General features: G+C 56.5%; 33 protein-coding genes and 11 pseudogenes. 26 read left to right on the top strand and 18 right to left on the bottom strand.

From position 1 onward, the window contains the following. Positions 1–372: 372 nt before the first annotated feature. Both LPA46_RS18920 and LPA46_RS18915 read left to right on the top strand, forming a co-directional pair. Complete coding sequence (locus tag LPA46_RS18920; protein ID WP_269073754.1) at positions 373–1,191, top strand: sodium:solute symporter family transporter; 819 nt, start codon at positions 373–375, stop codon at positions 1,189–1,191. Continuing rightward, positions 1,188–2,006 carry a sodium:solute symporter family transporter gene (locus tag LPA46_RS18915; RefSeq protein WP_269073753.1) on the top strand — a complete coding sequence of 273 codons (819 nt, stop codon included), beginning with the start codon at positions 1,188–1,190 and terminating at the stop codon, positions 2,004–2,006. Before LPA46_RS18920 ends, LPA46_RS18915 begins: the two co-directional genes overlap by 4 nt. 203 nt (positions 2,007–2,209) lie before the next feature. Here the strand turns inward: LPA46_RS18915 and LPA46_RS17535 are convergent. The 6 genes and pseudogenes from LPA46_RS17535 to LPA46_RS17510 form a co-directional block, all read right to left on the bottom strand. Next, positions 2,210–2,856: pseudogene (locus LPA46_RS17535) on the bottom strand (IS6 family transposase). Positions 2,857–3,176: 320 nt separating this feature from the next. Further along, positions 3,177–3,777 (bottom strand): annotated as a pseudogene (locus LPA46_RS17530) (DDE-type integrase/transposase/recombinase). 243 nt (positions 3,778–4,020) lie between these two features. Continuing rightward, on the bottom strand, positions 4,021–5,517 hold the full coding sequence (locus LPA46_RS17525; RefSeq protein WP_230893633.1) for a sodium/proline symporter: 1,497 nt from the start codon (positions 5,515–5,517) through the stop codon (positions 4,021–4,023). 140 nt (positions 5,518–5,657) lie between these two features. Beyond that, positions 5,658–6,456, bottom strand: a pseudogene (locus tag LPA46_RS17520) (zinc ribbon domain-containing protein). Positions 6,457–6,742: 286 nt separating this feature from the next. Next, positions 6,743–7,495, bottom strand: coding sequence for an IclR family transcriptional regulator (locus LPA46_RS17515; protein ID WP_230893632.1), 753 nt, complete (start codon positions 7,493–7,495; stop codon positions 6,743–6,745). A 1,359-nt stretch (positions 7,496–8,854) separates the two neighbouring features. Further along, positions 8,855–9,217 (bottom strand): annotated as a pseudogene (locus LPA46_RS17510) (aldehyde dehydrogenase family protein); the annotation flags it as partial. A gap of 146 nt (positions 9,218–9,363) precedes the next feature. Here LPA46_RS17510 and LPA46_RS17505 point away from each other — a divergent pair. Together LPA46_RS17505 and LPA46_RS17500 are read left to right on the top strand one after the other, a co-directional pair. Next, positions 9,364–10,029, top strand: a pseudogene (locus LPA46_RS17505) (helix-turn-helix domain-containing protein). A gap of 88 nt (positions 10,030–10,117) precedes the next feature. Continuing rightward, positions 10,118–10,957, top strand: a complete 840-nt coding sequence (locus LPA46_RS17500; protein WP_230893630.1) for a proline dehydrogenase family protein — start codon at positions 10,118–10,120, stop codon at positions 10,955–10,957. Positions 10,958–11,054: 97 nt separating this feature from the next. Here LPA46_RS17500 and LPA46_RS17495 read toward each other — a convergent pair whose 3' ends face one another. Continuing rightward, positions 11,055–11,372, bottom strand: a complete 318-nt coding sequence (locus LPA46_RS17495; RefSeq protein ID WP_230893629.1) for a transposase — start codon at positions 11,370–11,372, stop codon at positions 11,055–11,057. Further along, positions 11,320–11,520, bottom strand: a complete 201-nt coding sequence (locus LPA46_RS17490) for an IS200/IS605 family accessory protein TnpB-related protein (protein WP_230893635.1) — start codon at positions 11,518–11,520, stop codon at positions 11,320–11,322. The genes LPA46_RS17495 and LPA46_RS17490 overlap by 53 nt, the downstream gene beginning before the upstream one ends. Positions 11,521–11,652: 132 nt before the next feature. On the opposite strand from LPA46_RS17490, the gene LPA46_RS17485 reads away from it, so the two are divergent. The 4 genes and pseudogenes from LPA46_RS17485 to LPA46_RS17470 form a co-directional block, all read left to right on the top strand. Beyond that, entirely contained in the window at positions 11,653–12,288 is a 636-nt protein-coding gene (locus LPA46_RS17485; protein ID WP_230893628.1) for an IS6 family transposase, read from the top strand. Positions 12,289–12,350: 62 nt separating this feature from the next. Beyond that, positions 12,351–13,379, top strand: a complete 1,029-nt coding sequence (locus LPA46_RS17480; protein WP_230893627.1) for a proline racemase family protein — start codon at positions 12,351–12,353, stop codon at positions 13,377–13,379. A gap of 226 nt (positions 13,380–13,605) precedes the next feature. Further along, a pseudogene (locus tag LPA46_RS17475) lies at positions 13,606–14,240 on the top strand (IS6 family transposase). 40 nt (positions 14,241–14,280) lie between these two features. Continuing rightward, positions 14,281–14,759 (top strand): annotated as a pseudogene (locus LPA46_RS17470) (IS6 family transposase); the annotation flags it as partial. On the opposite strand, the gene LPA46_RS17465 reads toward LPA46_RS17470, so the two are convergent. The 3 genes from LPA46_RS17465 to LPA46_RS19305 all read right to left on the bottom strand — a co-directional run bounded on the left by LPA46_RS17465 (position 14,756) and on the right by LPA46_RS19305 (position 17,690). Beyond that, positions 14,756–15,265 carry a hypothetical protein gene (locus LPA46_RS17465; RefSeq protein ID WP_230893626.1) on the bottom strand — a complete coding sequence of 170 codons (510 nt, stop codon included), beginning with the start codon at positions 15,263–15,265 and terminating at the stop codon, positions 14,756–14,758. The pseudogene LPA46_RS17470 and the gene LPA46_RS17465 sit on opposite strands and share 4 nt — an antisense overlap. 18 nt (positions 15,266–15,283) lie before the next feature. Continuing rightward, positions 15,284–16,486 (bottom strand): NAD(P)/FAD-dependent oxidoreductase, encoded by a 1,203-nt coding sequence (locus tag LPA46_RS17460; RefSeq protein WP_230893625.1) that lies wholly within the window; start codon positions 16,484–16,486, stop codon positions 15,284–15,286. A 202-nt stretch (positions 16,487–16,688) separates the two neighbouring features. Next, positions 16,689–17,690, bottom strand: coding sequence for a hypothetical protein (locus LPA46_RS19305; protein ID WP_442908273.1), 1,002 nt, complete (start codon positions 17,688–17,690; stop codon positions 16,689–16,691). 226 nt (positions 17,691–17,916) lie between these two features. On the opposite strand from LPA46_RS19305, the gene LPA46_RS17445 reads away from it, so the two are divergent. Next, positions 17,917–18,963, top strand: a complete 1,047-nt coding sequence (locus LPA46_RS17445; RefSeq protein WP_230893622.1) for a PAS domain-containing sensor histidine kinase — start codon at positions 17,917–17,919, stop codon at positions 18,961–18,963. A 486-nt stretch (positions 18,964–19,449) separates the two neighbouring features. On the opposite strand, the pseudogene LPA46_RS17440 reads toward LPA46_RS17445, so the two are convergent. From LPA46_RS17440 to LPA46_RS17430, 3 genes and pseudogenes are all read right to left on the bottom strand, one after another. Then, positions 19,450–20,130: pseudogene (locus LPA46_RS17440) on the bottom strand (IS6 family transposase). Between the two features lie 76 nt (positions 20,131–20,206). Next, complete coding sequence (locus tag LPA46_RS17435) at positions 20,207–20,974, bottom strand: IclR family transcriptional regulator (protein ID WP_230893621.1); 768 nt, start codon at positions 20,972–20,974, stop codon at positions 20,207–20,209. A 291-nt stretch (positions 20,975–21,265) separates the two neighbouring features. Next, a complete protein-coding gene (locus LPA46_RS17430) occupies positions 21,266–22,024 on the bottom strand; it encodes a maleate cis-trans isomerase family protein (protein WP_230893620.1) in 759 nt (252 codons plus the stop codon). 162 nt (positions 22,025–22,186) lie between these two features. Between LPA46_RS17430 and LPA46_RS17425 the strand changes: the two genes are divergently transcribed. The 5 genes and pseudogenes from LPA46_RS17425 to LPA46_RS17405 form a co-directional block, all read left to right on the top strand. Further along, complete coding sequence (locus tag LPA46_RS17425) at positions 22,187–23,317, top strand: amidohydrolase family protein (protein ID WP_230893619.1); 1,131 nt, start codon at positions 22,187–22,189, stop codon at positions 23,315–23,317. Positions 23,318–23,319: 2 nt separating this feature from the next. Further along, positions 23,320–23,697 carry a Rieske (2Fe-2S) protein gene (locus tag LPA46_RS17420; protein WP_230893618.1) on the top strand — a complete coding sequence of 126 codons (378 nt, stop codon included), beginning with the start codon at positions 23,320–23,322 and terminating at the stop codon, positions 23,695–23,697. Between the two features lie 92 nt (positions 23,698–23,789). Further along, positions 23,790–24,071: pseudogene (locus LPA46_RS17415) on the top strand (zinc ribbon domain-containing protein); the annotation flags it as partial. Between the two features lie 52 nt (positions 24,072–24,123). Then, positions 24,124–24,345 (top strand): annotated as a pseudogene (locus LPA46_RS17410) (YjiH family protein); the annotation flags it as partial. 30 nt (positions 24,346–24,375) lie between these two features. After that, positions 24,376–24,633, top strand: a pseudogene (locus tag LPA46_RS17405) (zinc ribbon domain-containing protein); the annotation flags it as partial. A gap of 146 nt (positions 24,634–24,779) precedes the next feature. Here LPA46_RS17405 and LPA46_RS17400 read toward each other — a convergent pair. Together LPA46_RS17400 and LPA46_RS17395 are read right to left on the bottom strand one after the other, a co-directional pair. Continuing rightward, a complete protein-coding gene (locus LPA46_RS17400) occupies positions 24,780–25,655 on the bottom strand; it encodes a fumarylacetoacetate hydrolase family protein (RefSeq protein ID WP_230893615.1) in 876 nt (291 codons plus the stop codon). A 756-nt stretch (positions 25,656–26,411) separates the two neighbouring features. Beyond that, positions 26,412–27,167 (bottom strand): IclR family transcriptional regulator, encoded by a 756-nt coding sequence (locus LPA46_RS17395; RefSeq protein WP_230893614.1) that lies wholly within the window; start codon positions 27,165–27,167, stop codon positions 26,412–26,414. A gap of 375 nt (positions 27,168–27,542) precedes the next feature. Here LPA46_RS17395 and ilvA point away from each other — a divergent pair, with 375 nt between their 5' ends. The 6 genes from ilvA to lpdA all read left to right on the top strand — a co-directional run bounded on the left by ilvA (position 27,543) and on the right by lpdA (position 34,746). Continuing rightward, entirely contained in the window at positions 27,543–28,763 is a 1,221-nt protein-coding gene (gene ilvA, locus LPA46_RS17390) for a threonine ammonia-lyase (RefSeq protein WP_230893613.1), read from the top strand. Positions 28,764–28,875: 112 nt separating this feature from the next. Beyond that, the gene (gcvT, locus tag LPA46_RS17385; RefSeq protein WP_230893612.1) at positions 28,876–29,967 is read left to right on the top strand and encodes a glycine cleavage system aminomethyltransferase GcvT; all 1,092 of its coding nucleotides are present in this window, start codon (positions 28,876–28,878) and stop codon (positions 29,965–29,967) included. Between the two features lie 27 nt (positions 29,968–29,994). Next, positions 29,995–30,378, top strand: coding sequence for a glycine cleavage system protein GcvH (gene gcvH / locus LPA46_RS17380; protein ID WP_230893611.1), 384 nt, complete (start codon positions 29,995–29,997; stop codon positions 30,376–30,378). A gap of 18 nt (positions 30,379–30,396) precedes the next feature. After that, the gene (gene gcvPA, locus LPA46_RS17375) at positions 30,397–31,758 is read left to right on the top strand and encodes an aminomethyl-transferring glycine dehydrogenase subunit GcvPA (RefSeq protein WP_230893610.1); all 1,362 of its coding nucleotides are present in this window, start codon (positions 30,397–30,399) and stop codon (positions 31,756–31,758) included. Then, on the top strand, positions 31,758–33,182 hold the full coding sequence (gene gcvPB, locus LPA46_RS17370; protein ID WP_230893609.1) for an aminomethyl-transferring glycine dehydrogenase subunit GcvPB: 1,425 nt from the start codon (positions 31,758–31,760) through the stop codon (positions 33,180–33,182). The genes gcvPA and gcvPB overlap by 1 nt, the downstream gene beginning before the upstream one ends. Before the next feature lie 145 nt (positions 33,183–33,327). Further along, positions 33,328–34,746 (top strand): dihydrolipoyl dehydrogenase, encoded by a 1,419-nt coding sequence (lpdA, locus tag LPA46_RS17365; protein WP_230893608.1) that lies wholly within the window; start codon positions 33,328–33,330, stop codon positions 34,744–34,746. A 161-nt stretch (positions 34,747–34,907) separates the two neighbouring features. Here lpdA and LPA46_RS17360 read toward each other — a convergent pair whose 3' ends face one another. After that, positions 34,908–35,285, bottom strand: coding sequence for a Rid family detoxifying hydrolase (locus LPA46_RS17360; RefSeq protein WP_230893607.1), 378 nt, complete (start codon positions 35,283–35,285; stop codon positions 34,908–34,910). A 108-nt stretch (positions 35,286–35,393) separates the two neighbouring features. Here LPA46_RS17360 and glyA point away from each other — a divergent pair, with 108 nt between their 5' ends. The 6 genes from glyA (at position 35,394) to LPA46_RS17330 (ending at position 41,828) form a co-directional block, all read left to right on the top strand. After that, positions 35,394–36,644 (top strand): serine hydroxymethyltransferase, encoded by a 1,251-nt coding sequence (glyA, locus tag LPA46_RS17355; protein WP_230893606.1) that lies wholly within the window; start codon positions 35,394–35,396, stop codon positions 36,642–36,644. Positions 36,645–36,667: 23 nt separating this feature from the next. After that, positions 36,668–37,594, top strand: a complete 927-nt coding sequence (gene lipA / locus LPA46_RS17350; RefSeq protein WP_230893605.1) for a lipoyl synthase — start codon at positions 36,668–36,670, stop codon at positions 37,592–37,594. A gap of 366 nt (positions 37,595–37,960) precedes the next feature. After that, positions 37,961–38,671: a DUF5058 family protein gene (locus LPA46_RS17345; RefSeq protein ID WP_230893604.1), complete on the top strand. Its 711-nt coding sequence runs from the start codon at positions 37,961–37,963 to the stop codon at positions 38,669–38,671. A 1-nt stretch (position 38,672) separates the two neighbouring features. After that, on the top strand, positions 38,673–39,431 hold the full coding sequence (locus tag LPA46_RS17340; RefSeq protein ID WP_230893603.1) for a hypothetical protein: 759 nt from the start codon (positions 38,673–38,675) through the stop codon (positions 39,429–39,431). Between the two features lie 42 nt (positions 39,432–39,473). Then, entirely contained in the window at positions 39,474–40,757 is a 1,284-nt protein-coding gene (locus LPA46_RS17335; RefSeq protein WP_230893602.1) for an amidohydrolase, read from the top strand. A gap of 291 nt (positions 40,758–41,048) precedes the next feature. Continuing rightward, positions 41,049–41,828, top strand: coding sequence for a sulfite exporter TauE/SafE family protein (locus tag LPA46_RS17330; protein ID WP_230893634.1), 780 nt, complete (start codon positions 41,049–41,051; stop codon positions 41,826–41,828). Between the two features lie 841 nt (positions 41,829–42,669). Here LPA46_RS17330 and LPA46_RS17325 read toward each other — a convergent pair. Beyond that, positions 42,670–43,100, bottom strand: a 431-nt coding sequence (locus LPA46_RS17325; RefSeq protein ID WP_230893601.1) for an NAD(P)/FAD-dependent oxidoreductase, incomplete at its 5' end; no start/stop codon positions are given.

The raw sequence follows: 43,100 nt of genomic DNA, 5'->3' as shown, positions 1-43,100 counted from the left end.
TTGGGCAATCGGCACAATCTCACCAGTGAAGCGGGAGATTTGTGTCATAGGCAACCAAATCTCTCCGCTTCAACTCCTTTGATTTAGCGACCCATCCCGACGCCGTCTAGTGATTCAACAGAGCCCTCTTGGAATACTACACCGCTCGTATTTGCTGAAAACCGGTATATATTGCAATGAGGCCCACATACTTCATAGGTCAAAATAGACCGTACATTATGCTCACATGGGCCAAGCTCTTGCTTTTCTACGGTGCGAACGTGGTGGTGTGGCTCGGAATCGCATTACTGTACGTTCATTACTTCCACGAATCCGACGAGGAAATTCTTGGAAACGCCCAAGACGAGTCCAGTACCGATCGGGGGGTCGATCATGGTTGAGACTATCATCTACGTCGAGTTTATTCTCTATCTTGTCGCTCTCCTCGTGATCGGCGCGTACGGCAGCCGCCTCACCGACTCAGTCCCCGACTATCTGCTTGGCGGTCGCAAATTGAACATGTTCACTGGCGCGTTAAGTGAACAGGCAAGCTTGTGGAGCGGATGGCTTGTCGTCGGCTTCCCAGCACTTGTCTACGCGAACGGTATCTCGTCGTTGTGGTGGATGGTCTGGCAGATCCCGCTTGGACTCGTGACTTGGGGGATACTGGCGAAACGGATCGGCCGCTATTCACGCGTCCTGAAGTCCCTGACTATCCCTGGGTTTCTATCCTCCCGATACGGAGATACCAGCCACCTCATCCGCGCCACAAGCACGCTCATCATCGGTGTGTTCATGGCGGGATACATCGCAGGCCAATTACTTGCCGCCGCCAGCGCAATCTCCGTCGGCTTTGAACTCTCCTACGAGCTCGGGTTCGTGATTTCACTCAGTGTCGTCGTCATCTATACCGTAATGGGTGGATTCACCGCGTCGGCATACACTGACGTCCTTCAGGCACTGTTGATGACCGCCTTCGCCATCATCGTCCCAATCGCCGTATTGGTGGTTATTGGTGGACCAAGTGAGCTGATGACCCAGTTCAACAACGTTGCCAGTGACAATATGACTTCGTTTACTGGTGGCCGGTCGCCGTATGAGTTCCTCATCTTCTCGACAATTGCTGTCATCGCTCTGGGGGGGCTGGGTCAACCGCACGGCGTCGTCCGATACATGGGATGGAACGGCCGTCCAGAGCCGGCTACGCCATGATTGTCGCGGTTGTATTCATGCTGATCGCGCTGATCGGGATCCCGATCATCTCAATTGGTGCAGTAGTGATGCTTCCTGGAATCGAAAATCAGGACCTCGTCGCGCCAATGATGATTCTCGAAACGCTCCCACCGTGGCTGGCTGGGTTCCTCCTTGCAGGAGGCGTCGCAGCAATTATGAGCACCGCTGACTCGCAGCTCCTTGTCGCTGGCAGCGCGTTCGGCGAGGACGTGTACGACGGAATTCTCAATCAGGACGCAAGCGACAAACAAATTCTCCTCGCCAACCGCGTGGCCGTCCTCGCCATCGGCCTCTTGGCTGCTGCTTGGGCTTGGGTGACACCAGGGTCAGTGCACACGACAATCCTGTTCGCATGGGCTGGCCTTGGTGCGAGCATCGGCCCCCCGCTCGTTCTGTCCGTCTATTGGAAGAAAACAACAGGGCCTGGTGTCCTTGCAGGAATGCTTGTTGGACTGGTCACAACGATCATCTGGAATCAAGCGTCCGGGGGGCCGGGCATGATCTTCGACGTTTACGAACTCCTGCCATCATTCACATTGGGCATGCTCGCAGTCATCATCGTGAGCTACCTCTCCGGCCCGCCGAAACGCGGTGAAGACGAAATCGAACGGGAACTTCAAGAAATTGCGAAGCCGCTGCAAGACGAAATCGACCTCGTCCGGGAACGACAAGAAGTCGCAGAGGCAGCCTCGAGCCAGCAGTCACCGCAGCCAACGGCGCTTACAGAAGAAGAGATCGCAACAGCCTATCTTGCAGACCGGCAGCTAGATGATCTCTCCGCGGCGGATAGCTAACTTCCTCAGCGCCCAAGAAATTCGTCATTGAATCGCTTCGGGGGTTTGACCTCCGAGGCACGTACCCCAATCAACCTGTGACTTCTTCTATCATAGTCTATTAATTTCTGATGATTATATATATATTTTTCATCAAAACATTTAATTTTTGATTGGGTTCGGCGAGGCACGGTCTAGTTCTGGACGTCCTCGATCGGTGTGTTTCAATCGAGCGATTGATGCGGTCTGCGGCGGTTGCAGTAATGCATGAACTATTCAAGCCACTCCCGTACGCTCAACCGACTGTCGACCCAGGAATTATGGAAGTGGTCGACCCGCATCTTGGGGGGCGTGAACCCATTTTTCGATGAGGTTTCGGTTAGTATAGTTGACCCGACCGCTCAACCTTAATCAAGCAAGGGAGGTCCGATAGCCGAATTGATCGACCAGAAACTCCACCTCTGAGAGATAGTGTTTCTCATGGAGTCCAGCTAGGAACGCATCCGCCGGATCAGTACCATGTCGTCCGAACAACGCGACATCGAGAATCAGCTTCGTGCCGATATCTATTGCAGCATACAACCAAGACACTTACCGTTAATTTTGACAGCGGTCTCGTCAACGGCGACCCTTGACGGCTCGCCTCAGGCGGGTCGCAGCCGTTGTCAGCTAGCCGATTCATCCAGTTCCAAACCACTCCATGAGATCGTTGGACGGCTCATTTCGCTAAGATCGTTGTTATTTCTCTGAGAGAACAACCGGTTTGGTGGAGGCGGACGGCGAACGCCCTGACGGGCGTCGCCGTCCGCTCTTTCTCCCAGGATTCTTCTAAGTCTGGTTCATAGCTCTTGATGAGTAGGTCTGCGATCATCTCCCCAATTCACTCAACGACCTACTCACTTCTCAAACTCACTTAACTAGACAGTGCCATTTTGAAGAGCTGTCGGATTTTAATAACCCTAGTTCTATACAGTGTTCTTGGTTTAGTAAACTGGTACCATGGATAGTTCTGGAGCTTGAGCTATACTCTGCTACATTGGTTAACTCGTAGCACTAACAAGTGGTTGTTATTTATACTCTATCAGATCCCTCTGAACGTATTAGTGGCAGACGAGTGTATGATGACACTTGAACCGCTAACTTGTGATTGGGCACTGTTCAGACTGAATGATTTTAGATGAAGGCGGTGGTTTACAGCCATGTTTCGACGGTTGCTGGCTCAGCGTGCCAAAAATGATTTCTGAATTGGTTGGTTCGGCATTTTAATTCTTTGAAGATGCGTTCTGCGGCATTCCGATTCCAATGTGTTTGATGCTGGAAGCAGCGTCCGTGGTGATGGGGTGCAGCCTGAAACCATGGCGCTCCATCAACCAAGAACGTTGCCGCTTCGACGTGATGTTTCTCGCGGAGTTCACGGAGAAACAGCTCAGTGAGAGTCTGTATTCGCGTCGAAAACAGCCGGACGTGGAGGTATTTCTTGGTTGCTGCATCGACAGCAGTATACAGCAAGTAACGCTGGTTGTTGAGTTGGATCACGGTTTCGTCGATCGTAACGTGATCCGGGCTTTTTCGCCAGTCGGCTGTAAGCCGGCTTTCTCCCAGCCAATAATGAACGGTTGATTGAGCATGTTCGACACCGAACGTATCGGGACTTAAAACTGTATTCGAAAGTGATAGTCCGGACACATGGAGATGGATACCGAGTTTCATTAGTCACGCAGTGTCTCTTCTCGCTCCACAAACCTAACTCAATCCAGATGGTACCACCGGTAAGGCGGATGATTTCGGGCATGGATACCTAGCAATCCATCCGTCCCATTCTTTAATCCTAATCTAAACAGGGCCCCCTGATTGTGTATGTATCATTATAAGAGAAGCGACCAGTCAGGTTTGAGTAGCCATTGATATATCGCGGTTATGAATCCCATTTTTATTAAGGCATGCTTCGCTTCTCCGGGTATATTTTGCTACGACACTAAGTCAACTGCTCGGAAAATGATAGTTAGGAAACCGGTTGAAGTAAGGTAGGTGCGTATTACTCCTCCTGGGCTGGCGGCTGTGAACTAGCTAATCCACTTTGGCTGGTACGAGGCCACAGAAGGGACGCACCGATTGCGGCAATGAACCCGATTGGAGGTGCGATGAGCCGCACAGTAATAATCGAGCTAAATCCTAGCGAAACCCAGAGAATCGTTGCTGCCGGGCCGGCCACAAATGCTGCAATGAGCCCGGCTTTTGAGAAGTAGCGTTCCCGGAAGAATAGCAGTGTGAAGGCAGGACCGAAAGCGGAGAAAAGACCGGTTCCAGCGTAGCTCACTAAGGTATAGACAAGGTTCGACGTCAGGACTGCGGTAAGGAGTCCAACAGCCCCAACAGCAAGGGTCGCAATACGTGAGATTCGTAACTCGACTTTCTCACTGAACTCGCGGTTTTTAGTTAACACCTTATTGTAGATGTCCTGTGCGGCCGAAGAGCTGGCAACCACGATCTGTGAGTCTGCAGTTGACATCATTGCTGCGAGTGCCCCCGCGAGCAACACTCCGCCCAGTAAATCAGGAGCATGGGTTAGTACCATATACGGAAGAACCATTTCGCGGTCTGCTTGAATGGTCTGCGGCGCGCCGTTGAGAACACGCGCCAGAAGACCCAGTAGAAGCGCACCCGAGGAGGTTAATAACCCCCAGACGCTTGCGACGACGATGGCGGTCTGACGGTCGCTGTCGTCGCGGATTGCCATCATTCGTGCGTTCAAGTGAGGATACCCACCAAGGTATTGGAAGAGCCAGCTTAGACCTGCACCGACGAAGATGAGTGCTGCTGCACCCTCTCGCCCGCCAAAGAGTGATGTGCGATGTCCACCTGAGGCAGCGAGCCCACCCATGAGTGAGGTTGTTGGGTCGAGGAATAGGTTGATAAGCAGGTACCCTGGTAGTACGACCAGCGTGATTAGCATCAATAGTGCTTGCATGGCGTCCGTCCACACGACTGCGGGGAATCCGCCAGCAAGTGAGTACGCGGTGACGAGCACTGCAATGGCGAGTAAACCGAGGAATGGGTCAATTCCGAAGACTTTCTCCAGAATTTTTCCGCCGGCGAGGAATTGTGCTCCGACGTAACCCATATAGAATATGAAGGTTACAATGGCGGGCAGGACGCGTATGATCGGGGCATCTGAGGGCAGTTTTTCGGCCAACAGGCCGATTGGTGTAATCGCGCCTGTTTCTTTGCGGCCCTCCATGAATGGGCGAGCATAGACTATCCACTGGAAGATGGCACCGAATGTTGTGCCGACGAGTACCCAGACGGCTGAAACACCGATGGCCCATGCCAATCCTGGAACACCAAGTAGCAGCCATCCGGACATTCCGGAGCTACGTTCGGAGAGGGCGAGTGCCCAGCCTGGTAGCTTCTCACCTCCGAGAAAGAAGTCCATCTCTGTTTCAATGATTTTTGACGCCCAACGTCCGATCACAATCACGAGTATCAGGTATCCAACTAATCCGATGGATGTGTGAATGCCAGCTTGTACCATGTTACGTCTCTCCACCCTGCCGTATTTTACCGACCAATATAATGGTTTTCATCACCATCTCACGGCCTTCCTCATGTTTTATACCCACACAGTTGACATCCGCCTCCGGATGAAGGCGGAGAAATCCCGAGGTTGGGATCTTACGGTTTGGAGTCTACCACCTCTCGTCGAGGTTGGAATCCCCGAGAGAGGTCATGGAGGTAGACTGCGGGCTGTGCCAACCAGCCGGTACTCCTATCCCCAGACAACTGCCCGGAAGACTCGGAGTTACTTTCATTCAGGTCAAGACGGATGTTTTCCGCCCCATTCACGTCGGCGTTGAACGCCCCATCACACGTCTCGCAGACATACAGGCCCCGCTCAACACGCTGACTCTCATCCTCTCCCCCACAAACGCAACACGTTTTACTCGTGTTGTGTTCGGATACTTCCAGACCTCGATCCCCTCGACTTTCGCTTTGTATTCGAGGATGTACTCCCATGCTTTCGGGTGTTCTTTGTGATTCACGCCTTTTGAGAGGCGGACGCGATTGTTTTGGTGTCGTGGTTGATGCCGTTTTGCTTCCACGTCACCGTCGAACGAGGATGTTCTTCGTGAACGCGGCGGCCCTGTTAGTCGTAGTAGTTTTGTTTGCGATAGCCGGGCGGGTTGTCTCGCTCGTCGTCACTGGAGTCCCAAGAGTTGAAGGCTTCAGCGAGTTCCTCCAGAACGCGCTGACTGGACTGTGAGTGTAGTCCGTTGTATTTTGGATGAGTCTTCAACTCGTCTTTCAGCTCGCTGTGGGCCGGAATTTCCCTGGTTTCGTCCCAGACTTGGCGGGAATAGTAGTTCGCAGCGTTCCAGAGTTTGCTGGCACTCCAGCCGTGTCGGTCGAGCGACTCCGCTACCTGACTGTGGTTGCGGATTGTCGCTCGATGGGGTCGGTGGACTTCCAGCATACTGTCGAACGGCTGTATAATGTCTTATACTTATTTCTCTTCTAAAAGGTCCGGGTTGAGAACGGTGGAATATCCGGCCCTGTCGGAGTCGATGGACTGTGTCACTGAGTGACGGCGCGTATCCACGGCCTAAACGCCGTGGGATTGCGCCTGCTCAGCGTATGATTCGTTATTCGGTCACATGACCAAGTCATCCCCACGATTCGTTGATGTCCTGTCAGCGATTGCTCTCAAGAAGAGCCGACTAGTAGACTACATATATGGGTTAGAAATAAACCTCCAAATCTCACTCAAGCTCCGACTCAATCGCGTCAATAGTGTTAAACAGATATTCGACAATCTGGTCTTCAATTCGCTCAGTAGTCATCCGGAACGGGGCGCCATCGATCGCCAGAGATCCTAAGACGCTTCCATCAGGTTTTGTTATCTTGGTACCTACACCCCGAAGCCCTTGCCGGTCTTCCTCATCGTTTATCGCGTATCCCTGTTCACGAACCTTCTCAAGTTCTTCTTTCAGTGCTGATCTCTTCGTGATCGTATTCTCAGTCAACTGGGGGAGCCCCCATTTATCGATGATATCGTCCACACGCTCCTCAGACATCTCTGCAAGCAATACCTTGCCGTTGGCTGTCGCATGCATGTACAGGTACTGTCCGATCTTGAAATCAGTCATTGCAGCTCCGCCAATGGTGTGCTCTATAACTATGAGCCGACCATTCTCCTCAACAGCAAAGTCAGTTTCCTCGGGGATCCTGTTCGCAAGTTCCTGCGCTTTCTCTCGTACCACACTAAACGTGGGTTCTTTCTGCTTGGCATGTTCGGTATGTGAAAGAAACCGCAATCCCAGTTGGTACTCGTCGTCATTCTTCACGAGATATCCGAGTTCTTCGAGTGTATTCAGATGGTAGTAGAGTGTGCTCTTGGGCAGGTCGAGGCGTGATTTGAGCTCGGTGAACGTGGTCCCATTTGTGTCTTGTACCGCCTGAATCACTGCAAACGATGTTTCCGTTGTCGTGAATGTCCGTTTTTCGGCGGTCATGAAGTACCAGTACATGGCCCCAGACAAAAAGGTTCGCATAACCCGAACTAGTCTAGAACCGTATCTTCTATGTCTGTGGTAACCAATGGCTACAATCTGAGTTTATAGATGCTGTCTAGACAGCCCCTCAGGTTCAGAGACTCAAGAGCCATTATTCGGATCTATACCGGTGTATATCTTCATAGCGGGCGAACGTGCCACGATAAGGTGTTCATATTATACGAACTAAGTGAAGGATAGTTTTTATCATGGTCGAGAAATCAGAGAATTGGGCTGTATTCATATGGGCCCCAAATGGAAACATTACAAGCATATTATTGTAATGGTGAGGTATCAACTTACGGGATGGAACAGCAGAACTTGTTATGGTTACCTCGGTAAACACCCCTCCAATTTGTTCACACTATTCGAACTCTGTGCAGTCGTCCAATCGTGTGCATAAATCCAATCGGCAAAGAGACACCTAGTTGAATAGCAGCTGAGCGATCCCCTCAGCACTATTTCCTTGATGGAGCCCAGTTTGCCGAACAGTGTCAAACCGTTTGTGATCGTCTAGCTGGTCATGCTCAGTAAGATGTTAATTGTTCAGACGCTACCAACATCGATGCTTGACCGACGTGAGGCGCGGGTTAAGCAACAAGATCGGTCATCCGACGGCAGAAGGCCTACTCCAACAAGACGTCCATCCAAGCTATCAAAATTACTTCAGCGGTCAAATATCGAGTATTCCGTAACCCTCAGTCGTCCACCGTCGTAATGTCAACTGAGAGGACCTGAACCATCTCAATGTCCTTATCGTTGTTCAGCGTCCACGCAGTGCGCTCAGTGACGGCCTCGTTGATATCCTCCTCGGCGTGAACGCGGAGGAATCCCGAGCGGTGGGAGTTTCAGGTTTGACGGTCTCACCGACCAGCCAGTCAGTGCGAATCTAACTGGCGGTTCACGGACTGAGTGGGTAGGAGTGCTGGGAGTGCCAAGCCCCCGGTACTCCTATCCTCGGTCATAGAGGAACTCCCAGGGTTGTTTTTGCCTCGCGGGAGTCCGGTAGACTTCGACGGACTCGGAGTTACTTTTGTGGTGTTTGCAAGCAGTCCGGCATCAGCGCTGGTGCATTATAGGAACCAGCTGTTCACCGGACTGGTTCCAGATACTGTCTCATTGCTTGGGCGGACAGGCTGCCTCCGTAGGACGGGTCGGAGTCCGCTCCGTTCCCACCGATTCCTCCTCTACAGTAGGTCAGCCGTTCACGTAACCGTCACCGTGAGAAACGTGGGGGGTGGCGTTTGAACGGTGGTCTGTCACCAGAAGTGACGGCGTGTATCCATGCCGTGAACGCCGTGGGATTGCGCCTGTTCAGGCTATAACGACCGCGTTCTTCCCGCCCATCTCACAAGCTGCAAGTTTCCCGGGCTGTTCAGCGACGTTCTTGGAAAGTTGTTGACCAACCTCGGCGGAGCCAGTAAAGAGAACGGTGTCGACCCGTTCGTCGTCGACGATTGCTGCGCCCGCATCACCGAATCCTTGGACAAGGTTGAAAACACCATCCGGAATGCCACTTTCCTCGAACATCTCCGCAATTATTTGGGCGCACCACGGCGTCTGTTCGGCAGGCTTCCAGACAACTGTGTTACCCTCGACCAACGAAACTGCCATGTGCCAAAACGGGATTGCGGCCGGGAAGTTCCAGGGGGTTATACAGCCCACGACTCCACGGGGATTGCGAAATTGATGGGATGATAGACGTTGTCCAACTCCAGTATGTTTATGCAACTGACGTCGAGAGGTGCAGGTAGAATCGACGCATGAATAGTACGAGTTCGACGACGACCGCCGCGAGAACGTCAGACGTCACACGGCTCACGCTCAAGATATGGCATCCAGATTGTTGGGGATTGCAGGCGACGGAGTAAGTAGACGCTGGATTGCTCATTCATACCGTTCATAGAACCGTCGATAAAACCGTCAAGGGGCATTTCACAGTGTACGCCGACACGACAGCACAACTCGATGAGTTCATCGAATTCACGGAAGGGTCAACGCTAACCCACTCGACGGTTGAGGTGGGACAGAGGTCGGTGAACATGGCACCAAACCCCGGTAATGCGGCCCGCGAGCTGTTTGTCGAGTTCGAACCTGAACACAGTATCAGCGAACAACTCGTTTCACAGGGGTTCATCCATGATGCGTTAGTTCGTGTTGAGAGCGGTGTTGAGTGTTGGCCGGTTTTCATTAATGGCGACCGTGGGGAGATTCATGACCGGCTCGAAACCATCCGGTCGGAAACCGACGCAGAGATTTCGATTAGCAATGTCATTTCGGCTGACGGTGCTGTGTCTGGTCCTGAGAATCGCCTCGATAGTCTTTCACCGCGCCAGCGTGAAGTGTTCAACCTTGCGTGCGAGCGTAACTATTACGGGTGGCCACGTGAAGCCACGACGCGTGGGCTCGCGGACGAACTCGATATCTCAAAGACGACGCTGCTCAAACATCTTCGGAAAGCTGAAGCTAAGCTCCTCAACCCTGATGTTGCTTAACCCCTTGCCGTTTTTTTATTCAGGATCAAAGTGGCGGAATCTTTTGGTTGGGTATCGATTTATAAGGAAGCAGTTCTATGTGAGACGTATGCTGCCTCCGATAGCTAATCAATTCGTTGCTGGAACAACCGCATCCGGTACATTAGATTACGTCTCGGACTGCAACTCGGATGGGATGGGTGCTATCGTAAACCTCCTTGGAGAACACTACGATGACCCCGAGCGCGCTGCCGCTGACACTGATACATACTGCCAACTTGTCTCGGAATTGGCCGCCCACGATATTGATGGCTGCATCTCAGTGAAACCGTCCCAGATAGGCATCGACATCAGCCCAGACGTGTTCGAATCAAACTTCACACGCATCGTTGAGACAGGGGCTAATCACGACGTGTTTGTCTGGTGTGATATGGAAGACCACACAACAACTGACACGACACTTGAGGCCGTTGAGGCGGCAGCACAAGATAATCCTCACGGCGTTGGCATCGCTATTCAGGCAAACCTCAAACGCACAGACGAGGATTTGCAGCGTCTGGTCGATGTTCCCGCAGCTGTTCGCTTAGTGAAAGGCGCATACGACGAACCAACCACCATCGCGTACGAGTCGAAAGCAGCGGTTAACGAGGCCTACAAAAGACACCTCGAATTCCTATTCCGGGAGTTCGACCAAGGCATTGCAGTCGGAAGCCATGACCCAGAGATGCTCGAAACCGCGACCGACCTCCACGAAGAGTACGGGACGCCGTTCGAGATCCAAATGTTGATGGGGGTCCGTGAGGACGCCCAACGTGAACTTGCGTCCGAGGGTTACGAAGTCAACCAGTATGTGCCATACGGGGATAAGTGGATCCAATACTTCTACCGGCGGGTTCGCGAACGCAAAGAGAACGCGCTGTTCGCGCTTCGTGCCATTATCGGTATCTGACTGAAGAGTTTACTCTAGGTTCGGGTAACTGTGCGGTATCCCATCCTTTAGGGGTAAATCGCTAACTGCACCAGTACTGCATGTCAGGGACCCACCGCTAAAGCGGTGGGCTTGTCAGTGGATTCCCGGTGTGGCCGATACTCTCGGCAGGCGAATAGTCGCCGTTCCCGTTCACTGTCCCTGACTTCAGCGCCACCTGACAGTTCGCGCGTCCAGCACCAGACTTGAGCCAGTGCTGAACAAGCCGCCACCCAATATTCCGGGCAGCGTTGTAATTCGCGTGAAGTTCCTTCCCACACTGCAGACATGCAAACTTATCACCACGACGATTCTCCTCGTGCGTGAATCCGCACGCAGAATGGCTACAACCGTCGACTCGTGTACTGCGGACGGTTATCGTCAACAACAATCCCACGTTCTTCGGCTTTGTACGCGACAAATTCCTGCAATTTCTTGAACGCCCACTGCTGGAACTTCTTCCCGTTCGAGATTCGTTCCCGAATCTGCTTCAGGTTCTCAAACGTGATAGCGTCACAGTCGTACCGACGAGCTTCGAGAACGATAGCGAGGGCAACTCGGTGCAGGTAGTCCTCAATCCAATTGCCGAATCGATTGCCAATACGCTTGAGTGTGAGATGAGCGGCGGTGTTCAGATAAGGATTGAAAGGTGAGGCGGAGCGTTTTCTGAGTGATCTATGCCTGAAAACGCCCGCCTCAACGGGAATATCGGCCAGATCGACTTAGCGTTTGTTGAACGAGAAGCGACACCGCAGCTGCTGATGAAGCTCAGTATTCAACTCCACCTTGCTGGACTCTCGCTTTCGAATACTGTTTCTATTCTTGATATATTCAGTGTCGAGCGCGCTCGATCAACCGTTCATAATTGGGTTCACAAGGCCGACCTACAGCCTGAATCTGGTCGGTGTCCGGATCACATCGCGATTGATGAGACTGTGATCCAACTCGACGACGAACAATATTGGCTGTACGCCGCTGTCGATCCCGAAATAAATGAATTACTGCATACAAAGCTTGAACCGACGACAACGAAGGTTCTCGCTCATTCGTTTCTGACGGAACTCTCCGAGAAACACGACGTCTCCGACGCCATGTTTCTCGTCGATGGATCGCACTCGTTACAAGACGCGTGTCAGCGTCACGGCTTCAATTTCAGATACGAGAAACATGGAAATCGGAATGCTGTCGAAAGTGTCTTCCACGAGATAAAATGGCGAACTCTCTGTTTCTCAAACTGTTTCAGCAACGCCGAATCAGAAACTGCCGACGACTGGCTCAGATCGTTCAGCTTCGCATGGAATCAGCTTATCTGAACACTACCACAATGGGGTGGCAAAAGACTATATATTAGTCATAGCTACTTGGCTGTCGAACGATGCTAGATGAACCCCAGATACCAAGGGAGTGGAATCGAATTGAGACGATCGAATCGCATACAGGAGGTGAACCGCTTCGAATCATCGTTGACGGTTTTCCTGAGTTGGAGGGGGATACGATTCTTGAACGGCGTCGTCAGATGCAAAACGAGCATGACGACCTTCGGTCCGCACTAATGTGGGAGCCTCGTGGACATGCGGACATGTACGGTGCAATTCTCACTGAACCAGTCACTGACCAAGCGGACGTTGGTATCCTATTCACAACCAACAAGGGGTATAGTTCAATGTGCGGCCACGGTATTATTGCATTAGGAACAGCCCTCCTCGAGGCCCAGATGCTCCCCTCGAGTCCGCCGGAAAAAACGGTTGCCTTCGACACACCAGCGGGACTCGTTACTGCGACATCCAAACTTGATAACGGGAGAGTGACTTCAGTCTCGTTTGAGAACGTTCCGTCATTTGCCCCGCTGTTAGATCAAACTGTCGACGTACCGGAGATCGGGACAATTGAATTTGACTTGGGATACGGCGGTGCGTTCTACGCATACTGCGACGCCGATCAGTTAGATCTTGACCTCTCGCCCGATAACGCCGACGACCTCAGCAGGGCTGGGATGGCAATCAAACGCGCCGTATCGGACTCGTTCAATATTGAACACCCAATTGAGGATGACCTGAGTTTCCTATATGGAACAATCTTCAGAGAAAAGTCCACAACTCAAGGGTGCGATAGCAAAAACGTATGTGTCTTTGCCGATGGTCAGATTGACCGTTCACCGACTGGTACCGGTGTAAGTGGTCGACTTGCGATCCAACATAAGCGCGGCAATCTTGACATAGGTGAAGAATTCGTCGTAGAGAGTATCATCGATACTGTCTTTCGCGGGAAGATATCCCGCGAAGAGGAGTATGGTGGCTATGACGCTGTTATCCCTCAGATTACTGGAAGTGCTCACATTACCGGAAGAAATGAATTTGTGATTGATCCGGAAGACCCTCTCCGTGACGGGTTCTTCATTAGATAGGAACTGCTACTACAGGCACTGTCTAGTTCTGGAGTTCCTCGATCGGTGTGGCACTGTCTAGTTAAGTGAGTTTGAGAAGTGAGCAGATCGTTGAATTGATCAACCAAGATGCTCGCAGACCTACTCATCAAGAGCTATGAACCGGACTTAGAAGAATCCGGGGAGAACGAGCGCGGTTCTGTTTAGTTAAGGATGAAGAGTGAGGCGAGAGTTATTTCTGCTGACCATGGCGGACATTACTCACCTCAATGGCTGTAGAACTGGCTTGAGTTAGGGGTTGTGGAGCGAGAATAGACACCGACCAAGCTGTTGAGCCTCGGTATTCGACTCCATTTGGCTTGCCTCTCACCTTCGGATACCGTCAAAGAGCTTGAGAAGTTCGGTGTCCAACGGTCGCGGAAAGCCATCCCAGATTGGCCGGGAGAAAGCTGATCTACAGCCCGTCAGAGACGCCGGCCCGGATCAGATTGCGGTTGGTGAAACGGTGATCCGCATCGACGGCCAGCAGTACTGGCTGTACGCTGCCGTCAATCCAACTCAATCAAATTCCGGCATGTACGGCTGTTCCCAACTACAACGACGGTATTAACGGAACAATTCTTGCGGGAACTCCGCGGGAAACACGACGTCGAAGACGCCGTGTTTCTCGTCGATCACGCCCAGCATCTCAAAACAGCACTGCAGGGTGTTGGGCTCCGATTCCAGACGGTTCGCCACGGGAATCGGAATGCTGTCGAACGTATCTTCCGAGAGATGAAACGACAAACAGCCTCGTTCAGTAACATTTCTATCCACATCAATTCAGCAATATCGGAATCGTGGTTGCAAGCGTTCGCCGTCGGGTGGAACTCGCTAAACTAAACACAACCTCAGAGAAACAACAAACACTCTTGTCAAATGAGGCGTACAACGCCCTCATAGAGTGGGTTGGAATTGTGTGCCTCGACTGGTTGACAGCGGTTGCGACCCGCTGACGGCGCAGCCGAAGCGGACCGCTGTTGACGAACGCTGTCAAGCGTAACGATAAGTGGTCTTGATTGTATGCTGCAATAGATATCGGCACGAAGCTGATTCTCGATGTCGCGTTGTTCGGACGACATGGCACCGATACGGCGGCTGCGTTTCTCGTCAATCAGTTCGGCTATCGGACTGTCCATGCTCAATTAGGGTTGAGCGGTCGGGTCAACTATACTAACCGAAACCTCATCGAAAAATGGGTTCACGCCCCCCAAGATGCGGGTCGACCACTTCCATAATTCCTGGGTCGACAGTCGGTTGAGCGTACGGGAGTGGCTTGAATAGTTCATGCATTACTGCAACCGCCACAGACCGCATCAATCGCTCAATTGTAAAACACCGATCGAGGAGGTCCATAACTAGACAGTGTTTTCTGTGATTTCGTTTAGTGCAACGTCCTGCGCCGTTAACTGATGTGTGATTGTATCGATTACGTGGACGTTCTCCGGTGAGGATGCAGGGACAATCCAGAATAGTTTGAATACCGTCTCGTTGCGTAGCGTCTGGATGTCTGGCGTGCTAAATGACTTATACTTGCGCGTAATCTTGCGCCGAACGAACGAGTACGCTGTATCCGCAGCCGCTTCCTGATCCAATTGTGGATTCAAAAGAGAGGTCGCTGAAAGCGACCGCGACTCAATCTCTGGATACACGTCGTTCTTCCGGCACGTCCCAGTGAGCAAGTCCACAGTCACAGACATCGACACAGTCCTGTTCTCCAATACCTTCCGGGTGATCTCGATGTCGAATTCTAACAGCTGCTTTGGAAACCCAAGCACCCGAACTGCATCCTGATCCGCAGAAAGCCCATGCTGTGCGAGGACACCATCGAGGGATCCATTCGGGCAAATGACGTCCACGTCTTGCATTTGACTCACGAAACTGTGCTAGATGTTATCCGCGACGTCACCATGACCGGCCGCTGACTCCGCAAACCGATCATAGGAGAAGAAACTCCCATCAACTAACGATGTTGACCCGGTCGTGATCAGGTCGGACATAATCTTGCCCACGGCGGGCGCTTGCTTGAAGCCGTGTCCGGAGAACCCGCAGGCGAAATAACAGCCGTCTGGACCAACCTCATCCAAGATGAAGTCATGATCAGGTGTCGTTGAGTAGACGCCACAGTACTGTCCCTGTATCCCTGCCTCGCGGAGGTCAGGAATCATCTCACCAAGTTCCTCGGTCAACTCAAGAAGGATTTCCTCATCGGGCGTGTTGTCGTAGCGGTCGGGGTCGACTTCCTCGCCAGTATGATGCGTGGCAACGAGAATACCATCACCAAAGTCAGGCCGAATATACCACTCACCACCCGGGAGCGCTGTCGTGGGAACCAGCGACGGATACTCGCGTTTGTAGTCTTTGGGCGGATCGAGAATGAGGACCTGCTCGCGTGTCACCGTAATCGGAATGTCAACATCCACGGTTTCGCCGAGCCGCGGTGTCCAGGGCCCGGCCGCTACGACGACCTCCTCACAAGCAATCTCTCCATCCTCCGTTTCAACACCCACAACAGCCCCGTCGTCAGTGTTAATCGATTCAACGCCAGTGCCAGTAATTACGGTCACGCCGTTGCGTCGCGCCGCACGATCGAATCCATTCGCGGCATCAGCCCCATCAGAGTACGCCGCCTCGTCATCAGAAATCCCGAAATCAAAGTCTTCCACGCCAGAAATCATGGGATACTCCTCAAGCAGCTCATCTCCCTCATGCCGCGACACGGGGATATCTAACTCAGAGAGAACATCGTAGCCGGCTTCAGCGTACGCACCGCCCTGCGTATCGCCGTTTGCAAACCGAACCATCGGATTGTCCTCATGAGCAATCACTTCGCCAGTTTCCTCATCGAAATTACGGTAGAACTGGTGGCTCCACCACGCCATTTTACTATAGATCTCTTGGTCGCCGTAGTGGTGGCGGAGAATTGCAGAAGAATCACCAGTCGATCCCGTCCCGATTTGATTCTTCTCAACAAGCGTGATATCCAGATCCGTCTCCTTAGAAAGGAAAAACGCCGTGCTAGTACCCATAATCCCACCGCCAATAATGACAATATCGGACTCAGAGGGCAACGTATCCTGTCCAGGCATACGTCAACAAAGCCTACCACTTCATTTCAACATTTGGTTCTCAAAGTCCCGCCGGTGCACGTTGACCGCCTCTCAAGGCCGAAACGTGTGGTCGAGGAGATCATAGTTGACGGCCTCCTCCAGCTAAAGCCGGAGAAATACTAGGTTAGAGATTTCAGATTTGGCAGTGACGGCACGTATCCACGGCCTGAAGGCTGTCTGGTCAGCACTGGGGTTCGAACGCCAGCTCGTCGCTGTTGAACGAGTACTGGCTGAGATCGTGTTTCTCGCAGACGTCAGTGAGGTGCTTAGGCTGCAGATACGCTTTCTCGATGAGGTGCTCAAACACTACGGTGATGTCGTCGCCGTCAACAGAGGTGACGATGGCGAGGTCGGGGTTGTTGTAGTCGGGTTTGATGACGTAGTCTCCGGGGGTGAATGGCTGGTCGGCGTAGGTGAGGTTTTCGTGTTTGTAGGAGTAGAGTTGGATGTCTTGGTCGTCGCAGTAGGAGGCGAGTTTGGCTGGGTGGATGGTTCGCCAGTCGCTGGGGCCCTCATCAAGGGCGCTGGGGAACGCGACACTGACGGCTTCGCCCTCCATCTGTTGGCCGTACAACGTTTCATTCTCCTCAGGAGGGAGTACCTCGACAACGACCGCGACTGAGGGGTCTTCATCAACGGCTTTGACGACGCGGTCGCCGGGCTGGAAGGGGTTCTGTGGTTTCTGGTTGAGATGGGCGGTGTTCGGGCCGAGGTCGTGGAGTTCGTTCATCGGCCGTGTCGCAAGGTGGGCGAGTTTCTCGGGTTCCTCCCCGGAATATTCGTCCTGTGTCCGGACTTTCGATTTCAGGGTCTCGGTGCGCTCCCAGCCGAGGAGAATGAGCGCATCCTCGTTGTCGCGATGCCAAACCATGACGAGAATGTCGTCGTCAGGGTCGTTCTCGAGAAGTTTAGCGGGTTGGAACGCAGAGACGTCACGGCTTGTTTTGACGTCAACAGTGTAGTCGAACACCTCGAAGTCATAGGCAGCGAAACTCTCGGGGTTGCAGCGCCGAATTCCCTCCTCGTTTTTCCAATTCCACATCTCGACAGGGAGGTATTCACGACAGAACTGCTCGAACGCGAGTTCACCGAGATTCCCGATACGTTTGACATCGACGTTGTCAGTGCCCTGGATGACGGCTTGGTGATGGGCGCGTTCACGATCAATAATTTGCGATAATATCGTCGATAGAGGTGGAACATGTATCTAACCCCATATTTAAAAATATACTATAAGAAGAAATCATCTGGACACCGGCATACATACTAAACCCTGTTCGTTCACTCCACCATCCTATTTCAATAAGTATAATGTATTTTCTGGCTATTTTCCAAATGTATATATTGTAATATCGTAGTTTAGTACTCAAGTGGAAAGAATAATACGGGCGGGGTGGAAGGCGTAGTTAATGGCAAGTAACGATTCGACATCGCTTGACACTCATAGGGACGCCAGTCGGTTCCAGTTCCTCTTTGAGAACGTCCAGGATGCAATCGTCGAGTTCGAGCTGCACAACAAGGATCCAATCGTCGCGACGATCAACGACTCGTTCTGCGAGATGTTCGGCGTAAATCGCGAGGATGTCGTAGGCGAATCGCTGAATGATCTGATTGTCCCGAGTAAACGGATGACAGAGAGTGACCGCTTCGACCAGCGCACCGCAGCAGGCAAACCGAACTACGCCATCGTCGATCGTCGTACCGAGCACGGGCTCAAAACGCTCCTCTACCGTGGTATTCCCTACGACGACGGTGACCGAGGATTCGCGCTGTACACCGATCTCACCGATGAAATCCGCCAGGAGCGCGAGCTAGCTGTCCTGAATCGCGTACTCCGATATAACCTCTCGGAAGAAGTCGACACGCTGCTCGAGCACTCCGAACGGCTCGTCGAGAACGTTTCCGACCCCGGTCTTGCCGATTCTGCGCAGAAAATCAAGAGGAGCACACTCGCACTTGACCGGATGAGTGACGAAGCCAGAGACCTCGAACGGGTGCTAGACGCTAACCCAACACTGGAACCAACCGACCTCAACGAGGCAGTACAGGACGCGCTTGATGATGTACCATTAGTCGAGTATGCCGACGTAACCGTTGGCTTGGGCGACGTCCCGTCTGTCTTGTCCGGTGGTCATCTCGACCGTGCAATCGCTGCACTCGTTGATAACGCAATTCGTTACACCGATGCTCAAACGCCCGAAGTGAGGATCACTGCCGATACCGCGGCCGAAACAGTTGCACTGACTGTGAGTGACGACGGGCCGGGCCTCCCTGATCAAGAGCGCGGCATTCTTACCGAAGAGGTCGAACTCACACCGCTTGACCACGGGAGTGGCCTCGGTCTCTGGCTGGTCCGCTGGATCGTCACGGCCTACGACGGCGATGTCTCTTACGAAGAGCGGACCAACGGCGGGAGCGATATCACGCTTGAACTTGCATCTGCGTCCCGGACCTGACCGCTACAGGAATGCTGTAACGGGGCGCTGACCATTTCTACGACTTCAGTCAAAGAAAAATCGGTTTCTCCAATTCGTTTGTCCTCTGTGTTTCCCGGAATCCGGTTAACCAACAGATCCGAAACAAGCCGTTTCGAGTGATGTTACAGTCAGTAGGCGCGGGTGCACCATCGTCTTAATCAACAAAACTATGGAATAATGGGGCGTGTTGGTTAACACGCGAGCAGCCGATGTCCGACGAACCCCCGCACCCACCAGCAAGCCTCCCAACGGCGATCGTCACCACGCTCAGCGAGTTGACCCCGGCGCGTCTCCGTGACGTTGCCTGTTATCGCGGCCGGCCACGTGTTCGTCGTCGGTCCCATGGGGCTACTCGCTCTCGCGCCCGAAAAGAGCGAGTAGAATAGCCGCTTTGAGGCGGTGGTTCTTGCGGATACCACTATTGTACTGGTAGTAAACCGTACAGGTAACTTGTTAGGGCACTGTCTAGTTCTGGACCTCCTCGGTCGGTGTTTTTCCATCGAGAGCTTGGTGCGGTCTGTGTCGGTTGTAGTAATGCATAAACTGTTCAAACAACTTGTGGACGCTCGACCGACTTCTTACCCACGAATTATGGAATCAGTCAATTCAAATTTTGAGAGTGTTAAACCACTTTTCGATGAGGTTTCGGTCAGTATAGTTGACCCAACTACTCAATCCTAATCGAACCACGGCAGTCCGAGTCCCGAATTGGCCAACGAGAAATTTAGCTCCCCTGAAAGATCATGTTTCTCTTGGAATTTCTGCAGAAACGTAGCCGCTGGACTAATGCCATATCGCCCGAACAACGTGACACCGAGGAATAACTTTGTGCCGATGCCTATGGCAGTATACAGTCAAGACCACTCACCGCTAACCTTGACAGCAGTCTCGTCGACGCCGGCTCGCTTCGGCCGCGCCTCAGGCGGGTCGCAGCCGCTGTCAGCCAGCCGACTCACCCAGTTCCAAACCACTCCATGAGAACGTTGTACGCCTAATTCCGCTAAGATCGTCGTTGTTTCTCGGAGCGAACAACCGGTCTGATGGGGGCAGACGGCGAACGCTCATCAGGGCGTTCGCCGTCCGCTCATTCTCCCAATTCTCTTCTAAATCCGGTTCATAGCGCTCGCTGAGCAGGTCTGCGAGCATCTAATCAATTTACTCAACGACCTGCTCACTTCTCAAACCGCAGAATTTGATAACTTCTGTTTATGGCGAATGTCCTTCACTCATATGCGAGTCTGAGTTCAATCTCGTTTGAGGCCGTTGTGACTAAGTCGATGAGCTCTTGACGATATGAGCTTTGCTTGATTCGTGCTGTCGGTTCTGCGATTGCGATAGCGCCATGAACCTCGTCGTCGACGACAATCGGCGCGGCGATCGCAGAAACACCTTCTGCGGTTTCGTGCTCGTTAATCGCGTAACCTTGTTCCCGAATCGACTGAAGCTCCGTCTCTAATTCCGCTATTGTCGAAATCGATTCTGGAGTCTTCTGCGGGAGACCGTGCTGGTCTACAACCCATTGAACGTGGTCGTCTGGAGAAAACGCAAGCATGGCTTTCCCGGATGCCAGACAGTGCATGTATTCGTGCTTCCCGAGGCGCTCATGCGTCTCGATAGAGCGCTCCCCTAGTTCCTGAGCTAGATAGACTGCTTTCCCATGTTCCTCGACGAGAAGCCATACTGCTGAGTCCGTTTCCTCGGCTAGTTGCTTGAGATTCGTCCTTGACTTCGATAATATCGGAAAGCGATTTCGGGCGTGTACACCTCTGTCTAGAAACTGCAGAGAAAGCTCGTATTCCCCCTCATCTTTCGAGAGATATTCGATGTGGGAGAGTGTTTCGAGGTAATTGTACAGCGTGCTGTCTGATACCTCAACATGGTTAGAAAGTTCGGTAAATGTGGCTCCATCTAAGTCTTGGATCAGCTCGACGAGTTCGAAGACCCGCTCCGCCGTTTTGATCCGGCGGCTTTGTTTGTCTGTGTTTTCCATGTTACTCCCTATCTCACAATTATAGTATAAACTTTTGCGACTCGCCGCGGAATAGTATCACACCAATAGATTTGTAATGCCAATAGTATTGTCTTAGCTCATACTGCTTCGCTAAAACCAAACACCACCCCGCTCTTTCTCACGTCTACCTCCGCCTCCACCCTCTCCCAACCAGGTTATTTCGGGTATATCGAACTCTCCAGAAAATTAGGGGGTTAACAACCAACTCGGTCCACACCACGCTCCAAACCGACAGTGGGGGAACCCCACGGCTTTAGCCGTGGGAGGATGTCAGTCCAGGTTGTTGCCACCGAGCACCCGGCCTGCACCAGGGACCTGTGTGCTAAGATTGAGATGGTCCAGGATCTCGTACGTCGTTGCAGTCGCAGCAGAGAATACTGGCAGACCAAACTTATCTTCTGCAGCCTGAATCGCTGCCAGGGACGGCATCTGAACACAGGATGAAAGAACGAGAGCATCAGCATCCTCCGTGTTTAGGTCCTCTGCAATCGAAAGTAGATTCCGTTGGTCGAGCTGCGCTACCTCGAGATTGTCGGGACACTCGAGTGCCTCATAATCGATGACGTCGACACCAGTATCCTCGAAGTACTCAATCATCGTCTCCACGAGTTCTTCCATATACGGGGCGATCAGCACCACATTCTCAGCCTCCAACCGTTCAAGCGACCGAACGAGCGCACCAGCACTGGTCACGACGGGTGCACCCCCACCATTTTCGACGGTTTTCTGGTGGAGTTTGGCCTCGCTCTCTTCGTGGTATCCTGGCCCCTGCGCCATAATCCCGATCAAGCAGGCGTACGCGATTACATCGCAACGAGCGTCCGAAAGCAGTGTCGCACATTTCTCCGACTGCTCGTCCATCCGTTCTAACTCCTCCGCAGTTACACTCTGCATCCGCATCCGACTAGAATGGAAGGTGAAGCTCTCCTCGTAGATCTCAGGGCGATTGTCTAACATCGCAGGGACCTCTGTCTCCATCGTGACGTTTGAGCTTGGGACAATCATCCCAACCCGGAAATTGTCTGTCATAGCGCAGTCAGAGATTCTTCGCTTACCACGATAAGCCTTGGGAGGACCGCAAGTATCTATTCTAAAGTCAGCTCTGCGCCCCCCAAACCAGAATCAGCGTGGCTCCATTCCAAACAACAGTAAACTATATCACTCGTCTCCCATAATCAGTTATGCATGGGAATGTCTACCGACCAGTTAGACCAAGACCGTGAGGTCCCTGAACAAGCGTTCGAGGACCACATCATCGACCTGGACTTCCACGTCAACCCGATGGAAGAGGAGTTACTGTCGTACGTCGACGACAGCGTGGTGCGAGATAAACTCTCAACCGAGTTCGGTGCCACCCCAGTCCAAGGCAAGTGGGACGCCGCTTTCGCAATCAAAGAAGGCACTGAAGGACTATTCACGCAAGGCCGGGCCAAATACGCCGATGACGTTCGTGAAGCCTGCGAGAAATTCGCCATCGACGAGCCCGTCGTAAATCCGGGGATTAACAACCTCAATCTCCAGCATCATCCTGTCTTGAAAAACGGCATCGTGCAAGCGGCGAACGACTATATGCTGGACCACTTCGCTGACGAAGGCGTGGCGACGTCGATGATGATTCCGAAATGGGACCCTGAATACGCCGTTGAGGAGATTGAACGGGTTGGCAACGAGGATAATATCGTTGCGGCATACTCATGGTTCGACCCGAAAGTCCCGTGGGGGAGCGAGCAGTTCGACCCCGTCTTCGAAGCTCTGGTTGAAAACGACCTGCCGCTGTTGCTTCACGGCTCACTCGCGTACTGGCCACAGCAGTCCTACATCGGGGACGAGATGCTGACCTGGACTGAGGTGCTCGGCTTTGATTGGCCGATCCATGGCATGGTCAACGTGGTCAACATGATCATGCGTGGCGTCTTCGACCGTTTCCCCGAGCTGAATGTTGTCCTCCAAGAAGCGGGGCACTGGTGGGTGCCGTTCGTCCGCTATCGCATGGACGAATTCTACGAGATGCATCCGGAAGACATCAAAATCACACCTCGAAAGCACAACTCCGGTGACCAATATCTCGACAGGACCCCAAGCGAGTATCTCCGCGACAACTTCTACCTCTGCACACAGCCGTTCGCACTCCCCCGGAATGCGGGCGATGCAGAGAATATGTTGAATCTCAGCCTCGCAGAAGACATGTTCATCTATTCCAGCGACTGGCCACACCAGACGCTTGACCCGCCGACGTGGTTCTACACGTCTCGCGCCTTCGATGATGACACCCGGGAGTCAATCCTCCACAAAAACGCCGAAGAGATCCTCCAGCTCGCATAATAATGAGTGCAAAATCACCATCCGACGACCGCTTCACCAAAGTCGCCGAAACGGATGAAATCGAACAGGGCGACGGGATCGCTGTAGACGTGAACGGGATTGAAGTCGCCGTGTTCAACGTCAACGGTGATTTCTACGCGATTAGTAACGTGTGTGCTCACCAGTGCGCTCCACTTGATAAGGCTGGGGAACAGAAGATCAACGCCGACGACACGTGGACAGACACGCGTGGCGGGGTTAACGAAGACGCTTGCACCGTAAGCTGCCCCTGGCATCTCTGGGAGTGGGACCTCGAAACCGGCGAACACGAGGCATCCGGGAAGCGCATCGGTACCTTCGACGTCGAAGTAGCTGACGGAGACGTGTACGTCGGAATCTGACCTGTCTGTCACGCGCCCTCTCATCTCGGTTTCCGCGGTCTGATTTACATGGGGCACCTGAGTACCGATACCCACCCTCATAGCGGTCTCTGAGTGTCTATCAGGACGATGTGGCTCCTGCCTACACGTCGCAACGGTGTAGTCACGGCGAGTGCGGATTCACCCACGAGGATAATCGTGATGGTGACGAGTTCGAGTGCCTGAAGTGCGGAAAGGAACTCCACAGCGACTACAACGCCGCTCGGAATATCGGGTGGCGTCTCGTCCAGCACTGGCTCAAGTCTGGTGCTGGACGGGCCACCAGTCAACTGCCCCTCAAGTCAGGGACGCTGAACGCGAACGGTCAATTCCGACCTTCCGCGTTACGCGGGTAGAGCGGGAGTCCACTGACAAGCCTCGGGCTTGACCCCGAGGCGGTTGACCGAGGCCACGTTCGTGGTCGAAGCTAGCCTCACTACGCAGGTATTCGTCGTAATCGTCACCGGTGCGCAGGCTATTTTCTTCCCGGCCCCAGCTCCGATGATGGTCGACATGTTCGACGACATCCCCATGCGGTTCCGGGACTTGTTCGTGCTGCTGGTGCTGCGAACAGTGTCGCTCGTGCCGATTGCCGCAGCCCTAACACATGGTGCGGCTGTCTCGGCCTAATCTGAACTGGAGAGGCGATGGCCGACTAGGTCAAAATCGTGTGCGTTCTGTGGGAGGGCAGACGACAGCCAGCGCGTTGAGCGCGGGCTGTATGTCTGTGAGGAGTGTGGGCTGGTCGCTAATGCTGACGTGAACGGAGCCGAGAACATCCGACAGAAGGTACTCCCGAATCTCGCCTGTGATGGGGGAGATAGGGATAACGGCTGGATGGCACAGCCAGCGGTGCGCCTGTTCGACAAATCCACGGGCAGAGTACGCCCACAAGAACAGGTGGCCCGCGAACCATAATCTCCCAACGCTCGGGAAACCGCGCCGTTCACGGCGCGGAGGATATCATACCGCGAGCGAGTTCGCATTTGCATCCAGCGAAAACACAGGCGTTTGTGGTTAAGCGTGCGTGTTGACCAGCTCGGCAAAGACGTCCTTCAAGACGACTACTGCTGGCCGCCTTTCGTGACGTGGACGTCCTCGAAGCGCATGTCGCGCTCCGTGACGTCGACGAGCATTCGGCCGACATCCTCGATTTCGGCGTCGATGGTGTCGCCGTCGGAGAGCTCGCTAACGCCTTCCGGCGTGCCGGTGGTGATAACGTCGCCCGCTTCGATGGTCGCGCCCAGCGAGGCGTACTCGACGATATCCGCGCACGTGTACACCATGTCCCCCGTGTTCTCGTCCTGCTTGCGCTCGCCGTTCAACTCCAGTTCCATCTGGAGGTCCTGGGGGTCATCGATCTCGTCGGCCGTGACGACCGCCGGCCCGATCACCGTGAACGTATCGTAGGACTTCCGGTTCGAGCGGTCCTGGTCGCCGCGCACGGAGATGTCCAGCAGAATCGTGTACCCGAAGATGTGATCCCAGGCATCCTCCGCGTCGACGTCCTTGACGTCGTCACCCATGACGAACGCCAGTTCGATTTCGTGGTCGACGCGCCGGTCCGAGAACGGCAACTCGACACCGTGATCCGGGCCGACGACACTCGAGGGCGCTTTCAGGAAGTAGCCTTTGTCCTCGATGCTGAACCACTCCTCGGTGGTGATGTCGCGGTCCGCGAGCGCCTCCTCGATGTGGTTCTCGTAGTTCAGCGGCGCTGCGATGACTTTCCCGGGGCGCTCGACGGGGGAGCCGAGTTCGACCTCGCTGCGGTCGTAGTCGGGGTCTTCGTCGGCGTACTCGCTGGCGTCGTAGTCGCCGTTGATGTACTCGACGAGCGGGTCGGCGGCGTCGATGCCGAGACGGTCAGTGAGGTCGACGACGCCGTCGTCGTCAGTGAGCAAGCCCAGTCGGTCCTCGTTGAAGCGAACGAATCGCATGTATCCTGATGGGTCGACCACCCTCATAAATCATCGGACTTCATCGGCCATCGAGGCGAATACCCCGCCCCTCGAGGTCAAGAGGAATCTAGTACCCGATGACGGAACCTCCGCACGATAACGATACAGACTCCCAACTAACTATCGTCGTGAGCCGATTTGTACGATACTACGACCGGTTCGATGTCATAGAAACTGCTGTGGATGGCGAGTCGTTCTTGGCTCGGGCATAAATGGTCAGAAAGGCCGGCAGGACGTTGTTGGGGTCAAAGTTCTGGTTTTCACATAGCCGAAGAAAATTGGAACGGCGCTCGAAGAGGATTTTTGGGGTACTGAGGCGGCCAGCACCAGAATGGCGGGAGGGGATAGTTCGGGACCTTATTTTACAGGTGATTCAAGTGGATCCGCCAGTGACGTTCCTTATCCGGAGATTCTGGGATCGATGTGCCGAAGAGCCGCCGGTGGAGCGTCCAACCGAGTTCGATATTTCTGAAGCTGAGTGTGTTGCCCAGGAATTACATCCATATTGTTGTAATCCTTTCCTCCTTATCGTGCTTCTGGATGAATGGATGGGCACTGTAGATGTAGCACGGTGATTGCGGGAACCGCTTTACGCGTCTTCTGGATTGCTGTTAGTTAGAACGCGTGTGCCGCAATACTCTACTCGCCTCACCGGCAAACCCGTCGTACGTAAACTGAATCCCAGATCAAAAAAAAGGTTTTACAGGTGCGTCCACGCAGCTGTCACATTAGGTTCTACTTCATGGCTATCGAAGTCTCGAGTTCATCGACGGCGTTCTGAAGTAAGTCGGCGAGTTCCTCGTCCGGGGGAAGTCGATACGGTGGGCCCGAGACGTCTAGTGATCCGAAGACGCGACCGTCTGAGTCGTTAACCGGTACGGCTACTGAACGGAGTCCTTCTAAAGCCTCCTGGTCGTTGACAGCATATCCGCGCTCTCGTGTTCGTGCGAGTTCGGCGCGGAGTTCGTCTCTGTCGACGATGGTGTTCTCCGTCTCTTGTGGTAGTCCCCACCGATCCAAAATCGCTTCGCGCCGGTCCTCGTCGAATTCGGCGAGCATGGCCTTGCCGCTGGCCGAGTTATGCATGTAGAAGTAGCGGCCGACCTGGTACCCCTCGCTCGCGGGGTTGTTGGTCTCGTCGAAGAGGATGATGCTGCGACCGTTCTCCTCGACGGCGAAGTTGACCTCCTCGTTCGTCACGTCGGCGAGTTCGAACGCCTTCTCTTTCGCCAGCCGGTACCGCTCGTCGCGGTACCGGGCGATTTCCCCAAGATGGAAAAGCTTGAGACCAAGGTGGTACTCGTCGCCGGCTTTCGTGATGTACCCGAACCCCTCCAGGGTGTTGAGATGCGTGTACAGCGTGCTCGAGGAGAGACCCATGTGGTCGGCGATCTCCGAGAGCGTCGCACCGCCGAGCTCCTCGATGGCGTCGACGATGCGCAGCGACGTCGCCGTGGTCTTCCGCCACTCGCCGTCGTTTACGCGTTCCATACGTACGTCTACCCAGCAAGACCCTTAAATCTGGGTCCGCTGGACGTAACTCCACTCTGGGGAAAACAAATACCGATTTACTCAGACTGAATATCCACTATATAAGTGAAAATATCCGGCATTACTATGCGAATGAAAACTTTCTATCCGGATAGGCCGTCTACTACCCGATCTGAGAACCAGAAAAGGCCACCGTCCGTGGCCAAACAGCGAACTCTTCCCCACATTTCGAACTCTGGTGCGTGCAGCGCTCCCGAGGGTGCTGTCCGGGCCACCAGTATCTATAAATCGCAGCGAGCGAATAGTACGGACATCGGTACTTCCGGAACGCCACACCGAATGGACCAGCTCGGAAGGTACCCGCTCAGGAGAACTATGTCCATCGAATCCGAAGCCATTCAACGAGCAAAGGACCGTATTGACGACGAATCGGTCGCGAGAGAGACGCCAATCGAGACGAGTCGAACGCTAGACGACGACACCGACGCCGAGGTGTTCCTCAAGATGGAGCACCTCCAACGAACGGGCTCGTTCAAGACCAGAGGGGCCTACAACAAGCTCGCTCGAATCGAAGATGGCGACGGACCGACCGTTGACCGGGCGGTTGCCGCCAGCGCCGGCAACCACGCCCAGGGCGTCGCGCTCGCCGCTGCGAAGACCGGGCTCGACGCCACCATCGTCATGCCGACGAACGCGCCACAGTCGAAAATCGATGCGACACGCGGCTACGGTGCCGACGTCGAACTCCACGGCCAAAATTTCCAGGCAGCGATGAGTCACGCCGAATCGCTGGTCGACGAGAACGCTATCTTCGTCCACGCGTACGACGACCCAGACATCATCGCCGGCCAGGGAACGCTCGGCCTAGAGATTCTTGATCAGGTTCCAGATGTCGACACGGTCGTCGTACCCATCGGCGGTGGCGGCCTCATCGGTGGTGTCTCGAAAGCTATCGCAAAACAAGGGCCATCCGTGCGCGTCGTCGGTGTTCAGGCCGAAGACGCGGCAACTGTCCCACAGAGCCTCCAGAAAGGTGCCCCCCAGACGATCGACTCGGTCCAGACGATTGCGGACGGAATCGCTACGGGCGGCATCTCGGAACTCACGTACGATCTTATTGACAAGCATGTCGACGAGGTAGTGACTGTTTCGGACACGGAGATCGCACATAGCATCCGCTACCTCCTTGAACGCACCAAACAGATGGTCGAAGGAGCGGGCGCCGCGACTGTCGCGGCACTCCTGAACGACTACGTCGACGTCACCGATGAGACGGTAGTACCAGTGCTAAGCGGGGGGAACCTCAGCGCGACGATGCTCCAGCGGACGCTCACACACGAACTCACCTACCGGCAGCAGCTCGTCCAGCTCCGGGTTCGGATTATCGACGAACCCGGCAAGATGGGTAATATTGCGAGCATCATCGCCGACGAGAACGCCAACATCCGGTCAGTCAACCACGAGCGCGCCGTCGACGAACTGAAAGTCGGGGAAGCGTACCTCGACATCCGGATCGAGACCAGCGGCGACCGACACACCCGCCGCATCATCCAAGCTATCGAAGATGTGGGCTACGAAGTCACCCGCCTCAACTGACGTGCGACGTGCCTCACGGACGAACCACAGATTTCGCGTCGCTACCTAGTGTGACGCAGCCGGGATTATCCCCACGACAAGCTATATACTGCTCCAGACGAGCATTCAAAGCGTGTCGACCAGAAAGCCACCTCTCCACGAGACGCATTTGCAGTCCGGTGCCGACTTCACCGACTTCGGCGGCTGGGACATGCCAGTCTCGTTCGACTCGATTCAAACCGAGCACGCGGCAGTCCGCGACTCGGCCGGCATCTTCGATGTTAGCCATATGGGTGAAGTCACGGTTGGCGGGCCGGACGCCACTGAACTAACGAACCGACTCACGACCAACGACGTAACCGAGCTCGACCCGGGCGACGCCCAGTACGCCTGTATCCTCTCCGAGGACGGAACGATCATCGACGACACCGTCGTCTACTTCCAGCCCGACGGCGAGGAGTACCTCTTCGTTCCAAACGCCGGGAACGACGAGGCGATGGCTGACCGCTGGACCGACCACGCGGCGACACACGACCTCGAGGCGACCGTCACGAACCGAACCGGAGAACTCGGGATGTTCGCCGTTCAGGGTCCGGATGCGGTCGAAGCCGTCCAGAAGGCCGCAGCTGACCCTCTCGAAGACGTGTCTCGGTTCAGCGCACGCGACACGACGATCAACGGCGCCGACTGTCTCGCCGCCCGAACCGGTTACACCGGCGAGGATGGCTTCGAGCTGATTTTCGACGCCGATGACTCCGAAGCCGTCTGGGACGCGTTCGACGACATGCAGGCCTGTGGGCTCGGAGCGCGTGACACGCTCCGGCTGGAGGCCGGGTTGTTACTCTCCGGGCAGGATTTCCACGTCGAGGACGAACCACGGACACCCTACGAGGCGCGGCTGGGGTTCGTGGTCGACGATTCGAAGTCATTCTTCGTCGGTCAGGCAGCGCTTCAGGATGTCGCCGATCCGGACGAGGTACTCATCGGCCTGGAACTGGACGAGCGCGCCGTCCCTCGTCACGGATATCCGATTCTGCACGATGGCGAACAGGTCGGGCATGTGACCAGCGGGACGATGAGCCCGACGCTCGAAGTCCCGATTGCCCTCGGTTACGTGGACGCCGCGTACGCCGACGAGGAGACCTCGCTGGCCGTCGAGGTACGCGACCGATCGGCGGCAGCGACGGTCGTCAGCCACCGGTTCCTTCAGGAGCACCGCGATTGAACGACAAGCGACTCACAACACCAACTAATGGCATTTGACGTACCCGACGGACTGTACTACACCGAATCGCACGAGTGGATTGACCCGGACGGCGACACAGCGAGAATCGGCATTACCGACTTCGCACAGGACGAACTCGGCGACATCGTCTTCGTAGAACTGCCAGCGGCCGACACCGAACTCGACGAAGGCGACGAACTAGCAGTCATCGAGAGCATCAAGGCCGTGTCCGACGTCTACACTCCAGTTGCGGGGGTTGTCGTGGCCGGCAACGAGGCGGTCGGGGACGAGCCCGAACTCGTCAACGACGACCCGTACGACGACGGCTGGCTCGTCGAACTGGAACTCGATGCGGACTTCGACACGGATTCGCTCCTGTCGGCCGCCGAGTATCGCGAACAAATCGAGTAGCTGCCCGGAGGACCAATAATGTCACAGCAAATTCAGAACACAGGAAGCGAGCGGCAGTCCAGAGGCAGTCCGTACGCACCGCACACGGCAGCCGATGTCAACGCGATGCTTGACGCCATCGGCGCTGAATCTGTCGATGACCTGTTCGACGTTCCGTCGTCGGTTCGGTTCGACGGCTCGTTCGGAATCGAGGCGTCGTCGGAGCAGGCGGTGGTTCGTGACGTCTCGGACACGCTTGCGCAGAACGAACAACTCACCGAGTTTCTCGGCCGGGGCCGGTACAATCACTACGTTCCTTCCGTCGTCGACGACCTTTCGTCACGCTCGGAGTTCCTGACGTCGTACACGCAGTACCAGCCCGAGGTTGCGCAGGGGTTCCTGCAAGCGCTCTTCGAGTACCAGTCGATGCTCGTCGAGCTCACGGGCCTCGAAGTGGCAAACTGTTCGATGTACGACGCAGCGACGGCGCTGGGTGAAGCGGCGCTGCTTGCCGACCGTGTCCGGGAGACGAGCGGTTCGGAGGTGCTGGTCTCGGATCTGGTTCGCGAGGAGCGGCTGTCGGTCCTCGAGAACTACCTCACCGGCAACGACATGACGGTTGCCACGTACCCGACCGAGGACGGCGTTACGGATCAGGACGCCCTCGCCGACCACGTCACGGAGGAGACGGTGATGGTGTACGCCGAGAATCCCACGGCTGTCGGCACTATTCAGGACGACCTCGCGGCAGTCGGCGATGTTGCCGACGAGCACGACGCGTTGTTCTGTCTGGGCTCGGACCCGGTCGCGCTCGCGATGCTCAAAGAGCCGGCCGCGGTCGGCGCAGACGTCGTCGTCGGAGATGCGAGTGTCCTGGGACTATCGCCGGCCTACGGCTTGGGTCTCGGACTGTTCGCGACTCGCGAGGACTATCTGCGACAGGTGCCGGGAAGACTCGTCGGCGCCAGTGAGGACGCCGACGACAGGCGCGCGTACACACTAACACTACAGACCCGGGAACAACACATCCGGAAGGAACGCGCGACGTCGAACATCTGCACGAATCAGGCGTGGGTCGCGTTGCGGACCGCGATTCACGTCGCCTGGCTCGGCACGACCGGACTGGTCGATCTGGCCGAGGAGTGCGTCGGGCTCCCGCGTGAACTGGCCGCCGACCTCGATGGAATCGAGGGAGTTACTGCCCCCGTTCACGACCGCCACCATTTCCGCGAGTTCCTGGTGGAAGTTCCCGGGGACGCCGAGCAGGTTGCCGCCGACCTCGAAGCCGACGGGTTTGCGGTACACGCCGTTGACCAGCACCGCATCCAGGTTTGTGTCACCGACACGAATCGCTCCGAGTGTCGCGAGTTCGTGGACGCCGTCGAGGGGGTGATCGCCTGATGCAGCGCTACGAACAGGCCGTCTGGAGCGAGACGGATGGTCCCCGATATGAGCCCCTGCTCGCGGAGAAGAACGAACGGACAGTCGACGTCCGGGAGCGGTCGTCGCTGCCCGACGACGTGACGCGAGACTCTCTGACACTTCCGGAGCCCTCGGAGCCCGAAATCGCGCGCCATTACACACGGCTCTCACAGATGAACTACGGCGTCGAAAGCGGACCGTTCCCGCTGGGGTCGTGTACGATGAAGTACAACCCCAAGTTCACAGAGGACATCGCCGCACTTCCCGACGCGGCTGTGCATCCGGACCGGTCAGCTGAGAGCACGCAGGGCACGCTCGCGGTGTACGCGAAGCTGCAGGACTACCTCGGGCGCATCGGTGGCATGGACGCCGTCACGCTCCAGCCGCCCGCGGGCGCTGCCGGCGAGTTCACGGGCATCCTCATCGCCCGGGCGTACCACGAGCACAACGACGAGGGAGACCGTAGTGAAGTGATTGTGCCCGCGAGCGCTCACGGAACGAACTTCGCGAGCGCGGTAATGGCAGGCTACGACGTGGTCGAACTCCCGCCCGGCGACGATGGACGGGTTGATATCGACACTCTGGAGGCAGCCGTCAGTGAGGACACGGCGGCGCTGATGCTCACGAACCCGAACACGCTCGGGCTCTTCGAGCGCGACATCGAGGAAATCGCGGACATAGTCCACGATGCCGGCGGTCTGCTGTACTACGACGGCGCGAACCTCAACGCGCTGCTCGGGCAGGCTCGGCCTGGCGACATGGGCTTCGACATCATGCACTTCAACCTGCATAAGACGTTCGCGACGCCCCACGGCGGCGGCGGCCCCGGTGCGGGACCGATCGGCGTCACCGGGGAGTTAGCCGATTTCCTCCCCGCACCGCAGGTGCGGGACGACGGCGACGAGTACGAGCTGTATGAGCCGGAACACTCCGTTGGTAAGGTCCACGGCGCGATGGGGAACTGGCTCGTCTTGTTGAAAGCCTACGCCTACATTGAACGGCTCGGCGACGATGGGCTAGCAGACACGAGCGCAAAGGCGGTGCTGAACGCGAACTACCTCGCCGAACAGGTTGACCTAGACGTCCCGTTCGGTCCGTTCCACCACGAGTTCGTCGCGAGCGCGGGCGGCCAGGACGCCGCCGACTTCGCGAAGCGCATGCTCGACTACGGCGTCCATCCGCCGACGACGAAGTGGCCGGAGATCGTCTCCGAAGCCCTCATGACGGAACCGACGGAGCTGGAGAGCAAGGATACCCTCGACCAGCTTGCGGGCGCGTTCAACGCGGTGGCCGCCGAGGACGAGCAGTCACTGTCGAACGCGCCTTCGTCGACGGCGGCCGGCCGCATCGACCAGACGAGTGCGGCCCGGAATCCGCGGTTGTCCTGGCACGACTTCGAGTGACGCGGCAGACAGGGCGACCGGCAGCGGTCGTGCCAGTGCTCGAGGCAGCCCTCCAGTAGCACCGCGGCTATTCTGGTTAGCGACGGCGTGACGGGGAAGAATTAACACGCGGCGGCCGAGAGTGTTTCGGGAGGGTAGCACATCCATGCTAGAGACAGATGTACTCGTCATCGGTGGTGGTCCCGCGGGCTACGTCGCGGCTATCCGCGCGGGACAGCTCGACAAGACGGTCACGCTCGTCGACCGGAGCGGCGTCGGCGGGACGTGTCTGAATCACGGCTGCATTCCTTCGAAGGCGCTCATCGACGCGGCCGACGACGTTCACGCGGTTCGGAACGGAGAGGACCGCGGCATCGAGGCGGACGTCGAGGTAGACTTCGAGGGTCTTGTGGGCTGGAAGGACCGTGTCGTACGCCGACTCACGAAGGGAGTTGAGAAGCTCTGCAAGGCCAACGGCGTGACGCTCCGCGAGGGGACGGCCCGGTTGGTCGGTGACCACCGCGCGGAAATCAGAACGGGCGGGAACGGTGACGCGGAAACGGTCGCGTTCGACCACGCGGTCGTCGCCACTGGCAGCAGCCCGATCGAACTCCCCGGGTTCTCTTTCGACGACGACCCGGTGCTGGACGCGAAGGCGGCACTGGACCTCGATACACTTCCCGACGAACTGGTGGTTGTCGGCGCTGGTTACATCGGGATGGAGCTGTCGACGATGTTTGCCAAGCTCGGGACGGACGTAACCGTCGTCGAGATGCTGGACGCGCCGCTGCCGCGGTATACGGACGCTTTGACCCGGCCGGTGGCGAAGCGAGCGGAGGAGGTCGGGCTGTCGTTCCGGTTCGGTCGCGTCGCAGCTAACTGGGAGCAGGTCGACGACGGACAGATACGAATCACGACTGAGCCAGCCGAAGACGGAACGGACGAGGACGCGGTCGAATCGTTCACAGCCGACAAGGTACTAGTAGCAGTCGGTCGTGAGCCGGTCACCGATACGGCCGGCCTCGACACGCTCGGTGTCGAGTGCGACGAGAACGGGTTCGTCGAGACGGACGAATTCGGGCGGACGAACGTCGACCATGTCTTCGCCGTCGGTGACGTGGCGGGCGAACCAATGCTCGCGCACGAAGGCACCGCCGCGGGTGTCGTCGCGGCCGAGACGATTGCAGGCGCGGAACCCAATCCGGTTGGTGCAGTTCCGAGCGTCGTGTTCACCGACCCCGAGATCGGGGCTGTTGGGCTGACCGAAACCGAGGCACGCGAACGGGGATACGAACCGACGACAGGTGAGTTCCCGTTCCGCGCGAGCGGCCGTGCGCTGGCCGCCGACGAACGAGCGGGTTCGGTGAAACTTGTCGCGGATGCCACGTCCGGAACGATTCTCGGCGGGCAGATCGTCGGACCGGAGGCATCCGAGTTGACCGCCGAAATCGGCCTGGCGGTCGAACAGGAACTCACGCTCTCGGACGTCGCGTCGACCGTCCACGCGCATCCCACACTCTCCGAAGCGATTATGGAAGCGGCTGAATCCGCACTCGGCCACCCAATTCACACGTTCGACCGATAACTGTCGTCATCCAGCCACTGCAGCGACGACATAGTGCGTGCCGAGGCCGCGATACAGCGACACGGCCCTCCGGTGGGCCAGGGCACTACCACGCCTCGTAGTTACGTGGTCTCGTCCCGGAACGGCAGAATGGAGCGTGTTGTTCCGCGGGGGTGGTGCCGTTACCGGCTGGCGATGGCTTCGATCTCGAGGCCGACGCCTTTCGGAAGTTCGTCGACGCCGACGGCGCTACGGGCCGGCGGTTCCGCATCGAAGTAGCCACTGTACACCGTGTTCATCTCCTCGAAGTCGTCGATATCGTCGAGGAAGACGTTGACTTTGAGGACGTCGCCCATCGTCAGTCCGGCTTCAGCGAGCACCGCCTCCACGTTGTCGAGCGCTCGTTCGGTCTGTTCGGCGATTGTCGCGTCGTCGAGTAGTTCCCCGTCGGGTGTCGCGGGGAGCTGTCCGGCGGTGAAGACGAGGTCGTCGGTAGCGGTCGCCTGACTGTACGCGCCGACGGCTGCTGGCGCTTCGGCTGTCTCTATGGTTCGCACCATACCACAATCACGCCACCACGCCGACTTAAAATGTGGTGCAGCCAGACTGCTCCCCGGTGTGGCTCGCTTTCCCAAGGATTTTTACGCCAACAGAGGAAACAGCCACATATGTTACCGGAGGGTAACCTATCGGCAACGGACCCGGAGGTTCACGCTGCGATTGACGGAGAAGAGCAACGCCAGGAACAGAACCTGGAGATGATCGCGTCGGAGAACCACGTCTCGGAAGCCGTCCTCGAAGCGCAGGGCTCGGTACTGACCAACAAATATGCCGAGGGCTACCCAGGAGCACGGTACTACGGCGGCTGCGAACACGTCGATACCGTCGAGCAACTGGCAATCGACCGGGCGAAGGAACTCTTCGGCGCCGAGCACGCGAACGTCCAGCCACACAGCGGAACGCAGGCCAACATGGCGGTCTACTTCGCGATGCTGGACCCCGGCGACAAAATCCTCTCACTCGACCTCACGCACGGCGGACACCTCTCCCACGGACATCACGTCAACTTCTCCGGCCAGTACTACGAAGTCGAACAATACGGCGTCGACCCGGAGACCGGGTACATCAACTACGACGACCTCGCTGCGCACGCCGAGGAATTCGACCCCGATCTCATCGTCAGCGGGTCGTCGGCGTACCCCCGGGAGTTCGACTACGAGCGCATCGGCGAAGTCGCAGACGCTGTCGACGCGTACCACATGGCGGACATCGCTCACGTCACGGGGCTCATCGCTGGTGGTGTCCACACAAATCCGGTTGGCGACGCTGACTTCGTGACGGCGAGCACGCACAAGACGATTCGCGCTGGACGCGGGGGGATGATCCTCACGACGGAGGAGCACGCCGAGGCGATCGACAAGGCGATTTTCCCCGGTGCGCAGGGTGGTCCATTAATGCATAACATCGCCGGAAAGGCCGCTGGATTCGGGGAGGCACTCACCGACGAGTTCGACGAGTACGCCAAACAGGTCGTCGCAAACGCGAAGGCCCTCGGCGAGGTGTTCACCGATCGAGGAATGTCGCTCGTCAGCGATGGCACCGACAAGCACCTCCTCCTCGTCGACCTGCGCGAATCTCACCCTGACATCACCGGGAAGGACGCCGAGGAACGACTCGAGAGCGTCGGCATCACGGTCAACAAGAACACAGTTCCGGGCGAATCACGGTCGCCGTTCGTCACTAGCGGTATCCGCGTCGGGACGCCTGCGCTGACCACGCGGGGATTTACCGAGTCGGAGATGGAGACGGTCGGCCACCACATCGTCGACCTCCTGGACAATCCGGACGACGACGAGCTGGCGGAGGACGTCTCGGCGGATGTAGACGAGCTCTGTGCCGAGTACCCGATTTATGAGTGACCGGCAGCGAACCTTCGAACACCATGAGTCAAGCACGTAAACCGGACTGGCTGAAGATGCGGCCGCCGTCCGGCGAGCGGTTCACGGACATCAAGCAGTCACTCCGGGAGCGGAATCTGCATACGGTCTGTGAGGAAGCAAACTGCCCGAATATGGGCGAGTGCTGGAGCGGCCGCAACGGCCCGGGCACCGCGACGTTCATGCTGATGGGCGACCGGTGCTCGCGGGGCTGCAACTTCTGCGACGTCGAGACCGGCGGGATGGAGTCACTGGACCCCGACGAGCCCGCCAACGTCGCAGACGCCGTCGCCGACATCGGACTAGATTACGTCGTCCTCACGTCCGTGGACCGCGACGACCTCGACGACCAAGGCGCGAGCCACTTCGCGCAGACAATCCGGGAGATCAAGGACCGCGACCCCTCGATTCGCGTCGAGTCCTTGATTCCCGATTTCCAAGGAGATCCTGGCCTTGTCCGGGAGATTATCGATGCGGGGCCGGACGTCATCGCGCACAACGTCGAGACCGTCGAACGCCGCCAGTTCCCGGTGCGTGACCGCCGCGCGGGCTACGAGCAGTCCCTCGCGGTGCTCGACCAGGTGAACCGCGAGTCCGACATCTACACGAAGACGAGCCTGATGCTGGGCGTCGGCGAGTACGACCACGAGGTCTACCAGGCGCTGGGCGACCTCCGCGAGGTCGGCGTGGACGTAGTGACGCTCGGCCAGTACCTCCAGCCGTCGCGCTCGCATCTGGACGTCACGGAGTACGTCCACCCCCAGAAATTCGAGACATGGCGCCGCGTCGCCGAGGAGGAACTCGACTTCCTCTACTGCGCCTCCGGCCCGATGGTTCGGTCCTCCTACAAAGCCGGCGAACTGTTTGTCGACGCCGTACTCGACGGCCAAGCTGTCGAGCAGGCACGCGAGCGCGCACGGACCGAGTCATGACCACGCAGGGGGACCGAACGAAAGAGCAGTTACCTGGTGTCACGGGATGGAAGCTTGAAATTATGGCTCTTATGGGCTCCAAGTTTCAACATCGGTGCATCGGCCTGTTTCCGTCGTTTGTGGTGAGTTGTTAGGTAGCCCCCCGCCACGGACCGGCTTGCCGGTACTTGACACCAGAAGCGCCCTCGCGGCTCCTCCCGTTACTGCTGAAGCGGGTCTTCACCGGGTAGCGGACAGTATCCAGGAGATAACGACGTTGGACTGTCGCCGCGGCCGTCTATCGTCACCGATAATTATATATGTTATTTCATGCATTAGGTGGATGCTATGGTATGGCACGACTTGGTGGCGATAGCACCAGCGTATATGGACATCGCCAACAGTCGATGGCTATGGCTGTCGACGGTGCCGGTAGTGATGATTGTCCTGTTACAAGCCGCGATCTTCCTCCGTCGCGCGTGGAGGGACGGGAAAGAGATGGGGTTGACGGAGGAGAAGCTGAAAACGGGATTCAAGACCGGCATAATCTCGGCTATCGGTCCGTCAATCGCGGTGTTAGCCGGAATGCTGGCGTTGATTGCGACCGTCGGTGGCCCCGTAGCCTGGATGCGTCTCACGGTGATTGGCTCGATCGCGTTTGAGCTCCCGGCTGCCGAATTAGGCCTCAGCCAGTTCGGATACAGCCTGGGGGACGAGGGTATCTCAGAGACGGCGTATGCAGCGGCAGTCTGGGCGATGACACTCGGTGGGACGGGTTGGTTGCTCGTCTCGGCGTTCGGCACCCGACACATGGAGACCGTCAGGTCGAAAATTAGCAACGGCAACGAGAAACTCATCCCGGTTATCAGTGCCGCAGCGATGCTCGGAGCGTTCGCGTACTTCCTGAGCGGGGAAGTTGCGGCCGGAACGCCGGAGACTGGTGCCGCCGCCGTCGGTGGTCTCGCCATGCTCGCGCTGTTGCACGTCGCCGACAGTCGAGACATCCAGTGGGTCAGAGAGTGGTCACTCGGTGCGGCGATGTTCGTCGGACTGCTAGCTGGTGTGGCAGTCCAAGTAACTGTGGGGAGTTGGTGGTAAAATGGCTAAACCTCAGGGAAAACAGGTCAGCGAGTCTAAGGCGGCAGACAATCGTGACGTGTACCAGGACAGCTTCGTTCCATACGTCAACAAGTGGGGGCGGAGAACGAACCTGCTCGCGGTTGTACTCTCACTGGGGCCAGCAGTAGCGTTGCTGGGCATCTTCGAGATTTTGCCGCCGACTGCGGCAATCGTCGGAGCGTTCGCCTCGGTTGCGGTCACGTTCGGCTGGGCCTGGTTCATCGAGCCGCTGTCGTACTACCCCGTACTAGGTATCCCCGGGACGTACATGGCGTTCCTATCGGGGAACATCTCAAACCTGCGCTTACCCTGTGCCGCAGCAGCACAGGAGGCGGCAGACGTCGAGACAGGGACACCGCAAGCGAGTATCATCTCGACCGTGGCGATAGCTGCTTCCATCTTCGTCAACACAGTGATGCTGGGTATCGGAGCGGTTGCGCTCGTGTCCGTGTTCCAGGCACTCCCCGAATTGTGGCGAAACGCGCTCGAATCGTACCTCGTCCCGGCAGTCTTTGGTGCCATCTTCGCCCAGTTCGGGCGGGACTACCCGTCGGTCGCAGCCATCGGGTTCACGATCGCCCTGGTCATGACCGGGCTACTGGAACTCGGCTATCTAGCCTTCCTCCCGAGCTATCCCCTGTACGCGGTGATCATCGTCTCCGTGTTCGGTACGACGCTCATCGCTCGCTGGATGTGGCACCATGATATGCTATCACCGCCAAATGAGGGCGGCGAATAACGAATCTATTAGAACCACGAACGAGAACACAACAACACATAAATGCCAACACAAACCCACCTACCGACAAAGCAAGAGCTGGTTGGGCTCCGACGTGAATTCCACGCATTCCCGGAACCCGGATGGCGCGAGTACTGGACCACGGTCAGAATCGTCGAAGAACTCGAGCGTCTGGGTGTCGACCAAATTCACGTCGGTGACGAGGCGCTCGACTCCGACAAACGATTGGGAGTTCCGGACGAACAGGAACTATCCGCGTGGTACGAGCGAGCGGCGGCTCGGACGGACCGAACCGACATCCTCGAACAGATTGCGGGCGGACACACTGGGGCTGTCGCAGTCGTCGAACGCGGTGACGGCCCAACTGTCGGGCTTCGCGTCGACATCGACGCGCTCCCGATTCCCGAATCGTCCGACAAGGGCCATAAGCCGGCCACCGAAGGATTCCGTTCGGGGAACGAGGGATACATGCACGCCTGTGGCCATGATGCACACGTTACACTCGGGCTGGGGACCCTCCAGGCCGTTATTGAGAGCGACTTCAGTGGAACCTTCAAGGTCTTCTTCCAGCCATCCGAGGAACTCCTTGGGGGCGGCAAAGCGATGGCCAGCGGACCGCACATCGACGATGTCGACTACCTGATTGGTGCACACGTCGGGCTTGACCATCCGACCGGAACCGTGGTCGGGGGCCTCGACGAAGCGCTCGCGTTCGCACGCTTCGACGTCACTTTTACGGGCGAATCCGCGCACGCTGGATTGGCACCCAACCAGGGCCGGAATGCAGTCCATGCTCTCGTGGATGCGACGAGCAACATCTATGGCATTCCCCGTCATCGGGAGGGCGCCACGCGAGTGAACGTCGGCGAACTCAGGTCCGACAACGCCGCCAACGTCGTTGCCAGTGAAGCGACTGCGACAGTTGAAGTGCGTGGGGAGTCCGACGAGTTGATGGAGTACATGCGGGATTCGGTTCATCGACACGTCGATGCAGCAGCGGCCGCCCACGACTGTGAGGCTGACATCTCACTCATCGGGGAATCGCTCCGCGAGGACAGCGACGAAGCACTGGTCGATCTCGTCGCTGAAACGGCGAAGGACGTCGACGGGGTGTCGTCAGTGCGCCGGCGTGATCGACTAGGGGCCAGCGAGGACGCGACCTTCCTGATGCGTGCCGTCAAGGAGAACGGCGGGAAAGCCACGTACATCGGTATTGGGGGGAGTAATCCCACTGGACATCACACTCCGACGTTCGATATCGACGAAGACTGCCTGCCGATCGGAGTTACCTTGCTCTCGAACGCCACCCTCGACCTCCTATCATAAAATAAGGTGATTCTATGCGAAGGTGAACGATTTGAACCAGTCGTTGGCTGTGCCTGCTGCGGTATTGCTGAAACGATTTGAGAACGAAAAGGATTGATAATTTATCACTCGGAAGGTGCATTTGATAGCATTCCGTTCATGACTGTTCAGAGGACCCTACTATGAGCCAATCTCCACTAGGACCCCAGTAGACTACCTAATGAGAGTCTAAGCTGATGGGGGAAGTCTCGGTGGAAGACTAATTCAGAAGCATTTTCGCGATAACCCTGTAATCATACTGTAACCGTGGCTATGGAGATATTCGTCGTTCTGCTGGCTGGTATCGGGGCAGGTATCGTCACCGGCTTGATTGGAGCGTCCGCAGTAGTAATCGTAACACCCGTGCTCGTCACCGTCCTCGGGTACGACCCGTATACGGCAATCGGAATCAGTCTCGCGACGGACGTGTTCGCGTCGTCTGTCTCCGCAGCGACGTACTGGCGGAACGGTAATATTCGACTGCGAAGCGGCCTTGGTATCGCTATTACGGCAGTTCTCGCAGCGGTCGTCGGTAGCTGGCTCTCCGGTGACGTAAATCCGGCAGCACTGGGCGGATTGTCCGGCCTTGTAATTCTACTCATGGGTATTTCGTTCACGCGAAAGTCCCTCGATCAACGACTCGCGGCATTCAGACAGAACGCTAACCTTTCGGTCGTTCAGCAGCACAAAACCGTAGCTTCGGTGATTGCTGGGGCCTTTATTGGGACGATGACCGGCATCTTCGGTGCAGGTGGCGGCGTCATGATTCTCATCATCCTCACGTTCGTTCTTGAGTACGAGGTCCATACTGCCGTTGGAACGTCCGTTCTGATCATGATATTTACAGCACTATCTGGTGGGATGAGCCACTTCATCGTCGAATCATCCGTCCCGTTCGTAACGCTGGGGGTCAGTGGTCTCGGCGGAATCGTCGGCGCATTTCTCGCAGCTCGGTACGCGAACCTAGTATCCCGGAGACGGCTTTCGAGAGTTATCGGCCTCACATTCATCGGACTCGGAGGCTTCGTCATCATCCAGCAACTCTCAATTTGACCGCTCAAGCTGGGAATACCGAATAGAAGAAGGGAAGACTACAACCACGCTTCGACTGTCTCTGAACCGAGGCTAATGCGGTTTGCTGTCGATTTCCTCGAGAGTCTCAGTAGTAACATCACCTTTGACATCCTCTTCCGGCTGAAGGCGGAGGAATCCCGAGCGGTGGGAGTTTTAGGTTTGCAACCGTGGATGCCGCCACTTCACGGAAGTCCACGTCTAACCCAGTCGTCGTGGTCGGTGGCTGGGTAGCCGTGCCAAGCGGCTGGTACTCCTATCCTCGGCGTCGGTGACTCCCAGCTGTTGTTTTTGCCAGCAGGGAGTCGCCGACACGTCGCCGGACTCGGAGGTATCTTGAATCTTGTTCGACCGACGGGCACAAGACGAGTCCTTCGAGGATTCGCGTTCACCGCATCGGTGTTTCGGATACTGTCTTATTGGGTGGCGGGCTGGCCGCCTCCGACGGTCGTTCGGAATCCGCTCCGTTCCGACCTGACCTTACCGCAATGTAGGGGTTCTTGGCACTTCGACGTATGGACTGGAAACTCGGCTCTGCAATTTGTCGGTGGAAAGTGTCACTAAGTGACAGCGCGTATCCACGGCCTGAACGCCGTGGTATTGCACCTGTTCCGCATATAATGCCGCGCGGAATATTGGGTGGCGGCTGCTCCAGCACTGGCTCAAGTCTGGGGCTGGACGCGCCAACTGTCAGGTGGCGCTGAAGTCAGGGACGCTGAACGCAAACGGTGAGTTTTCACCGACCACAAGTGGTGATTCGACCGGGAGTCCACTAACAAGCCCACGACTTCAGTCGTGGGTTCCTGACGGATTGCTCAGGTGGTTACGCGATTGCGGTTACCGTCGATTCGTCTGCGTCTTGAAGTGTCTCGAGGAACTCCTCGGCGTCGAGGGCAGCCATGCTCCCGGTGCCTGCAGACGTGATTGCCTGTCGGTAGCGGGGGTCAGCAACGTCGCCAGCAGCGAACACCCCATCGACGGCCGTCTGGGCTCTGGGCCGCCCAGCGTCGTCGGTCTCCGTGAAGATGTAGCCGTCCTCGTCCCGTTCGACGCCGGTACCGTCGAGGAACTGCGTGTTCGGCGTGTGACCAACGGCATAGAACACACCGCCGACGTCGACCGTCTCCCGCTCGACGTCGACACCGGACTCGCCTTTCTCTCTGGGATGGGAGACGAGCGTGGCGCCGGTAACGCCGTCCGCTTGGGAGCCGTGGATGGCTTCGAGTTCTGTGTTCCAGCGGAACTGGACGTCCT

The organism is Halobacterium sp. KA-6, assembly GCF_021029015.1.
Taxonomy (GTDB): Archaea; Halobacteriota; Halobacteria; order Halobacteriales; family Halobacteriaceae; genus Halobacterium.
Note: the sequence above shows the minus strand (reverse complement) of the source record. Positions and strands in the feature narration are given on the sequence as shown.

Bases quoted from the DNA above. Each gene is read 5' to 3' on its own strand.
- LPA46_RS18920 (WP_269073754.1), top strand. From the start codon at position 373: ATGGTTGAGACTATCATCTACGTCGAGTTTATTCTCTATCTTGTCGCT.
- LPA46_RS18915 (WP_269073753.1), top strand. From the start codon at position 1,188: ATGATTGTCGCGGTTGTATTCATGCTGATCGCGCTGATCGGGATCCCG.
- LPA46_RS17525 (WP_230893633.1), bottom strand. From the start codon at position 5,517: ATGGTACAAGCTGGCATTCACACATCCATCGGATTAGTTGGATACCTG.
- LPA46_RS17515 (WP_230893632.1), bottom strand. From the start codon at position 7,495: ATGACCGCCGAAAAACGGACATTCACGACAACGGAAACATCGTTTGCA.
- LPA46_RS17500 (WP_230893630.1), top strand. From the start codon at position 10,118: ATGCTGCCTCCGATAGCTAATCAATTCGTTGCTGGAACAACCGCATCC.
- LPA46_RS17485 (WP_230893628.1), top strand. From the start codon at position 11,653: ATGCCTGAAAACGCCCGCCTCAACGGGAATATCGGCCAGATCGACTTA.
- LPA46_RS17480 (WP_230893627.1), top strand. From the start codon at position 12,351: ATGCTAGATGAACCCCAGATACCAAGGGAGTGGAATCGAATTGAGACG.
- LPA46_RS17465 (WP_230893626.1), bottom strand. From the start codon at position 15,265: ATGCAAGACGTGGACGTCATTTGCCCGAATGGATCCCTCGATGGTGTC.
- LPA46_RS17460 (WP_230893625.1), bottom strand. From the start codon at position 16,486: ATGCCTGGACAGGATACGTTGCCCTCTGAGTCCGATATTGTCATTATT.
- LPA46_RS17445 (WP_230893622.1), top strand. From the start codon at position 17,917: ATGGCAAGTAACGATTCGACATCGCTTGACACTCATAGGGACGCCAGT.
- LPA46_RS17435 (WP_230893621.1), bottom strand. From the start codon at position 20,974: ATGGAAAACACAGACAAACAAAGCCGCCGGATCAAAACGGCGGAGCGG.
- LPA46_RS17430 (WP_230893620.1), bottom strand. From the start codon at position 22,024: ATGACAGACAATTTCCGGGTTGGGATGATTGTCCCAAGCTCAAACGTC.
- LPA46_RS17425 (WP_230893619.1), top strand. From the start codon at position 22,187: ATGTCTACCGACCAGTTAGACCAAGACCGTGAGGTCCCTGAACAAGCG.
- LPA46_RS17420 (WP_230893618.1), top strand. From the start codon at position 23,320: ATGAGTGCAAAATCACCATCCGACGACCGCTTCACCAAAGTCGCCGAA.
- LPA46_RS17400 (WP_230893615.1), bottom strand. From the start codon at position 25,655: ATGCGATTCGTTCGCTTCAACGAGGACCGACTGGGCTTGCTCACTGAC.
- LPA46_RS17395 (WP_230893614.1), bottom strand. From the start codon at position 27,167: ATGGAACGCGTAAACGACGGCGAGTGGCGGAAGACCACGGCGACGTCG.
- ilvA (WP_230893613.1), top strand. From the start codon at position 27,543: ATGTCCATCGAATCCGAAGCCATTCAACGAGCAAAGGACCGTATTGAC.
- gcvH (WP_230893611.1), top strand. From the start codon at position 29,995: ATGGCATTTGACGTACCCGACGGACTGTACTACACCGAATCGCACGAG.
- gcvPA (WP_230893610.1), top strand. From the start codon at position 30,397: ATGTCACAGCAAATTCAGAACACAGGAAGCGAGCGGCAGTCCAGAGGC.
- gcvPB (WP_230893609.1), top strand. From the start codon at position 31,758: ATGCAGCGCTACGAACAGGCCGTCTGGAGCGAGACGGATGGTCCCCGA.
- lpdA (WP_230893608.1), top strand. From the start codon at position 33,328: ATGCTAGAGACAGATGTACTCGTCATCGGTGGTGGTCCCGCGGGCTAC.
- LPA46_RS17360 (WP_230893607.1), bottom strand. From the start codon at position 35,285: ATGGTGCGAACCATAGAGACAGCCGAAGCGCCAGCAGCCGTCGGCGCG.
- glyA (WP_230893606.1), top strand. From the start codon at position 35,394: ATGTTACCGGAGGGTAACCTATCGGCAACGGACCCGGAGGTTCACGCT.
- lipA (WP_230893605.1), top strand. From the start codon at position 36,668: ATGAGTCAAGCACGTAAACCGGACTGGCTGAAGATGCGGCCGCCGTCC.
- LPA46_RS17345 (WP_230893604.1), top strand. From the start codon at position 37,961: ATGGACATCGCCAACAGTCGATGGCTATGGCTGTCGACGGTGCCGGTA.
- LPA46_RS17340 (WP_230893603.1), top strand. From the start codon at position 38,673: ATGGCTAAACCTCAGGGAAAACAGGTCAGCGAGTCTAAGGCGGCAGAC.
- LPA46_RS17335 (WP_230893602.1), top strand. From the start codon at position 39,474: ATGCCAACACAAACCCACCTACCGACAAAGCAAGAGCTGGTTGGGCTC.
- LPA46_RS17330 (WP_230893634.1), top strand. From the start codon at position 41,049: ATGGAGATATTCGTCGTTCTGCTGGCTGGTATCGGGGCAGGTATCGTC.